The organism is Flavobacterium cupriresistens, from assembly GCF_020911925.1.
GTDB classification, from domain to species: Bacteria; Bacteroidota; Bacteroidia; order Flavobacteriales; family Flavobacteriaceae; genus Flavobacterium; species Flavobacterium cupriresistens.
This window is the reverse complement of the sequence record NZ_CP087134.1, coordinates 3,747,490-3,805,160: the sequence shown is the minus strand read 5'-3', so window position 1 is coordinate 3,805,160 and position 57,671 is coordinate 3,747,490. Positions and strand designations below refer to the sequence as shown.

General features: G+C 34.8%; 43 protein-coding genes and 1 tRNA gene (2 of these 44 only partly in view). 20 read left to right on the top strand and 24 right to left on the bottom strand.

Annotation, left to right across the window (positions count from 1 at the left end; all coding sequences use genetic code 11):
* Nucleotides 1-1,664, bottom strand: partial view of an ATP-dependent DNA helicase RecG gene (recG, locus tag LNP23_RS16175; protein WP_047775257.1) — the 5' portion only. The gene continues 445 nt to the left of window position 1, outside the view; the window shows 1,664 of its 2,109 coding nt (coding positions 1-1,664); it begins with the start codon at nucleotides 1,662-1,664; the stop codon falls past the left edge of the window.
* Nucleotides 1,665-2,065: 401 nt separating this feature from the next.
* Between recG and LNP23_RS16170 the strand changes: the two genes are divergently transcribed.
* Nucleotides 2,066-2,608: a DUF1697 domain-containing protein gene (locus LNP23_RS16170; RefSeq protein WP_230001967.1), complete on the top strand. Its 543-nt coding sequence runs from the start codon at nucleotides 2,066-2,068 to the stop codon at nucleotides 2,606-2,608.
* 4 nt (nucleotides 2,609-2,612) lie between these two features.
* On the opposite strand, the gene LNP23_RS16165 is transcribed toward LNP23_RS16170, so the two are convergent.
* Nucleotides 2,613-3,302, bottom strand: coding sequence for an aspartyl/asparaginyl beta-hydroxylase domain-containing protein (locus tag LNP23_RS16165; protein WP_230001966.1), 690 nt, complete (start codon nucleotides 3,300-3,302; stop codon nucleotides 2,613-2,615).
* A gap of 70 nt (nucleotides 3,303-3,372) precedes the next feature.
* Nucleotides 3,373-4,143 carry a Dph6-related ATP pyrophosphatase gene (locus LNP23_RS16160; RefSeq protein ID WP_230001965.1) on the bottom strand — a complete coding sequence of 257 codons (771 nt, stop codon included), beginning with the start codon at nucleotides 4,141-4,143 and terminating at the stop codon, nucleotides 3,373-3,375.
* A 64-nt stretch (nucleotides 4,144-4,207) separates the two neighbouring features.
* Between LNP23_RS16160 and LNP23_RS16155 the strand changes: the two genes are divergently transcribed.
* From LNP23_RS16155 to LNP23_RS16145, 3 genes are all read left to right on the top strand, one after another.
* Nucleotides 4,208-4,873, top strand: coding sequence for a transposase (locus LNP23_RS16155; protein WP_230001964.1), 666 nt, complete (start codon nucleotides 4,208-4,210; stop codon nucleotides 4,871-4,873).
* Nucleotides 4,870-6,930 carry a M1 family metallopeptidase gene (locus tag LNP23_RS16150; protein WP_230001963.1) on the top strand — a complete coding sequence of 687 codons (2,061 nt, stop codon included), beginning with the start codon at nucleotides 4,870-4,872 and terminating at the stop codon, nucleotides 6,928-6,930. The genes LNP23_RS16155 and LNP23_RS16150 overlap by 4 nt, the downstream gene beginning before the upstream one ends.
* A gap of 130 nt (nucleotides 6,931-7,060) precedes the next feature.
* Nucleotides 7,061-7,960 carry a patatin-like phospholipase family protein gene (locus tag LNP23_RS16145; protein WP_230001962.1) on the top strand — a complete coding sequence of 300 codons (900 nt, stop codon included), beginning with the start codon at nucleotides 7,061-7,063 and terminating at the stop codon, nucleotides 7,958-7,960.
* A gap of 344 nt (nucleotides 7,961-8,304) precedes the next feature.
* Here the strand turns inward: LNP23_RS16145 and LNP23_RS16140 are convergent, their stop codons facing one another.
* The 5 genes from LNP23_RS16140 to LNP23_RS16120 form a co-directional block, all read right to left on the bottom strand.
* Entirely contained in the window at nucleotides 8,305-9,537 is a 1,233-nt protein-coding gene (locus LNP23_RS16140; protein WP_230001961.1) for a lanthionine synthetase LanC family protein, read from the bottom strand.
* Nucleotides 9,538-9,548: 11 nt separating this feature from the next.
* Entirely contained in the window at nucleotides 9,549-10,514 is a 966-nt protein-coding gene (locus LNP23_RS16135; protein WP_230001960.1) for a T3SS effector HopA1 family protein, read from the bottom strand.
* Nucleotides 10,501-11,604: a phosphotransferase family protein gene (locus tag LNP23_RS16130; RefSeq protein ID WP_230001959.1), complete on the bottom strand. Its 1,104-nt coding sequence runs from the start codon at nucleotides 11,602-11,604 to the stop codon at nucleotides 10,501-10,503. Before LNP23_RS16130 ends, LNP23_RS16135 begins: the two co-directional genes overlap by 14 nt.
* Before the next feature lie 72 nt (nucleotides 11,605-11,676).
* On the bottom strand, nucleotides 11,677-13,110 hold the full coding sequence (locus LNP23_RS16125; RefSeq protein ID WP_230001958.1) for a hypothetical protein: 1,434 nt from the start codon (nucleotides 13,108-13,110) through the stop codon (nucleotides 11,677-11,679).
* Nucleotides 13,111-14,334: 1,224 nt separating this feature from the next.
* Nucleotides 14,335-14,856, bottom strand: coding sequence for a DUF7935 family protein (locus LNP23_RS16120; protein WP_047775235.1), 522 nt, complete (start codon nucleotides 14,854-14,856; stop codon nucleotides 14,335-14,337).
* Between the two features lie 123 nt (nucleotides 14,857-14,979).
* Between LNP23_RS16120 and LNP23_RS16115 the strand changes: the two genes are divergently transcribed.
* Nucleotides 14,980-15,747, top strand: a complete 768-nt coding sequence (locus LNP23_RS16115; RefSeq protein ID WP_230001957.1) for a sulfite exporter TauE/SafE family protein — start codon at nucleotides 14,980-14,982, stop codon at nucleotides 15,745-15,747.
* A 102-nt stretch (nucleotides 15,748-15,849) separates the two neighbouring features.
* Here LNP23_RS16115 and LNP23_RS16110 read toward each other — a convergent pair whose 3' ends face one another.
* Nucleotides 15,850-18,564 carry a T9SS type A sorting domain-containing protein gene (locus LNP23_RS16110; protein WP_230001956.1) on the bottom strand — a complete coding sequence of 905 codons (2,715 nt, stop codon included), beginning with the start codon at nucleotides 18,562-18,564 and terminating at the stop codon, nucleotides 15,850-15,852.
* Nucleotides 18,565-18,800: 236 nt separating this feature from the next.
* Here LNP23_RS16110 and LNP23_RS16105 point away from each other — a divergent pair, with 236 nt between their 5' ends.
* Both LNP23_RS16105 and LNP23_RS16100 read left to right on the top strand, forming a co-directional pair.
* On the top strand, nucleotides 18,801-21,137 hold the full coding sequence (locus LNP23_RS16105; RefSeq protein ID WP_230001955.1) for an ATP-dependent helicase: 2,337 nt from the start codon (nucleotides 18,801-18,803) through the stop codon (nucleotides 21,135-21,137).
* 148 nt (nucleotides 21,138-21,285) lie between these two features.
* Entirely contained in the window at nucleotides 21,286-21,906 is a 621-nt protein-coding gene (locus tag LNP23_RS16100; protein WP_047775227.1) for an L-threonylcarbamoyladenylate synthase, read from the top strand.
* Between the two features lie 484 nt (nucleotides 21,907-22,390).
* Here the strand turns inward: LNP23_RS16100 and LNP23_RS16095 are convergent, their stop codons facing one another.
* Genes LNP23_RS16095 through LNP23_RS16085 form a run of 3 tightly spaced genes read right to left on the bottom strand, consistent with a single transcriptional unit; the run spans nucleotide 22,391 to nucleotide 24,747 of the window.
* Nucleotides 22,391-23,224, bottom strand: a complete 834-nt coding sequence (locus tag LNP23_RS16095; protein WP_047775225.1) for an OmpA/MotB family protein — start codon at nucleotides 23,222-23,224, stop codon at nucleotides 22,391-22,393.
* 32 nt (nucleotides 23,225-23,256) lie between these two features.
* Nucleotides 23,257-24,276 (bottom strand): glycosyltransferase family 2 protein, encoded by a 1,020-nt coding sequence (locus LNP23_RS16090; protein WP_230001954.1) that lies wholly within the window; start codon nucleotides 24,274-24,276, stop codon nucleotides 23,257-23,259.
* A gap of 27 nt (nucleotides 24,277-24,303) precedes the next feature.
* Nucleotides 24,304-24,747: a type I restriction enzyme HsdR N-terminal domain-containing protein gene (locus LNP23_RS16085; RefSeq protein ID WP_230001953.1), complete on the bottom strand. Its 444-nt coding sequence runs from the start codon at nucleotides 24,745-24,747 to the stop codon at nucleotides 24,304-24,306.
* 95 nt (nucleotides 24,748-24,842) lie between these two features.
* Here LNP23_RS16085 and holA point away from each other — a divergent pair, with 95 nt between their 5' ends.
* The 3 genes from holA (at nucleotide 24,843) to ettA (ending at nucleotide 27,831) form a co-directional block, all read left to right on the top strand.
* Nucleotides 24,843-25,847, top strand: coding sequence for a DNA polymerase III subunit delta (gene holA / locus LNP23_RS16080; RefSeq protein ID WP_230001952.1), 1,005 nt, complete (start codon nucleotides 24,843-24,845; stop codon nucleotides 25,845-25,847).
* Between the two features lie 72 nt (nucleotides 25,848-25,919).
* Nucleotides 25,920-26,102, top strand: a complete 183-nt coding sequence (locus LNP23_RS16075; protein ID WP_047775219.1) for a CAL67264 family membrane protein — start codon at nucleotides 25,920-25,922, stop codon at nucleotides 26,100-26,102.
* 34 nt (nucleotides 26,103-26,136) lie between these two features.
* Nucleotides 26,137-27,831 carry an energy-dependent translational throttle protein EttA gene (gene ettA, locus LNP23_RS16070; RefSeq protein ID WP_047775217.1) on the top strand — a complete coding sequence of 565 codons (1,695 nt, stop codon included), beginning with the start codon at nucleotides 26,137-26,139 and terminating at the stop codon, nucleotides 27,829-27,831.
* A gap of 531 nt (nucleotides 27,832-28,362) precedes the next feature.
* Here ettA and recQ read toward each other — a convergent pair.
* From recQ to aroB, 5 genes are all read right to left on the bottom strand, one after another.
* Nucleotides 28,363-30,474: a DNA helicase RecQ gene (recQ, locus tag LNP23_RS16065; protein WP_230001951.1), complete on the bottom strand. Its 2,112-nt coding sequence runs from the start codon at nucleotides 30,472-30,474 to the stop codon at nucleotides 28,363-28,365.
* A gap of 127 nt (nucleotides 30,475-30,601) precedes the next feature.
* Nucleotides 30,602-31,009, bottom strand: coding sequence for a hypothetical protein (locus tag LNP23_RS16060; protein ID WP_047775214.1), 408 nt, complete (start codon nucleotides 31,007-31,009; stop codon nucleotides 30,602-30,604).
* Nucleotides 31,010-31,018: 9 nt separating this feature from the next.
* Nucleotides 31,019-31,987, bottom strand: a complete 969-nt coding sequence (locus LNP23_RS16055; RefSeq protein ID WP_035681188.1) for a deoxyhypusine synthase family protein — start codon at nucleotides 31,985-31,987, stop codon at nucleotides 31,019-31,021.
* Between the two features lie 107 nt (nucleotides 31,988-32,094).
* Nucleotides 32,095-33,498 (bottom strand): type III PLP-dependent enzyme domain-containing protein, encoded by a 1,404-nt coding sequence (locus LNP23_RS16050; RefSeq protein WP_047775211.1) that lies wholly within the window; start codon nucleotides 33,496-33,498, stop codon nucleotides 32,095-32,097.
* A 297-nt stretch (nucleotides 33,499-33,795) separates the two neighbouring features.
* The gene (gene aroB, locus LNP23_RS16045) at nucleotides 33,796-34,863 is read right to left on the bottom strand and encodes a 3-dehydroquinate synthase (RefSeq protein ID WP_230001950.1); all 1,068 of its coding nucleotides are present in this window, start codon (nucleotides 34,861-34,863) and stop codon (nucleotides 33,796-33,798) included.
* Nucleotides 34,864-34,953: 90 nt separating this feature from the next.
* On the opposite strand from aroB, the gene LNP23_RS16040 reads away from it, so the two are divergent.
* Nucleotides 34,954-36,123, top strand: a complete 1,170-nt coding sequence (locus tag LNP23_RS16040; RefSeq protein ID WP_047775208.1) for a proline dehydrogenase family protein — start codon at nucleotides 34,954-34,956, stop codon at nucleotides 36,121-36,123.
* 530 nt (nucleotides 36,124-36,653) lie between these two features.
* On the opposite strand, the gene LNP23_RS16035 is transcribed toward LNP23_RS16040, so the two are convergent.
* From LNP23_RS16035 to LNP23_RS16025, 3 genes are all read right to left on the bottom strand, one after another.
* A complete protein-coding gene (locus LNP23_RS16035; RefSeq protein WP_131701522.1) occupies nucleotides 36,654-37,973 on the bottom strand; it encodes a porin family protein in 1,320 nt (439 codons plus the stop codon).
* Nucleotides 37,974-38,069: 96 nt separating this feature from the next.
* On the bottom strand, nucleotides 38,070-39,281 hold the full coding sequence (locus LNP23_RS16030) for an OprO/OprP family phosphate-selective porin (RefSeq protein WP_230001949.1): 1,212 nt from the start codon (nucleotides 39,279-39,281) through the stop codon (nucleotides 38,070-38,072).
* 154 nt (nucleotides 39,282-39,435) lie between these two features.
* A complete protein-coding gene (locus LNP23_RS16025) occupies nucleotides 39,436-41,220 on the bottom strand; it encodes an ABC transporter ATP-binding protein (protein ID WP_230001948.1) in 1,785 nt (594 codons plus the stop codon).
* A gap of 265 nt (nucleotides 41,221-41,485) precedes the next feature.
* On the opposite strand from LNP23_RS16025, the gene LNP23_RS16020 reads away from it, so the two are divergent.
* The 4 genes from LNP23_RS16020 (at nucleotide 41,486) to LNP23_RS16005 (ending at nucleotide 45,198) form a co-directional block, all read left to right on the top strand.
* A tRNA-Val gene (locus tag LNP23_RS16020) sits at nucleotides 41,486-41,563 on the top strand.
* A 458-nt stretch (nucleotides 41,564-42,021) separates the two neighbouring features.
* The gene (locus tag LNP23_RS16015; protein ID WP_230001947.1) at nucleotides 42,022-42,903 is read left to right on the top strand and encodes a toxin-antitoxin system YwqK family antitoxin; all 882 of its coding nucleotides are present in this window, start codon (nucleotides 42,022-42,024) and stop codon (nucleotides 42,901-42,903) included.
* Nucleotides 42,904-43,476: 573 nt separating this feature from the next.
* A complete protein-coding gene (locus LNP23_RS16010; protein ID WP_230001946.1) occupies nucleotides 43,477-43,881 on the top strand; it encodes a hypothetical protein in 405 nt (134 codons plus the stop codon).
* Between the two features lie 795 nt (nucleotides 43,882-44,676).
* Nucleotides 44,677-45,198 carry a hypothetical protein gene (locus LNP23_RS16005; protein WP_230001945.1) on the top strand — a complete coding sequence of 174 codons (522 nt, stop codon included), beginning with the start codon at nucleotides 44,677-44,679 and terminating at the stop codon, nucleotides 45,196-45,198.
* 94 nt (nucleotides 45,199-45,292) lie between these two features.
* Here the strand turns inward: LNP23_RS16005 and LNP23_RS16000 are convergent, their stop codons facing one another.
* On the bottom strand, nucleotides 45,293-45,772 hold the full coding sequence (locus LNP23_RS16000) for a DUF6985 domain-containing protein (RefSeq protein ID WP_230001944.1): 480 nt from the start codon (nucleotides 45,770-45,772) through the stop codon (nucleotides 45,293-45,295).
* Nucleotides 45,773-46,486: 714 nt separating this feature from the next.
* Here LNP23_RS16000 and LNP23_RS15995 point away from each other — a divergent pair.
* Nucleotides 46,487-47,686, top strand: a complete 1,200-nt coding sequence (locus LNP23_RS15995) for an outer membrane protein assembly factor BamB family protein (protein WP_230001943.1) — start codon at nucleotides 46,487-46,489, stop codon at nucleotides 47,684-47,686.
* 257 nt (nucleotides 47,687-47,943) lie between these two features.
* Here the strand turns inward: LNP23_RS15995 and LNP23_RS15990 are convergent, their stop codons facing one another.
* Nucleotides 47,944-49,203: a TraB/GumN family protein gene (locus tag LNP23_RS15990; RefSeq protein ID WP_230001942.1), complete on the bottom strand. Its 1,260-nt coding sequence runs from the start codon at nucleotides 49,201-49,203 to the stop codon at nucleotides 47,944-47,946.
* A 326-nt stretch (nucleotides 49,204-49,529) separates the two neighbouring features.
* Here LNP23_RS15990 and LNP23_RS15985 point away from each other — a divergent pair, with 326 nt between their 5' ends.
* The 3 genes from LNP23_RS15985 to LNP23_RS15975 all read left to right on the top strand — a co-directional run bounded on the left by LNP23_RS15985 (nucleotide 49,530) and on the right by LNP23_RS15975 (nucleotide 52,283).
* Nucleotides 49,530-50,123, top strand: coding sequence for a hypothetical protein (locus tag LNP23_RS15985; protein ID WP_230001941.1), 594 nt, complete (start codon nucleotides 49,530-49,532; stop codon nucleotides 50,121-50,123).
* Nucleotides 50,124-50,169: 46 nt separating this feature from the next.
* Nucleotides 50,170-50,967, top strand: a complete 798-nt coding sequence (locus tag LNP23_RS15980) for a hypothetical protein (RefSeq protein ID WP_230001940.1) — start codon at nucleotides 50,170-50,172, stop codon at nucleotides 50,965-50,967.
* Between the two features lie 212 nt (nucleotides 50,968-51,179).
* On the top strand, nucleotides 51,180-52,283 hold the full coding sequence (locus tag LNP23_RS15975; protein ID WP_230001939.1) for a pyridoxal phosphate-dependent aminotransferase: 1,104 nt from the start codon (nucleotides 51,180-51,182) through the stop codon (nucleotides 52,281-52,283).
* 60 nt (nucleotides 52,284-52,343) lie between these two features.
* Here the strand turns inward: LNP23_RS15975 and LNP23_RS15970 are convergent, their stop codons facing one another.
* Both LNP23_RS15970 and LNP23_RS15965 read right to left on the bottom strand, forming a co-directional pair.
* A complete protein-coding gene (locus LNP23_RS15970) occupies nucleotides 52,344-53,258 on the bottom strand; it encodes an alpha/beta fold hydrolase (RefSeq protein WP_230001938.1) in 915 nt (304 codons plus the stop codon).
* A gap of 76 nt (nucleotides 53,259-53,334) precedes the next feature.
* Nucleotides 53,335-53,892, bottom strand: coding sequence for a Crp/Fnr family transcriptional regulator (locus tag LNP23_RS15965; RefSeq protein WP_230001937.1), 558 nt, complete (start codon nucleotides 53,890-53,892; stop codon nucleotides 53,335-53,337).
* A 592-nt stretch (nucleotides 53,893-54,484) separates the two neighbouring features.
* Between LNP23_RS15965 and LNP23_RS15960 the strand changes: the two genes are divergently transcribed.
* Nucleotides 54,485-57,671, top strand: the 5' portion of a protein-coding gene (locus tag LNP23_RS15960; RefSeq protein ID WP_230001936.1) for a T9SS type B sorting domain-containing protein. The gene runs 278 nt beyond the window's last position; the window shows 3,187 of its 3,465 coding nt (coding positions 1-3,187); the start codon lies at nucleotides 54,485-54,487; the stop codon falls past the right edge of the window.

Genomic DNA, 57,671 nt, shown 5'->3' with positions numbered 1-57,671 from the left:
TCAATCACGGTTGTTGCGACCATTATATTCGTTTTTCCTTCTGAAAAACGTTTCATTTCAGCATCTTTATCTGCGGGCTTCATTTTTCCGTGCAAAATAGAAATCGAATACTGTGGCAATGGAAAATCACGTGAAATACTCTCGTAACCGTCCATTAAGTCCTTATAATCCATTTTTTCAGACTCTTGAATCAACGGATAAACGATATAAATTTGTCTTCCCAGTGCGATTTCATCCCTAAGAAATTTCCAAACTTTCAGACGATTACTGTCAAAACGATGTACGGTCTGAATGGGTTTTCGTCCGGGAGGCAATTCATCAATTACAGAAATATCCAAATCACCATAAAGACTCATCGCAAGCGTTCTTGGAATAGGGGTGGCGGTCATTACTAAAACATGGGGCGGAATCTCGTTCTTCTTCCATAACTTAGAACGTTGCTCGACACCAAAACGATGTTGCTCATCGATTACCGCTAAACCTAGGTTTTTAAATTTGACTTTGTCTTCCAATAAAGCGTGTGTCCCGATTAAAATATGTAAAGTTCCGTTTTCAAGTTCTTCATGCAGAATTCTTCTGGCTGCCGTTTTGGTAGAACCAGTAAGTATTTTAATGTTGATATTTAAAGTTTTAGCCAATTCCGACAATCCGATAAAATGCTGGTTGGCGAGAATTTCTGTTGGCGCCATCAAACAAGCCTGAAAACCATTGTCCATCGCCAATAACATGCTCATAAAAGCTACAATAGTCTTCCCGGACCCCACATCACCCTGCAATAATCGGTTCATTTGGGCATTGCTTCCCATATCGGAACGGATTTCTTTTATAACTCTTTTTTGTGCATTGGTCAATTCAAAAGGCAAATGATTTTGATAGAATTCATTAAAAAATTCACCCACTTTTGTAAACGGATGCCCTTTTATTTTATGCTTTTGAATCAGGTTTTTGGTGATTAATTGCAGTTGAATAAAGAACAATTCTTCAAACTTTAATCGAAACTGCGCTTTCGCCAAAGCATCAGTACTTTTCGGGAAATGAATATTGAATAGCGCTGCTTTTTTTGAAATCAATTTCAACTCTTCAATTAAATAAGAGGGAAATGTTTCTGTAAACAAAGCCTGCGTTTCAATAAACAGTTGCTCCATTAATTTATTGATCGTTCGATTAGAAATGCCTCGATTTGTCAGCGTTTCTGTTGAAGGATAAACCGGTTGCATGGCAGAACGGAGGCTTTTTTCATGTTCATTTAAAGGTTCGATCTCAGGATGCGCCATACTAAATTGACTCCCGTACAAAGAGCATTTTCCAAAAATGACACAAACTTCATTCAGCTTTAAGCTTTCGCGAACCCACTTGTGTCCCTGAAACCAATTTAAATCAATTTGGCCCGTATCATCTACAAAGGTGGCTACCAGACGCTTTTTGTTTTTTGCAAATTCAACCGTTTTGATGTTGATGATTTTTCCAATAATCTGAACTTCAGAACCCGTATTTTGAAGTTCATTTATCTTGTAGTATCGCGTTCGATCAATATAACGATTTGGAAAAAAGTTAACTAAATCACCATACTTATGAATCCCCAATTCCTTGCGCAGCAATTGACCCCGATTGGGACCAACACCTTTTAAGTATTCGATAGGAGTTTCAAGGAGATTATTAGACATTTTTTGGCGTTACGTTTTTAGAATATTGCAAATAGATTTTAGAGAATAACTTTAAGATTCTGCACCGTATGCTGACGGGGCTCTTCTTTTTTCTCTTTTAGAAATACGAAGATAGATTTTAATTGGGAATTTTAAAAATCTGCCTGCCTTGAAAAGTCAGTTGTTGTAGGAAAGAAATTGACGTTTGTTAAATCCGGTAAAGGTAAAAGACGAATATATAGACAGTTGATTATTAATTGTATCGACATCTATATTTTCATATAATTGGGACATTTCCATCTACATTTCAAGCCGTTTTAGTTTGGTATCTTTTTTTTAATCCTAATCGCAAAACTATAATTGAGTCCGGCTCCATTTTTATTGCAATTGATTTTTTTATCTTTGAACAAAATTTAAAGACAATGACAACACATCTGGTACTTTTACGCGGCATAAATGTTTCGGGACATAATATGATGAAAATGGAAGCATTAAAGACAATGCTTGAAAATATAGGTTTTCAAAATGTTAGAACGTACCTACAGTCCGGAAATGTATTTGTAGATACGCCGGAAGAAAGTGCATCGGCAGTGGGTTTTCAGATAAAACAAGAAATCTTTAAAGTTTTCGGTCATGAAGTTCCGACGGTAGTGATTACCAAAAAAGACCTTGATGATTGTTTCAAAAACAGCCCTTTTCTCAAAGAAAAAGAAGTCGACACTAAAAAACTGTACGTTGCTTTTGTCTCAATTGCTCTGAAAAGCGAGAATATCAATGATCTTAAAATTAGTCAGTTTAAACCTGATGAAGCCAGTATTGATGGGAACAGAATTTTTATTAAATACGCGGTTGGAGCAGGAAAGACAAGATTTGATCAAAAATATATTGAGAAAAAACTAAACGTAACGGCAACGATTAGAAACTGGAATACGGTAACTAATTTATTGAACATGTACGAAGAGTAGATTTCTATTCTAAATTTTTTATAAGATCGTTTGCAACACTTGTATTCATGCGTTTTAACTCCGCAATCATCAATTGTTTTTGTTCTTCACTCATGCTGATTTGAGGCTTCTTAAATTGATTTTCTGCTGCTTCTTTGTAAAAAAGAGCATCAGTCCATTCATTTCGAACTCCGTCAATTACTAGGTGTATACGATCCTGATCGCCTCTGTTTGCCACAGAATGCTCAAAATTAGCATCGATATACCAGCATTCTCCTTCACCCATAATCAGACGTTTTCCGTCCAAAATAAACTCCACATCGGGATTAGTAATTATTGGAATATGCAATCGGAAAGAACCGTCTTCGTACCCCAAACAATGATCGGAATGCGGCTTGATTTCCGCACCAACGGCTAATTGGAGTAGGCGTACGGCGGTTTTTTCAAAAAGAAAATCATCTAAAATTTCTTTAAAATAGGTACAGGAATCTAAAATTTCGGTTTCTTTAATGGCATCGTCAGTATTGGGTAAAGCAAAAATAGTATCCGATTTCCCGTCTGTAGACATCAAAGCAACCGAAGTCCATTTTCCGGAATAATCATTGGTATTGTAATGCGCCACCCATTTTTTATTCATTATTTTAGAAAGATCACTTTTAAGTTTGTCTACATCAAAAACAATGGGGAATTTTATAGAACGTATCAGTATATCCATAATCTATTTTTTTGCATTAGAATAATAATAAACTCTCGTGAATTTATAACCCAGCCTCAGTTTACATCACTTATTTAGGAATCAAATCGCAGTACCAGAATCCAAAATCGAAAGCATCGGTCGTATTCGTATCGCAGGCAGTATTGGATGAGTCATCCTTTTTTGGCCTTTCGTATTTGCGGTAAACGATTTCGCCAATTTCAAAATCAATTGGTTTAGAGAAAAGCGGACCATCAAATGTAAAGGTATGAAATTCACCATTTTCGCCACATAAATCTACATTTTCAGGCAAATCATTGATAAAATCCTGATCGATAATACGACCGGCAAAACTTTTGTCCAAATAGCGTTCATTTACACAAACTACAATTGTCTTAAATCCAAGTTGAATGAACTCCTGGATCAATTCCTTTGTTGGAATTTTCCAGATTGGAAAAACACCTTGAAAACCAATTTTCGCTAATTGATCCTCACGATATTTTCGCAAATCTTCCAGAAAGATATCCCCGAAAACAGAATGTGTAATTCCTTCCTTTTTTAATTCATTTAAAGTTTGGGCCATTACGTTTTCATACACTTCCATTGTTGGCATCTCCGGAACCTGCAGTACTTTTAATGGAATACCGATACTTTTTGCCTGTGCTTCGAGAAGTTCAATGCGTACACCATGCATCGAAATTCGTTGGTATTTCTCGTTGACACTGGTCAGTAAACATTCAATTTTACACTCCGGATTCTGTAAAATTTTGTATAAAGTAAGAGCAGAATCTTTTCCGCTGCTCCAGTTAAATAATGCTTTTATTGGCTTTGACACTTTGTTGTAATTTTCTGTAGTAAACATACAAAATTCATTCGATTTGTTGGCGAAACCTTTGTAACTTTGAGATTATTATACGCCTCAAGAAATGATATTATTTAAGAATAAATACAAAACTGATTCTAACAGATTGAAAAACTGGGATTATTCCGGTGATGCAATCTATTTTATCACAATAGTGACACAGAATAGAGAGTCCATTTTTGGCACAGTTGAAAATGAAGCGATGAAATTAAACGACAATGGAGAAATTATTGAGACCGAATTGAAAAAATCAATTTCAATTCGGAAAAATTGGTTCTTCCATAATTGGGTGGTAATGCCAAATCATATTCATTTGTTGATTGAAATCCAAAATAATCCGATTTCTAACGCAGAAACGCACAATGTAGAGACGCACAGTGTAGAGACGCACAGCAGTGCGTCTCTACGGGAACGTAATTTGGAAGATGATTTGGAACATCATTTGAAAGATGATTCAAAACATAATCACGATCAAAAATCGGACCCACAACAAGACCACGATAACCCCAAAAAAATCAAATTAACCCGAAAACCAAATTCAATTTCATCATTTGTTGCGATTTTTAAATCGGTCACAACAAAACAAATCGGTAATGAAACATCAATCTGGCAATCCAATTATCACGATAGTATTGTTAGAAATCATATTGCCTTTGATAAAATCTATAATTACATAAAAAACAACCCTAGAAATTGGGAGACGGATCCCATAAATTCAAATTTTCAATGAAATACTTTTTTCTTTTTATTACCAGCTTCGCTTTTGCACAGCAAACCCAGTTCGTCGATTTTAAATCCGTTTCGGGGCAATTAAAATTAGATGCCAAGGAAAAATCTGTTTCCGGTAGCGTTACGTACGATTTTGAAGTCTTGAAAGCTGTAGATACAATTAAAATTGATGCGAAAAACATGGAATTTACCAATGTTGAAATCGATGGAAAAGAAGTGATTTTCCTTAACACAGGCAAACAATTGCAAATCATTGACAATCTTGAAAAGGGCAAAAAACAGCTTCGTTTTAACTATTCAGTTAAACCCAAACAAGCTTTGTATTTTGTTGCTGTTGAAAATTCAGAAGTGCAAATCTGGACGCAGGGTCAGGGGAGATATACCAGCAACTGGTTTCCGAGTTTTGATGATGTAAATGAAAAAGTAATTTTTAATATGGAAGTTACTTATGAAAAGGGCTATCAGGTAGTCTCGAATGGAATCTTGAAAAACAAAACAGAGCATAACAATCAGGTTCAATGGCAATACCAGATGAAAAAACCAATGAGTTCTTACTTATTGATGCTTACGGTCGGAAAATATGATAAAAAAGAGTTCAAGTCAAAAACAAACATTCCTTTAGAGTATTATTTGGAGAATAAGGATTTGGCTCGTTTCGAACCTACTTACCGTTATTCGAAACGCATATTCGATTTTCTGGAAAAAGAAATAGGAGTAGGGTACCCGTGGGGAATTTATAGAGAAATTCCGGTTCGTGATTTTTTGTATGCAGGAATGGAAAACACAACGACCACACTTTTTGCAACGCGTTACGTTGTTGATACTACCGGTTTTGAAGACCGAAATTATACCAATGTCGACGCACATGAGTTGGCACATCATTGGTTCGGCGACCTGATTACGGCCGAAAGCAGCACACATCATTGGCTTCAGGAAGGTTTTGCGACTTATTATGCTTTGCTTGCCGAAAGGGATATTTATGGTGATGATTACTTTTATTCTAAATTATACGAAACCGCACAGCAATTAAAGTTTGCCTCAAGAACAGATACGATTCCGGTTTTAAATGCCAAGGCTAGTTCTTTAACCTTTTACGAAAAAGGAGCTTGGACGTTGTTCGTATTACACGAATCAATAGGTGATAAGGCCTTTAAAAAAGCCATTAAAAGCTACCTCAAAAAATACGCTTATCAAAATGTAAATACGCAAAATTTCTTTGATGAAGTTAAAAAAGTATCCGATTTTGATTTGGATAAATTTCAGAAGACCTGGTTAGAATCAACTGCTTTTGATACCGCAACTGCTAATGCTTTATTGAGCAAAAACAAAGCAATTCAAGTTCGTTTGGAAGTAGATAAACTAAAAAAAACGCCTTTATCAGAAAAGAAAGAATTCTTAATCAAAACTTTAAATTCAGATACCTACCACACTGTAAAAGAAGCTATTGTTAATCAAATAGAAAACGATAAGTATGATGCTAAAAAAGAATTATTAGTAATCGCTATGCAAAGTAATGATGTACAGATTCGTCAGGCAGTTGCGGGTAATTTTAATCAAATTCCGGAAGATTTCAGAGCCACCTATGAAACTTTACTTAATGACAAATCATACCAAACTCAAGAAATCGCCCTCTATAGTTTATGGAAAAGTTTTCCCGAACATCAGACTGAATACCTAAACAAATCAAAGAATTGGATTGGTTTTAATGACTATAATCTTCGTACATTATGGCTTTCATTGGCTTTATCTACACGAGATTACAGCGAGAATCCGGAAGATTTAGTTACGGAGCTGATTGGTTTTTCATCGACAAAATGTGAGGCAACGACAAGACAAAATGCGTTAGAAAAATTAATTGCTTTTAGATTGATAAACGATACCGTTTTAACAAATTTAGTAGGTGCAACAACACATCATATGTGGCAATTTTCAAAATTCGGAAGAGATTCTATTAGGATTTTATTAAAAAATTCGGAAATGCGTGCGTCGTTTGAAAGAATTTTGCCTAATTTGACATCCGATGAACAGTTTCAATTGAATCGTTTATTAAAAGAGTAAAGAGTATAGAACAAAGAATATAGAGCATAGAATATTAGGATGTAGAGCAAGGAAAAAACTCCAATCTATATTCTGTACTCTATTCTCTCCCCACATTCTAAATAAAAAAAATAATACCTACATTAAATTTATGAGAGCATTGGTTATTTCAGGTGGAGGCAGTAAAGGAGCATTTGCGGGTGGTGTGGCACAATATTTAATAGAAGAGAAGAAACACGAATACGATATGTTCTTAGGAACTTCAACAGGGAGTTTGTTAATTCCGCACCTGGCTCTGGGGCATTTGAAAAAAATCCACTGGGTTTACACCAATGTTACCATGTCTAAAATTTTTAATATCTGTCCGTTTGTTGTGAAAGTCAAAGATGGGATTGACATCGTAACCATCAATCATTTTAATGTTTTACGTCAATTTTTTAGAGGAAAAAGGACTTTTGGAGAGAGTAAAGGACTACAAAAGTACATCAAAAACAATTTTTCGATAGCCGATTTCAATAAGCTCAAAAAACTTAAGAGTGATGTTATTGTTACCGTTACCAATTTAACCAAAAACGAGGCAGAATATAAGTCCGTTAAAGACTGTACGTACGAAGAGTTTTGCGACTGGACTTGGATTTCAAGCAATTATATTCCGTTTATGAGTTTAGTCACCAAAAACAATTACGAATATGGAGACGGAGGTTTCTCGAGTTTGGTACCCATACGTGAAGCCATAAATCGTGGCGCAACCGAAATTGATGTGATCATTCTGGAAACAGAAGTTAATATGGATAAAATGGTAATCGGCAAAAACCCGTTTTCCCTGATGATTGATTTATTCCGAATTGCTCTGGATCAGGTAGAAAAGCATGATATCGCAATTGGAAAACTAATGGCCAGCAATAAAAATGTAAAATTAAATCTATACTACACACCAACAAAACTCACAAATAACGCTTTGATTTTCAATAGAGAAGTTATGAAAGTGTGGTGGGAGCAAGGTTATGAATATGCACAGAATAAATCTGAAATTATGAGTGATAATAAGTAGTTTGTAATTTTATAAAGAATAGAAGCATTATTTTCCATTGCCTCCTGCTTTAGCTGGAGGTATGCAGATTGAGAAGTACAAAATTGGCTTTAGCCTAATTGACTAACAATTTTGGCTTAAGCCTTTAAAATTTTAAATTAAATTATATTCCTCCAGCTAAAGCACAATGTCATTAAGTTAAGAGATTTTTCACGCAGATTTTGCAGATTCTGCGGATTTTTTTATTTCATCCCGCTAAAATCTGCGTGAGACTTTTTTTGATAATCCTTAACTTAATGACATTGAGGTAAAGCAGGAGGCAATTTAAAACAATACTTCCATTTTTTTTGATTGTTTATAGCTTCTTAAGCCAGCCCAAGTTGCGGCAGCAACACACTTTTATGTTTGTCTTTATTTAGCAAGCGAAGATAAAAATATCCAGTCCCTGCTATCCCCATCATCAGTCCCGGCGTATACTGTCCGCTACTTAATCCTGTAGACCATTGAATATTATTGTTTGGATATTTGCTAATACCGGCGTTCCCGACAGCTTCTGCCAGTTGTTGGTATTCCATTCCTCCACAATCCATCATAATATCTGCATTTCCTGCTATGCCATGACAAATAGAGTAATTGGTACTCGTCAGATTTTCCATTAGCCCCTGATAAACAGAATTAGCGGTAGTCGCGAGTGCAATATTCATTTCGTTTGTAAAAACAGGATTTGAATCTAATTGATTTGCTTTTAATCTTGAAATTGTAATCCCGGGAGCTCCGTGGCACCAGGCTAGTCCACATACATTGGTTGTGGTGCTTGCGACCACATCGTCTCTAAAGTCAGGCCAGTTTTGTTGTGTGTTATCAAAAGACTGGCGTTCGTAATTAAAACCACCTTCAGCGGCTTCCATAAATGCGGGGTTTCCCGTTACTTTATACAATTGCAATAACGCTAAAGCTATTCCTGAGGAGCCGTGTGAGAAACCTGTTAGATTTTTTTGTGAAGGAACCGTAGCCCATGACCAAACAGTATTATTTTTAACAGCCGCATCACACAATAAATGCCCTAATGCAATTGCTTTATCCAGTAATTCCGATTTTTTAAAAACAGTATAAACATCCAGCAGCACCGGTATTGTTCCGGCAGCACCACTTATAATATCAATTTCATAGGATTGAAGCGATTCAGAAGGAATGCTATCGAGTAAATCAAGTCCCTCTTGTACCCAATCTGTTCTGTTTAATTCTTTTCCAATTTTGATTAATGCCGCTGCGATCCCGGGTTTTCCAGCATAGAATCCGTGACTAATAGCAGCATACATGGTACTTTTCATTTGTTCAATGCTGCCTTCTATTGTTTGGAGCAAAATCGGGTCTTCTCTTTCCGTATACAAAGCCGTCAAAAATAAAGCAATACCCGCTGTACCTGAGTAAACATCCGGTCCAAAAGTTCTGATCACGGGTTGATACGTACCATTCAAAGGCTCAAATGAATACCCTTGCCAGGTACAGGATTTATCATGCCAGATACTGGTTTTCATTAAATTAGTTCCGATATTCCATGCCGTTTCAAGGAAAATATTTTTATTGGTCTGATCCATAATTCTTTCTTTTAATTGAATAGTATTTTTGTTCCTTTATTGAGAAAAGTCGTTTTCGGGTCTATTCCTCTTTGTAGAAAAGTGCTTCCAATTTCGTTAACAACAGCTGTAGCCACCAGTTTTTTGTGTGTAGTTCGGAAGAGGGTTTCAGCTAGTATGGTCACTCTGTTCATTCCGAAACTTTCATTCTCATTTGGACTTTCAGCCATACCAACTCCTTTGGCATACGGATAAGCAAAAAGAGGTACATCTTCTTCAAGGTAGTCTTCCATTTCGTTACAAATTTCAGGCAGTAACATTTTGATTATAGGAATCATAGTCTCTTCTATATAAAGCACTGCTGCATCTCTTCGAAAGTACAAATCAGGGTGATTAAGGCATTTAAAGAGAAACGGAATCGAATAATAGTTAAGTTTTTCAGTAATGCATTTTATAAGTTTTGGCGCACCATCGCTGTTACAATTCCAATATATTCTCGTAAAATTTTGAAACGGATTCATGGATTGATCGCTAAAAACATAATAAAAAGTAGGTTGCCTCTGCCTGTCTTCTTTTGAAAATAAAACCGAAACCGTTTGCCCGATTTCCGCAGTTGATCCGGACGGAAAATCTACTAAATGAGAAGCGTGTATGACTTGCAGTTCGCTCTGTTTTGTTACTTCTAAATACCCATTCGGATGTATGTTTTTTACAATCCAATCCTTTTCTGTTCTGTTTTTACTTAGATTATTTTGAGAAAGCAATTCCAAAAAAGAGTCATTAGAGTCCGTAAAATGGAGCGCTCTTTCCTTCTGACCTGTCTGATAGCTTTCTTTTAAGGCATAACATTCGGAATACAATATGCTAATGAGACTGCTCATTGCATTCTCAGGTGTAATAGCATACTGTTTTTCTCTAAATTGGAGAAAAGAGTCTGAAATATGAAGTTGACTAATTAGTCGCGTAAGTTCTTTAACGATGGTTTTATCCTGGAACATAATCTTGTTGTAGTTTTATATTAAACAATTCCTGTAATGCGTTAAAAGGATTACTCATAATATTGAACGCCAATTGAATACAACGCATATTATTCGCTTCAATTTTTGAATTATAAGTAATTCCTTCTAAACTCGTCTGAATAATTCTGGCTGCTGTTAACTGAATTATTTTTGCCAAAATAGTACCATAATATGATTCAGGGTATTTTTGTATAGCCATATATTCATAAAGGAAAGCCTGTGCCGAAGATTGGGTGTTTTTGATATCGTAGGGTTGCATATACTCCGGTAATTGGTAACCGGCAGGGTCGTTATTATCAAATCCAAGGAGCCAAACACTGATATACGATTGCATGAGTCCGGCAACATCCCACAACGGATCGCCAATGTCAGCAAGTTCCCAATCGATAAGTTTTTGTGTAAAACCTTTTTCATCTTGAGTAACCATAAAGTTGATCCATTTGATATCACCGTGTATCAAGTGGGTGTAATTCCACGATATGGCCAAGTTTATTAATGCGTTTTGCAGGACCTGATTCTCTTTTATCAGGCTAATAATAGAAGTGCTTGCTTCATTGTTTACAAAAAATTGATCGGCATCGTATTTATCCAATTGTAATACCCACGGAAGGTTTTTTGGAAACATTGATGCAATTGATTTGTCTTCAGGTACAACATGACATGCTGATAATATAACAGCTTGCTCGCGGGCAAGGTTTAAGTCGAAGTTTTTGGTAAGCATATAATGCTCATATAAGTTTTTTGCATCATATAACAGTTCGGTTATCATTATATTAGCAACATCATCGTAATCCAATAGTTTAGGAACAACAGCTGCAATTGATGAAAATTCTGCCTTGTTTTTAAATAAAGTATAGGTATTGATTTCTCTTTGAAATAAACCGTCACTAACGATATCTTTTTGCATTTGCTTCACAAAAAGAGAATTCTCAGGACGGACTATTATTTTCATGATGGTATTTCTGGTCTTTACCGGATGTACCATAAAATTGCCTTTAATCACTGCCTCTTCATCAATAAGTTGGCGTTTATGTAGATACTGATATACGGTTTCTGGAGTTAATTGCATTACGTAAGATTTAAGGATTAAAAAACAATCGCAGGATTGTTTAGACCCTGCGATTTTTAAAATTAAATAGTATTAACAAATAAAAGGTATTCCGGTGCACGATGCCGTTGGGATACAAGACAAGGTTGGAACACACGATACAGTAGGCACACACTGATTTACCGGTAATGTCGGTATTGCAGCAGCATTACCCTGATAGTCAGCGCCTAAATGTCTGCATGCTATAGGATTCGTTGGGGCACAAATAAGTGTATAAGTACTTTGTTGTGTACTTCCCGCTTGAGCAGCAACACCATTACAAATAAATGGGATTCCGGTGCACGATACCGTTGGGATACAAGACACTGTCGGAATACAAGATACCGTAGGTATACATTGATTTACCGGTAATGTTGGAATTGCAGCTGCATCAGCAACAGCTCCTGTTGGTCTACATGCCATTGGCAATGTTGGAAAACACAATACCGTATGTGGTGGTCCTGCATTTACACCGCCAGTACTTTGAACAGCATCATTACAGATAAAAGGTATTCCTGTGCATGATATTGTTGGAATGCAAGAAACAGTAGGAATACAAGATGCTGTAGGAATACATTGACTTACAGGTAATGTTGGTATTGCAGCAGCATTTGCATCAGTAGCACTTAGTTGTCTGCATACCGGAGGATATGTTGGAAAACAAACTAATGTTCTGGCTTCGGCATTGGCAGTATTTCCAGCTTGAGCAGCGACACCATTACAAATAAACGGGATTCCGGTACACGATACCGTCGGAATGCAAGATACAGTAGGAATACAAGACACTGTAGGGATACATTGATTTACTGGTAGTGTAGGTATTGCAGCTGCATTTGCACCAGTATCTTGCTGTGTAAGACAAATAGGGGATATCCCTGTTACACATGATGTAATAGTTGGAATGCATTGTACAGTTGGTATCGGAAAGCATTTCGTAACCGGTATGGTTGGAAAAGCGGCCTGGCCGCTCAGATAGTTGTTGTAAATATCACCTTTCAACAACGGAGTAGCCGTATCGTCGCAGTGACATCCAGCATCTAAAGCACCACTGGCGTGTAACGTTAACAAACTTGTAAAATGAGAATCGTCAATATCACTTTCGATACCTGCTACTAATAATGGCACAGAGAATGTGTGGCTGAAATTAAAGCATTTCCATCCATAAAACGGAATGTCGATGCAAGGATTCAGAGCCAGATCAAAACTAAAAACACCGCCGGCTTCATTGAAGTTTGCGATGCTTATGGTAACTTTGAATTTACTAAAAGGCTGCCATGTAAAACTTACATTACTATTAAAACTAAAGCTTTTAGATACATTTCCGAAAGGAGTTCTTAATTCTATTGTGATCGTAACCTGACCTTTGACAGCACTGGTAGAGACACACGCGCTACATCCCAGAAATGATGGGGTACACCACTGTGAGGCAGCAAGGCTATCGTACCCTTCGTACACAGCCCCGTTTTCTACGTTAGAAATTTTAGTCATAACTTATTGGTTGATTTGTTACCTACTCTTTTTTAGGGTTTTTCGGCTTCCTTCCCTGTTTTTTGGTTGATTTGCTTATTGTTTGAAATAAATATGGACTATAACTTTTTCTCTTTAGCATGTAAACACATGATGGTTTTTATTGTCATATAATATTCTGATAATAAGATAAATAACAATTGACGCATGCTTTTCAGCTGTTATTAAGGAATAAAATTACTGGGGATGTAAACCTGTAAAGGAAGAAATGACACGAAGAGGGAGAATTTTTGTCACGAAAGCAGAAAAAATAGACATAAAAAAACTATTTCACGGCAATAAATACATATAAGTAATTAAAAATCAACTATTTAAAAAAGAACATCTAAGTGATTATTTGTGATTTATCGCGATGTAGTTATTGAAGTAATATGCCTTTTTTTTCTATAGTCCTGTCCTTTCGACGAAGCAGAAATCACATCCAATATTCGACAAAGATTAGAGCTTTTCTTTGCGGAATTTCTTGTGTGATTTCTGCTTCGTCGAAAGGACAAACCAAGGGTATTGTGTAAAATAAGGTGGAGTAGACAAACTAAATTTTAATCCTCATTTTTGTTACCGCTCCACAGATTTTGGGTTTGATCCGTAATCAGTGCAAATAGAAAATAAAAAAAGCACGCAGATCTAACGGATTAAGCGGATTCTCGCGGAATGCTATAATTAAAAATCTGCTACCCAAGCAATAGCGAACTGGCGAAGCAAATCTGCGTGAAAAAAAATCAGTGCGAATCTTTTTAATCTGTGACAAAAGAACAATTCGTAAACTTTTGTGAAATGACATTCAAATGAAAAAAAAGCGCGCGCAAATCCAGCGGATTAAACGGATTTTCGCCGCAGTGTTTCTGCTATAATCTGCTAAATCTGCGTGAAAAAAAATCAGTGCAAATCTTTTTAATCTGTGGCAAAAGAACAATTCGTGAACTTTTGTGAAATGACATTCAAATGAAAAAAAAAAAAAGCACGCAGATCCAGCGGATTAAACGGATTTTCGCCGCAGTGTTTCTGCTATAATCTGCTAGATCTGCGTGAAAAAAATCAGTGCAAATCTTTTTAATCTGTGACAAAAGAATAATTCGAGAAGATTCGTGAAATTCGTGGCAAAAAAACAACGATTTCAGACAATAAAGAAGAAAGAGAGAAAAAATTGAAAGATTGACCAAGTATCAATCTTTCAAAATAATTGGTTTACCACATTTCGGCAACTTCGTTTTTTATGTACCCCAAAGCTGCATTACTTGGAGACTGTTTTTCTAATAAATCGTTCAGAATTACTTCACGTAATTTATCAGCATTCTCAACACGGTCGCTCATTGCGGCTTTGCGAATAATTTGTATGGTTGAGTTTTTAGCAGTGGTAATAATAGTCCAGCATTCGTCGGACATATAAATCTGTTGCGTCAGATTGTGTTCAAATTCCTGTTCGATCTGATCAATTACAAAATTTTCATAATCGTGTTTTTCGTTAGAAATAGGAGCAATTCTAATCAATAACTTAGTCAGATTAATACGTTCTAAGTACAAAGTCATACGCTCGTATGCCTGTAAACGTATTGGTAAGGATTCTTTATGAGCCTGTTTGTTTAATAGAAAAGCACGTTTTCTATCGTTGTTTTTAATATGTAATTCAAAAAAACTGTAGGCTACAAATCCGGTAACGATAGCTGGTAAAGTATAACTGGCTAATTCTATAATTCGTGTAAAATCCATTTTCGTAATTTTTCAACAAAAATATACTTTTTGAGGAGAAATCCACTTTAAAATTATTGTAATAAACAAAATGGAAGGCTACTTTTGTTCCCGATTTATTAAACCTGCTGATACCCAACCAAAATGGAATCCTACTTAATTATTTTACTTTGTTTAGCTGCCTTTGCTGCAGGATTTATTGATGCCATAGTTGGAGGAGGAGGGCTGATTCAAACACCAATGGGCTTAATTTTGTTACCCAATTTACCTGTTTCTACCGTGATCGGAACTTTAAAAATTCCAGCTTTTAGCGGAACAGCGGTAGCCGCTTTTCAATACTTAAAAAATGTCGTAATTCAGTGGCGATTATTACTGATTATGATGGCGCTGGCAGTCCCTTCAGCTTTTTTGGGTTCGACTATTCTAACCCTTGTCAGCAATGATTTTATGAAACCGCTGCTATTGGTTGTTTTGTCTTTGTTATTTATTTATACCTATGTAAAGAAAAACTTCGGACAGCAGGTTGCCAAAGACCATTCAGCAACAACCCAGATATTATATGCTGTTGTAATAAGTATAATTATTGGATTCTACGACGGTTTTATCGGACCGGGAACAGGAAGTTTTCTGGTTGTGGCTTTTATAGCGCTTTTAGGTTTCGATTTTCTGCACGCTTCGGCGAATGCGAAAATGGTCAATCTGGCAACCAATTTTGGTTCTATTTGCCTGTTTATGATAAAAGGAAAAATCATCTGGACAATTGCCATACCAATGGCCATCTGTAATGGAATAGGAGGATGGGTTGGCGCCAAACTGGCCATTAATAAAGGAAACGGATTTATCAGGATCTTCTTCCTGGTGGTGGTAATTGGTACTTTGATTCGTTTTGCCTACGACGTATTTTACAAGTAAAGAGGCTAAGATAATAAGGCTCTAAGTTTCTGAGATTTCTTTTGAAGAAAAACTTAGAAACTTAGAGCCTTTGCTCTTTAATAACTTTAAAAAAGTGGTATACTAATTTTTAATAACCTTCAAAGTATCACTTTTACCCTCCGAATATACCTTCACAAAATACAGACCTGATTTTAAAGCACTAAAATCAATTTCTACATTGTCTTTGTTATAAGTACGACTAAATTGAAGTTGTCCTAGGATATTGTAAACCTGAACTTCAGTAATATCCTCACGATTCGAGATGGTATAATATTCTTTTACTGGATTTGGATAAGTCACCAAATTAGGCAAATTGTTTTCTTTTACTCCAAGTGCAGCAGAATATACGGTTACCGGTAATCTATAGCTGCTTTCTGTACCATTTATACTTTGTGACGCATAATAAGTTGTTCCGTTGACCAAAAGTGTTGTAGAAGGCAACAAAGTTTCAGTATCTGCGGCACTTTTGTTTGTTGTATTGTTATTGATACCACAATTGCTTTGCAAACTATACCATTTTAAAGCTGTTCCATCCACTTTAAGATCCGCCAAAGTCTGTCCGTTTGTGAAAGGCTGATAAATTTCGCCAGCAGGATTTGAACTTGAAGTACTGTTAGACGTCTTGTAGCGCACGATTCCACTTTTGTTAACGCCATCAAGTTTATCAAAATACCCGTAAAAAAGTAAATCTTCACAGTTTTGAATCGCAAACTCTTTAGAGCTATTATAGGTCGTACTGTCTGTTAATTTTCCATCCGAACTAAGCGTTACTTTTTTTGTTGAGTCAGTAGCGTAAGTAGCTAAGAATAAATTAATCTCTCCATTTTCATAAAAATCAGAACGATTAACTTTACTTGAAGCAAAAGAATAAGTACTAAAGGTAGGATCAGCCGAACCATCAGAATTCACTCTTGTCAAATAAAGATCTTCACCATTGGAACCAGTACGATATCGATCATAGTAGGTAATTAATAGTTTACCATCATTTAGTTCTTTTATTTTGGAGTAAGGATAGATTCCGGATTTGAAAGAAGCGTCTTTCGTACCGTCTTCATTTAATTTTAAAACCGGATAATAGGTATAATTAGGATTGTAATCCAGAAAGGAAACTAAAACTTTATTATCGGACAAAGGAGCTATTCTAAATGGCTTTTTGTATTGAACACTTTTGTAACCATTATCAAGTGAACCATCTGAATTAAATTGAATGATATTAAAGGAATAATAACTTCCTCCCGTGTTAATAAAAACACCATTTTCACCTATCATTAGAATTTTTCCATTACTTAAAAGTTGGATATCAGAAGGGTTGTAAGACACATACTGATCTATGTTAAAAGTAGGATCAATAGTACCATCAGGTTTTAATCTAATAATAGAGGTTGTACGACCATCTATCAACAGCGTACCATTATGAACCAATATAATTTTTCCGTCTTTCTGCTCCAAAATGCGATATGAACTGTCTGTATCCGCTAATATTCGAATCTTTGGATCCAGCTTAAAACTTGGATCGTAGGTACCATTTTGATTGAGTCGGCATATATTTCTCACTGGGATATCATTGTAGGTTGTGAAATTTCCAACCAATAAAACCTTTTGATCTAAAAGTACTTTCGATAAAAAAGGAGACGTTTCATTAAAAAATAAATTAGGACCTGAATGCGGATTAAAAGTCAAATCAAGACTTCCATCAACATTTATTCGATGTATATCAGCTCTTGTAATTCCTTGACTGTCTTTAAAACGAGCACTAATAATCATTTTATCCCCTTGAAACTGCAAAACTCCTTCGTTTAGGAAACCCACTGTATTAGTGTATTTAAAAGTGGGATCTGTTGATCCATCAGGATTCAGTCGAATAAATTTATAATAGTCAATATTAAGAATGATTTTATTGTCTTTTTGTATATAAACTTTTCTTATTCTTTGCTCTCTGTCTGTAAATAATTTAAACCCCGTATCTCTTGTACCATTAGCATTTAGTCTAACAATAGAGTAAGAAATGGTTCTGCCGTTTTCGACATAATTACATCCAACTGCTATTACTTTTCCATCAGGCTGCACGGCTATGTCATCGATAGTACTATTATCTGCCGTTTCAAAGCCATTTGTCACAAATTTTTGCACAGGATCGATAGTAGCAATTATCTTAAAAGTGGGGTCGATTTTCCCATCAGCAAAATATCGTGATGGTCTTGTTCCGCCTACAGCCACGTAATTTCCATCGTTCTGGATCACTATTTTTTTACCAGCAGATTTCCATTTAAAAGTAGGATCAAGACTTCCGTCCGCATTTAAGCGCACAAAACCTACAGCATAAACGTCATTCAAAGTATCAAACGCACCATAGAGAATGATTTTCCCATCGTCTTGATAAATGATATCATTGATTCTATAAGTATCGGTATTGGTGTTTTTTATAGTTGTAATAGTAAAACCTGTATTAAGCGTTCCATCTGCATGAAAGGCTTTTAACTTACCGCTGTAATCAAGCGTTAAAAAAGCACCATCTGATTTAGCAAATATCCGAATGTCTTTTGATGAAAAAGAAGCCGTCGTATTAAAAGTATTATCCCGGCTTCCATCCGGATTCAAAAGCAATACATTACATTCAACCTGCCCATTTTTATAGACGCTTAGTATTTTATTGTTTGGAAGCAGAACCGCACCGGATCCAATTTTTTGCTGATAAACTCCATCATCTTTGGGATTAAAAGTAGGATCTAGTCCCGGGTTCTGAGCCAGTAGTTTTAAACTTAAAAATAAAAGTAATAGTAGGTAAAATTTCTTCATAGACAGTTTTTTGTAGTTAGGATAAAAGTAAAATTTTATTCAATTAAATCCTGTTATTTTGCCTGAAATTTTAACATTTCTCACAACCTTTTTAGAAAAAATCAAAATCTTCTTTTTATAGTATGTTTTACTTCAAAAGCGAATATAAAATAAGCACGTTTTATTGTTTAGAACCTCAGAAACTTACTAGCTTATTAAAACTAGAATTCTTATTTTTGCCTAAATAGAAAAATTTCATGCAAAATTATATTGACCAGCTAAACGAAGCGCAAAGAGAACCCGTTTTACAAAAAGACGGGCCAATGATTATTATTGCTGGTGCAGGTTCAGGAAAAACCCGTGTTCTTACCATTAGAATTGCTTATCTGATGCATCAGGGTGTTGATGCTTTTAATATATTGTCGTTGACTTTTACGAACAAAGCAGCTCGTGAAATGAAACACAGGATCTCTGATATCGTAGGATCTGCTGAGGCAAAGAACCTTTGGATGGGGACATTTCACTCTATTTTTGCCCGTATCCTTCGTGCCGAATCAGACCATTTGGGATATCCGTCAAATTTTACGATTTATGACTCACAGGATTCTGCAAGGTTGATTTCTTCGATCATTAAAGAAATGCAATTGGATCGCGATGTCTATAAACCAAAACAGATTTTAGGCCGAATTTCAAATTATAAAAACAGTTTAATTACGGTAAAAGCCTATTTCAACGATCCTGAGTTGCAAGAAGCCGACGCTATGGCCAAAAGACCTAGGTTAGGAGAGATTTATCAGCAATATGTTGAAAGATGTTTCAAAGCCGGAGCAATGGACTTTGATGATTTGTTGTTGAAAACCAACGAATTGTTAACCCGTTTTCCGGAAGTTTTATCAAAATACCAAAACCGTTTTAGATATATTTTGGTTGATGAGTACCAGGATACCAATCACTCTCAATATTTGATTGTAAGAGCATTATCAGATAAATTTCAGAATATTTGCGTGGTAGGTGATGATGCGCAAAGTATCTATGCTTTCCGTGGAGCGAATATCAATAACATTCTGAATTTTCAGAAGGATTATGAAGGGGTAAAAATGTTCCGATTGGAGCAAAATTACCGTTCTACCCGAAATATTGTAGAAGCGGCCAATACCATTATCGATAAGAATAAAACGAAACTGGATAAAATTGTTTGGACCGCAAATGATTTCGGACCAAAAATCAAAGTACACCGAAGCTTGACCGATGCCGAGGAAGGTCGATTTGTGGCCAGTACAATTTTCGAACAAAAAATGCAAAATCAGTTGCATAATGGTTCCTTCGCTATTTTGTATCGTACCAATGCGCAGTCGCGTGCGATGGAGGATGCTTTGAGAAAACGTGATATTCCGTATCGAATTTATGGTGGTTTGTCTTTCTACCAACGTAAAGAAATCAAAGACGTTTTGTGTTATTTACGTTTGGTTATCAACCCAAAAGACGAAGAAGCATTGATTCGTGTGATCAATTATCCGGCTCGTGGAATTGGAGATACAACGGTCGAAAAATTAACTATTGCTGCCAATCATTACAAAAGATCGATTTGGGAAGTAATGGTAAACATCGATAAAATTGATTTGAAACTGAATACAGGAACCAAAAACAAGTTGAAAGATTTTGTGACCATGATCCAGAGTTTTCAGGTTATTGATCAGAATCAGGATGCTTTTTATATTACAGACCACGTAGCCAAAAAAACAGGTTTAGTACAAGAGCTTAAAAAAGATGCTACTCCGGAAGGAATGGCTAAAGTTCAAAATATCGAAGAACTTTTAAATGGTATAAAAGACTTCACCGAAGGCCAGAGAGAAATTGACGGCGCAAGAGGTGCTTTGTCTGAATTTATGCAGGATGTTGCCCTTGCTACCGACTTAGACAACGATACAACCGATGAAGATCGTGTCGCTTTAATGACCATTCACTTAGCAAAAGGATTGGAATTTCCTCATGTTTTTGCAGTCGGAATGGAAGAAGATTTGTTTCCGAGTGCCATGAGTATGAGTACCCGAAGCGAACTGGAAGAAGAGCGACGTTTATTTTACGTAGCCCTGACACGTGCCGAACATCAAGCGTACTTAACGTATGCACAATCGCGTTACCGCTGGGGAAAATTAACCGATAGTGAGCCTTCCCGATTTATTGAAGAAATTGATGCGCAATACCTCGAATATTTAACTCCCGCAGAAACGAATTACAGATACAAGTCCCCGATTGACGGCGATATTTTTGGAGATATTGACAAATCAAAATTACGACTGGCAAAACCGATTGGAAGTACTCCACCGAAACAGCACACTAATAATGAGCCAAGACCGGATTCTAATGTCCGCAAGTTGAAACCGGTTGCAGGAACGAATCCAAACAGTAGTGCTCCAAATTTATTCGATAATAAATTGACAATCGGAAATGTCGTAATGCACGAACGTTTTGGTAGAGGAGAGGTAGTCAATCTGGAAGGAGTTGGTCCCGATAAAAAAGCCGAAATTAAATTTGAAGTAGGCGGACTCAAGAAATTATTACTTCGATTTGCTAAATTAGACGTGGTAGGATAACAAGGAATTTGTTTTAAGTTTCAGGTTTAAAGTTTCAAGTTCTCATCACAAGTCCTTAAACGTAAAACATGAAACGTAAAACATGAAACGTGAAACGTGAAACTTTAAACTTTAAACGTGAAACCAGAAACTGTAAACAAAAAAACTCATGGCAGAATTTATAAAAATATACCCCGATAAACCAAGTGAAGCTGCAATAGCCAAAGTGGTAAAAGTACTTCAGAATGGTGGTCTGGTAATCTATCCAACAGATACGGTGTACGGATTGGGTTGTGATATTACCAATTCCCGTGCGTTGGAAAAAATAGCAAAAATAAAAGGCGTAAAGCTGGAGAAAGCAAACTTCTCCTTCATTTGTCATGATTTAAGCAATTTATCCGATTATGTGAGACAAATTGATACGTCAACGTTTAAAATCCTGAAACGGGCGCTGCCGGGACCTTATACTTTTATTTTGCCGGGAAATAACAATTTACCAAAAGAATTTAAGAAGAAAACCACTGTCGGTATTCGTGTGCCGGATAATAATATTGTTTTAGAAATAGTGAGACAGCTAGGAAACCCAATTGTTTCTACTTCGATACGTGATGAGGATGATGTAATTGAATATACAACAGATCCTGAACTCATTTTTGAAAAATGGCAAAACCTGGTAGATCTTGTTATTGACGGAGGTTATGGAGATAACGTTGGTTCAACAATTATAGATTTATCTGAACATGAGCCTGTAATTATCAGAGAAGGAAAAGGAGATATTGATATTCTGTAAAAAATAAAAGAATACAATTTTAGTATAACAAAGAATGGTTTGATTAATTTACTTGTGAATTAATTAAACCATTTTTCTTTTATTTAAAAAAACTGAGTAATCCGGAATACACTTTCAGACGGATCGTTTTTACATTTACAAGCAAGAGAGTAACTCAAATATTGAAAAACATCGTTTTTCTGAGTAAATGGGAAGAAAAGAAAGTGGGGGATATGATGCTGTTAAACGATACAATACAGCAATAAAAATCTAATTTGCAGCTATAAATTGAAACCTTAATAGTGCTTTTGTAAAAAAAAACTTAAAACGTATCGTAATTTAAAAATAATAACTAACTTTAATATCAGTTAAAATTTAGTTAGTTAATTAAAAATAATGCTATTCTTGATTTATATTTAATTGGTTATTAAACAAAGTTAAGAATACATAAAAGCAGGTCGTTCGACCTGCTTTTTCTGTTTAAAAATGATATGGAAATAAAGAATTATTTCGATTGTTTTTTCATTTCTTTTTCAATCATATCGTAGAATTGATCGATTTTTGGCATAACCACAATACGAGTTCTTCTGTTACGAGCTTTATTTTCAGGAGTATCATTTGCAACTAAAGGCACATATGAACTTCTACCTGCAGCAATTAATTTCGCTGGATTTACACCAAGATCGTTTGTTAATACACGTACAATAGCAGTAGAACGTTTCACACTTAAATCCCAGTTGTCTAAGATAATTCCGTTGCTTTTGTAAGGAACGTCATCTGTATGACCTTCAACCATACATTCAAAGTCCGGTTTGTCATTTACAACTTTAGCCACTTTAGCCAAAACTGTTTTTGCTTTATCACTTACGTCATAACTACCACTTTTAAATAATAATTTATCTGCAATAGAAATAAATACAACTCCTTTTTCAACGTTGATTTCGATGTCCGGATCGTTGATTCCAACTGCTCCTTTTAAGCTTGTTACTAAAGCCAACGTCACACTGTCTTTTTTAGTTAAAGCATCCTGAAGTCTTGATATTTTTAAATCTTTCTCTTTTAAACTTTCTAAAGATTTCTCTAGATTTTCAGCTCCTTTTGTAGTTAATACAGTCAAATCTTTAGAACTGTTTATTAAGTCCTGGTTGTGTGATTTATAACTTTCAGCAGTAGCTGCTAAGCCCGCTTTCTCTTCCAAACATGAATTAAGTTTTACAGTACAAGAATTTAATAAGTCTTGAGTCTCTTTGTTTTTAGCTTCTAATGCCGCGTATTGTTTTTTCGAAACACACGAAGTTAAAGCCATTAATACGGATAGTGCAATTACTATTTTTCTCATAATTTTAATTTAATTAGACGTTGATTACAAATTTAGTTTTTAATATATTGAATTCTGTTAAAGATTTCTTTAAATAATGTCAATTTTTCCACGTAATACAAGTAAACGATACTTTTGACACTATAGTATTGTTGGATCTGAAAATCTTTTCTTTTTCTTTTATACGCAAAAAACAGGCCATAAAATGAGAAATGCGCTTTCAAAATCGCAATAGCGTGCTGAAATTTTCCTTGAAAAAGAAAACGTACCCCCGCAATTCCGTCTAAAACCATTCGGACGAAAAGAGTGGAGAGTAACCCTTTTTTCGGAAGGTTTTTTACCATCATTAGTAACGAGTTCCTGAAATTCAGATAGGTTTTTCTTGGATTTCCTTGTTGTAAAGTCGCGCCTCCCACATGATACACTATCGATTGTGAATTGTATTTAATAATATACCCTTCATTTAAAGCACGCCAGCACAAATCGATTTCCTCCTGATGCGCAAAAAAAGCAGCATCAAAACCCTCTAATTCATGATAAACAGTCCTTCTAATAAAAAAACAAGCCCCGGAAGCCCAGAATAATTCGCAATTATCATCGTATTGACCATTGTCTTTCTCAATCGTTTCAAAAATACGTCCACGACAGTAAGGATATCCATATTTGTCTAAAAAACCACCCGCTGCACCGGCGTATTCGAAATATTCTTTATTTTTAAAGTCCAGAATTTTAGGTTGAATAATAGCCGTTTGCTTTTCACTGTCAAACATTTCTATAATAGGTTTCAACCAATTTTCTGTTACCTCGATATCTGAATTGACTAAAGCGTATAGTTCGGCGTCAATATGTTGTAAAGCATCGTTGTATCCTTTCGCAAAACCATGATTGCCATCATTTTTGACAATCTTTATGGTTGGGAAGTTTTCTTTGACGAAATTTATAGAATTGTCCGTTGAAGCATTATCTGCAACATAAATAGTGGCTTCTGCCGAAAATTGGATGACAGAAGGTAAAAACTGCTCTAACAATTTTACTCCATTCCAATTTAAAATTACGACTGCTATTTTATCCAAAAGTATTTTTTTATAATTTATTAAAATTTATTTATAGTCCGGAAGCGATGGTAAAAACGCATATTTCTCGTTTTCAAAGTCCATTTGACAATAATAATGATTCAGACCGTTCGTAACATTCAAAAACCGTGCCTGCATTGTCATATTATAACGGGCAACCTGGTCAAAAGTTGCCTGCGATATTTTTACTTCAGGCGCTTTGCACTCTACCAATATATGTATAGAACCATCAGAATTAAAGACCACAACATCGTAACGCTTTCGCAATCCATTGACTGTCATGACTTTTTCCACATTTATAAGTGATTTGGGGTATTTTTTCTCCTTCATTAAAAAATGGACGACATGCTGACGCACCCATTCTTCCGGGGTAAGAATGATGAATTTTTTCCTGATTTCATCAAAAATAGACACTTTATTTTCGCTATTTTTGAATCGGAAAGTATAAGTAGGGAAATTTAATTTTAGCATAAAGCAAAAATATAAAATTGTTGCAGGTTTCAAGTTTAAAGTTTCAAGTTATTGGAGCGTAAACTTGAAACCTGCAACTTGAAACATCAAAATGAATGGATGAAGTTGTAAAAATTGTAAATGATATAAAAGCCGGAAATATTAAGCCAATTTATTTTTTAATGGGTGAAGAGCCTTATTATATTGATAAGTTAGCAGAGTACATGGAGAAAAATCTACTTGCAGAAGAGGAGAAAGGATTCAACCAGACTGTTTTATACGGAAGAGATGTTTCTGTCGAGGATATTGTTTCAACGGCTAAGCGCTATCCGATGATGGCTGATCGTCAGGTTGTTATAGTGAAAGAAGCGCAGGACTTATCCAGAACTATTGACAAAATAGAATCTTATGTTGTCAATCCTATGGAAACTACGGTTTTAGTCTTTTGTTACAAATACAAAACACTTGATAAACGTAAAAAAGTAACCAAACTATTAGCTCAAAAAGGAGTTGTCTTTGAAAGTAAAAAATTATACGAAAATCAGGTTGGTGACTGGATCAAACGGGTATTAGCGGGAAAAAAATATACAATTGACCCCAAAGCAAATGCCATGCTGGTTGAATTTTTAGGTACCGATTTAAGTAAAATCAATAATGAACTTGAAAAATTACAGATTATTTTGCCACAAGGAACTGTAATTACGCCACAACATATTGAAGAAAATATTGGTTTCAGTAAAGACTACAATGTTTTTGAATTAAGAAAGGCAATCGGAGAGCGCAATCAGATTAAAGCGTACAAGATTGCAGAAAACTTTGCTCACAATCCAAAAGAATACCCGCTGGTAATGACAACCGGACTGGTATTTGGATTTTTTATACAACTACTGAAATACCACGGACTTAAAGACAAGAATCCGAAAAATGTAGCTACAGCCATCGGAGTAAATCCTTATTTTCTAAAGGAATACGACCTGGCGATAAAGAATTACCCGATGCGAAAAGTAAGTCAAATAATAGGCGCATTACGCGATATTGATGTAAAAAGTAAAGGAGTTGGGGCGAATGCATTACCTCAATCAGATTTGTTAAAAGAAATGCTTTACAAAATATTTAATTAAGCCATGAAAATTCACGATATTTGCATTTCCAAAAAAATTAAAATAATCTAGATTAAAAAATAATTCACAATTATGGGAATGAATAAAAATACTGTTTTAGGATGGGCTACTTTTATAATGATACTTATGGGATTGTTATTAATAGGTCTTGGAGCTTTTAGATATAGTGATGTTTCGGGTTGGGGATTTGGAGCTGTAGGCGTTGGTTTCTTTGCTAATGCATGGGTTTTTAATGCTTTAAAAGGTAGAGTTTAAAATAAAAATATAGAAATTTAAAAAATAGATCATAATGTCAGACGATAAGAAAGTAATTTTCTCCATGTCAAAATTGAGTAAAACCTACTCAAGCAGTGACAAACAAGTACTAAAGAATATTTATTTAAGCTTTTTTTATGGAGCTAAAATTGGTATTTTAGGTTTAAATGGTTCCGGAAAATCTTCTCTTTTGAAGATTATTGCCGGAGTTGATAAGAATTATCAGGGTGATGTAGTTTTTGCTCCGGGTTATACTGTTGGTTATTTAGAGCAAGAACCACAATTAGACGAAACGAAAACAGTTATTGATATTGTTCGTGAAGGAGTTGCCGAAACTATGGCAGTTTTAGAAGAATACAACAACATTAATGATTTATTTGGTCTTCCTGAAAATTACGAAGATGCGGATAAAATGGACAAATTAATGGACCGTCAAGCAGCTTTACAAGATAAAATTGATGCGCTTGGAGCTTGGGAAATTGATACCAAATTAGAAATCGCAATGGATGCTTTACGTACTCCGGACGGAGATACGCCAATTAAAAACCTTTCTGGAGGAGAGCGTCGTCGTGTTGCTTTATGTCGTTTGTTGTTGCAACAACCTGATGTATTGTTATTGGATGAGCCTACCAACCACTTAGATGCAGAAAGTGTACTTTGGTTAGAGCAACACTTAGCGCAATATGCCGGAACTGTTATCGCGGTAACGCACGATAGATACTTCCTGGATAATGTAGCGGGTTGGATTCTTGAATTAGACAGAGGAGAAGGTATTCCATGGAAAGGAAATTATTCTTCTTGGTTGGATCAAAAATCAAGCAGAATGGCATTAGAAGAAAAAGTAGCTTCTAAGCGTCGTAAAAACTTAGAGCGCGAGTTGGACTGGGTTCGTCAAGGAGCAAAAGGGCGTCAGACAAAACAAAAAGCTCGTTTACAGAATTACGACAAATTATTAAACGAAGATCAAAAACAACTGGATGAAAATCTGGAAATCTATATTCCAAACGGACCTCGTTTAGGAACAAATGTGATTGAAGCTAAAAATGTGGCAAAAGCGTTTGGAGATAAATTATTGTATGATAATTTGAATTTCACTTTACCACAAGCCGGAATTGTTGGAATTATCGGACCAAACGGTGCCGGTAAATCTACGATTTTCAGAATGATTATGGGAGAGCAGGAAACCGACAGCGGAGAATTTTCTGTTGGTGAAACCGTAAAAATCGCTTATGTAGATCAATCACACTCTAACATTGACCCAAACAAAACAATCTGGGAAAATTTCTGCGATGGTCAGGAATTAATCATGATGGGCGGACGTCAGGTAAACTCTCGTGCTTACCTAAGCCGTTTTAACTTTGGAGGAAGCGATCAGAACAAAAAAGTCGCTATGCTTTCGGGTGGTGAGCGTAACCGTTTGCACTTGGCCATGACACTAAAAGAAGAAGGAAACGTACTTTTATTAGATGAGCCTACGAATGATTTGGATGTAAATACACTTCGTGCACTTGAGGAAGGTCTTGAAAACTTCGCGGGTTGTGCTGTAGTAATTTCGCACGACAGATGGTTCTTGGACAGAATTTGTACTCACATTCTTGCCTTTGAAGGAGAATCTGAAGTGTACTACTTCGAAGGTGGATTCTCTGAATACGAAGAAAACAAAAAGAAACGTTTAGGTGGTGATTTAACTCCAAAACGTTTGAAATACAAAAAATTAATCAGAAACTAAATTCCTGGGGGAATTTAAATTTCAAATTTTATAAATTCCAAATTCCAATCTTTAAAGGTTGGGGTTTGGGATTTTTTTTTTGGTGAAATTTTTGAAAATTTAGTTGTAGATAAAGTTGTGCGCTATACGGCAATTTTATTGCTAACCCATCAACAGCAAACTCCATTGTCAGGCTGAGCGAAGTCGAAGCGCCTTTATTACTTAAATAGCCTTCGACTTCGCTCAGGGTGACAAATCGTTTTAAATTTTCTATCTGTTGTGATCATTTTATTTTTCAACCAATAACACCAAGACTTAGCACATAAAAAAACTAATTCCCCCACTGTCAGGCTGAGCAAAGTCGAAGCCCTTTATTACTTAAATAGCCTTCGACTTCGCTCAGGGTGACAAATCGTTTAAAATATTCTATTTGTAGCAATCACTTTACTTTTCACAATTTATCTTACTCAAAAACAGCAAGTCCAGTCTATCAACAAAAAACAAACCTAATTTTCTTTCTGTCACGCTGAGCGAAGTCGAAGCGCGCGAGCCCTACTTTTTATTATACCTCTCAATAACAGCAAGACCCAATCTGATTTTATCATACGAAATACTTCCTTCAAAATGATCAAAATAAGGTTTTAGAGCTGTAGGGTTTTCTAATTTTATTTGCGCTCTTTCTAATAGAGCAATTTCTTTAGAAGTAACAAACTTGCTTAAGTCAATATCATAGCCCTCCACATATAATTTGGCCAAATGTGAGACTACTGTCGAAAGCCCGAGTTTTCTTTTGAAGGCGATTTCTTCGACAGAGCTACCGCTTTGGAATAATTCTAAAGTTTCTTTATAGGTATTACTTTCTTTTTTGGTTTTTGTGTTGGTCTTTTTCTTTTTATAAAAATCAATAATCGCGTCTATGAACTCCGATCCATATTTTTCAAGTTTGACTTTTCCAACACCATCAATAGTCAAAAATTCTTCATCACTCATTGGACGAACAGTTTCCATTTGACGTAAGGCGGCATCACTAAAAATCACATAAGCCGGAACTTCTTCTTCCTGCGCAATTTCGTAACGTAATTTTCGAAGCGTTTCAAAAAGAGAATTTTTGGCAACTGTTGGTTTTTCTTTTATTGCGTTTTTATCGATCACTTTTTTGACAACGGTTGTCAGTTTTACTTTTTCGCCTTCAAACAACACTTTCTTTGCAAAGGGCGTTAGTAAAATTTTATTGTGTTGATGAAAGGCAATTTCACAATATCCTAAATTGATTAGTTGAATAAGATATTGATTCCAATCGTACCAGGAAATATCAGCGCCAATTCCGTACGTTTTTAACGTTTGATAATTTTTTTCGTAGATATACGCGTTTTTCGAGCCTCTTAAAAAATCAACAATTACAGCCAAGGGTTCGGATTCCTGCAAACGGATAATCGCTGACAAGGCTTTCTGTGCTAAAATTGTTCCGTCAAAGAAAACGGGAGGATTTTTACAGATATCACAATTACCACAATTTTCCGTAACCAACTCACCAAAATACGAGAGCAGAATTTTGCGCCTACAGCTTAAGGCATCAGCATATTGCTTCATTCGTTCCAGTTTTGCCAATTGCACATCGGCGTTTAAACCTTCTGATGCAAACTTCTGGAGCTGAATCACATCGGCATAACTTTCAAATAAAACAGTTTCAGACGGCAATCCATCACGACCGGCACGTCCAATTTCCTGATAATAGCCTTCAATATTTTTGGGAAGATTGTAATGCACCACCCAACGCACATTGGATTTATCAATCCCCATTCCGAATGCAATTGTCGCACAAACCACCTGACAATCATCGTTTATAAACTCATCTTGTGTTTTTGCCCGCAGCTTATTCTCTAAACCCGCATGATATGCTTTTGCTAAAATTCCTTTCTTTCGAAGTTTATCAGCTAATTCTTCTGTGGTTTTACGACTTAGACAGTATACGATTCCCGATTCGTTTGGTCGCTTTTCAATAAAATCTGTAATTTGTTTGATACGATCCAAAGCGGGACGGACTTCAAGACTTAGATTTTTCCTGTCAAAAGAAGCTACAAAAGTTTTTGGGTTTCTTAAATTTAACTGTTTTGTAATATCCGTACGCGTTGCTTTATCAGCTGTAGCGGTCAATGCCAGAATTGGAGTAGAAGGGAAGCGGCTTTTCAAATACCCTAAATTGGTATAGGCCGGACGAAAATCATGACCCCATGACGAAATACAATGTGCCTCATCTATAGCGATTAAGCTGATTGTTAACTCATTAAAAACCGCATCCAAATAAGACAAACTTTCTGGGGCTATATACACCAGTTTAATCGTATTTGACTTTAGGTGATCGATGTAAAATCGCTGTTCTTCAGAAGATTGACTACTATTAATATAACAAGCCGAAATACCATTCGTTTTCAGACTGTCTACCTGATCTTTCATCAACGCAATCAGTGGAGAAACAACAATGGTAATTCCCGGAAGCACTAGCGCCGGTAACTGAAAACAGATTGATTTTCCTCCTCCGGTTGGCATAATAGCCAGTGTATCCTGACCGGAAAGTATCGTGTTTATAATCGTTTCCTGATTGGGTCTGAACTTTTCAAATCCAAAATTTTCTTTTAGTTTGGCATGTAGTATCTGTGAATTCATCTGGCGCTAGTACTTTAGAATTATGTAAATATAGTATTTTTCTTATAAATAATGATAAGTTTTATAAGGAAATAATAAAAAAAGGAACCCGAATAGAGTTCCTTTAGTTTATTAAAAAAGAGATAAATTAATCTTCATCGTCTTCATCGTCGTCGTCGTCAGCGATGTCTTCTTTATCTTCGTCGTCATCATCGTCATCTCCACCGTCAGAGTCTGGTTTGTCTTGCGTATCTTCATCCTCGTCCTCATCAATATCATCATCAAGATCAAGACCTTTTACCGGCTCGATAGTATCTACATCAACGTCGATATCATCATCTTCGTCGTAGTTTTCGATTCTGTCTGCAAGTTTGGTACTAATTTTCACTAAATAAATAGTGTCTTCAGTACGAACTTCAACCGCTTCGATCAATTCGTTTTTAGCATTTCTAAAACGGATAACATCCGAATCATCATAACCATCAGGAAATTTCTCTACCAAAAGGTTTAAAATTTCGTTGGTAAGTTTAGCGTAGTCTACTATAACTCTTTTCATAAAATTATCCTATAAATCTAATAAATATGCAAAAATTAACGGAGCAACGATTGTAGCATCCGACTCAATAATAAATTTAGGGGTTTTGATGTCTAATTTACCCCAAGTGATTTTCTCGTTTGGAACTGCTCCAGAGTACGAACCATAACTGGTTGTTGAATCTGAAATTTGGCAGAAATAACTCCAAAACGGGATATCATGCATTTCCATATCCTGGTACAACATTGGTACCACACAAATAGGGAAATCTCCTGCAATACCACCACCAATTTGGAAAAATCCAATTCCGTTAGTGCTATTTTTCGGATACCAATCAGCAAGGAATGTCATGTATTCGATTCCTGATTTCATGGTAGAGGCTTTTAACTCACCTTTAATTACATATGAGGCAAAAATGTTACCCATTGTACTATCTTCCCAACCCGGAACAATGATAGGTAAATTTTTCTCAGCAGCTGCATACATCCAGCTATCTTTTAAATCTATTTCGTAGTATTCTTCTAATACGCCGGATAATAACATTTTATACATGAATTCATGCGGAAAATAACGTTCTCCTTTGTCATCAGCATCTTTCCAGATTTTGTAAATGTGTTTTTGTAAACGACGAAATGCTTCATGTTCAGGAATGCAAGTATCGGTAACACGGTTTAATCCCCTTTCCAGTAATGCCCATTCGTCTTCCGGTGTTAAATCACGGTAATTAGGAACTCTTTCGTAATGAGAATGAGCTACTAAGTTCATGATATCTTCTTCCAGATTGGCTCCGGTACATGAAATAATCTGTACTTTATCTTGTCTGATTATTTCGGCAAAAATTTTACCAATTTCTGCTGTACTCATAGCGCCAGCCATACTTACCATCATCTTAGCTCCATTTGCCAATTGTTGTTCGTATGCCTTTGCAGCATCAACTAAAGAAGCAGAATTAAAGTGCAAATAATGTTTTTCAATAAACTGACTGATTGGTCCTTTCATTTTCTTGTTTTTTTTGTTTTTTTATTTTGAATTAAAAGTTTAACCTTTTAGATGATACTGCAAATTAATAATTTTAAAGATATTAAATCATCAATTTGCAGCTTTTTTTATATTTTTTTAGAGTAGCCTAATATCTTCAATACATCATCAGAAGTTTGTTGTTCTGAAAAAACTTCAGTAGCCAAAATTCCGTTTTCGTCTCGATCTATAAGGATGTGTTTGGGCTGTGGAATAAGGCAGTGGTGTAAACCTCCGTAACCTCCAATTGTTTCCTGATAAGCACCTGTGTTAAAGAAACCAATATACAATGGTTTTTCTTTGTTGTATTTAGGTAAATAAATGGCGTTCATGTTTTGCTCGGAGTTGTAATAATCATCGCTATCACAAGTTAAACCTCCTAACAGAACCCGCTCGTAAGTATCGTTCCAGCGGTTTACCGCGAGCATGATAAAACGTTTGTTGATAGCCCATGTATCCGGCAAAGTGGTAATGAATGAAGAGTCAATCATGTTCCATTTTTCTCTGTCATTTTGTTGTTTTTGATACAAAATCTGATAGATAGCACCACCGCTTTCTCCAACAGTAAAGGATCCAAATTCAGTAAAAATGTTCGGAACATCTACTTCTGCTTCGTCACAGGCAATTTTAATCTGATTGATAATTTCATCAATCATATATTGGTAGTCATATTCAAAGGCCAATGAATTTTTGATAGGGAAACCACCACCAATATTCAAACCATCAAGACCAGGGCATTCTTTTTTTAGTGCAATGTATACTTTGATACATTTCACCAATTCGTTCCAGTAATAAGCCGTATCATTTATTCCGGTGTTAATGAAAAAGTGAAGCATTTTCAGCTCTAATTTATCATTCTCCTGAATTTGTTTCTTGTAGAAAGCAACGATATTTTTGTATCCAATACCTAATCTGGACGTATAAAACTCAAATTTAGGTTCTTCTTCGGCTGCAATACGGATTCCAATTTTGAATTTTCCTTTTATTTCAGCCTGAAGTAAATCAAGTTCTTCATAATTATCAATAATCGGAATAGTGTTTTTATGTCCGTTATTGATCAGTCTCGCAATGTTGCTGATGTATTCGTCTCTTTTAAAACCGTTACAAATAACATACGTACTTTTGTTTATCTTACCATTTTCCAACAAATTCTCCACGATATTCACATCAAAAGCAGATGATGTTTCGATATGGATATTGTTTTTGAAAGCTTCATTCATGATGTACTCAAAATGAGAGCTTTTTGTACAGTAGCAATAGTAATACTTCGCTTCGTACTTGTTTTTTTCCATAGATTTTCTGAACCAGCCTTTTGCCTTATTGATATTGTTCGAAATCTGTGGCAGGTAAGTAAATTTTAATGGAGTTCCGTATTGTTCCACCAATTTCATCAAATCGATATTGTGAAATTGTAAGTTGTCTTTATTTAATTTAAATTCTTCTTGCGGGAAGTAATACGTTTGATTTATTAAGTCCGAATATTTTGTATTCATTTATTTTTCAATATTTAAGATTGTATTTTTAATTTAGGTAAACGGTGCTAAATCTAAAATTCAAACTCTAATATTGGCGAATATAATCGGCAGTTTTTCGTGTTCTGCTTTTGAACATAAAAAAACATCAAAACAAAACGGACTCTTGCTATTATAAAAACGATTCAACATCCTTAGCAAGGAACTATTGAGGCGGTTTCTATAAGAACTAAATTGTCTTTGTTTTCTGTTTGTTTTCATCGTGGCAAATGTAAAAAATAAAATACACCTAAAGCAAAGCTTTTGCTTAAAAAAAGTTTAAGATTTATAATCCTCAAACGCGTCTAGAATTAATTTATTTTCAACGGATTGGTTAATTTTTATTTTTCCTATTCCTTCAATCAAGGCAAATTGAATGGTACCGTACTCATTTTTTTTGTCGTGAATAAGCAATTCAAGGATCGGATCGATGTCTTTATCATCAAACTTCACGTCGTCATATATACTTTGAATAGCCGTTTTGATTTCGGCATATTCTGTAGCGCTAATCAATTCTTTTTGCAATGAAATATAACTCTCCAGTATCATTCCTACTGCAATTGCTTCACCGTGCAATAAAGTTTTTTTAGTTTCACTTTCTAAAAAGTAGCTTTCAATAGCATGACCTAAAGTATGACCAAAGTTTAATGCTTTACGAATATTCTTTTCTGTTGGGTCCTGAATTACAATTTCGTTCTTAATTTCAACAGAACGATAAATCAGTTCATCAAAATCAGCATAATCAATTGATTTCAGGTCTAAAAATTGTCTCCAATAAGGAGCATCATAGATCAAACCGTGTTTCAACATCTCAGCCAAACCGGAACGCATTTCGCTTTGCGATAAAGTTTCCAGATATTGCGTGTCAATTAATACCATCTGAGGTACGTTAATAACACCAATCTGGTTTTTCAAATTCCCTAAATCAACTCCGGTTTTTCCTCCAACAGAGGCATCCACCATAGATAATAAGGTAGTCGGTATATTAATAAAGTCAACTCCACGTTTAAATGTAGAAGCTACAAACCCGCCTAAATCGGTTACAACACCACCACCAAGATTAATTATAAGTGATTTTCTATCTGCACCAAGTTCCGTCAAAACATTCCAGATTTCGATACAGGTATCAATATTTTTATTGATTTCACCTGCCTCAAATTCAATTATTTCAATAGTTAAATCCGTTTCAAGTAAAGGTAAAAACTTAGACAAACAATGCTCATTTGTATGATTATCGACTACAATAAACAGGTTTGAATATTTATTTTCTCTTAAGTGTACATTTAGAGCTTCGTATGCATTTTGATTAAAATGTACCAGATAATTATTGGCTTGAATGGATTGCATAATTCTTTAGTTAATTGAAAGCGCAAAATAAGGCATTTTTAAGTAAATAATATTGAAACTCTGTCTATATTTGCACAAAAAATAACCTAAATGGAAAAAATATTCGATAACACTCAGGTTGCATTTTCGTTAAAAAGCGATACGGAACTTGACAGAGCTTATTTTCTTTTTAAAATGATCGACAGTGAACCCTTGGTGAGGATAGGAACGGCTGTTACTAATTTTGCTATTAAAGCACATTTGCCAGTAGAAGGATTAATCCGCGCAACTGTTTTTGACCATTTTTGTGGTGGTATCAACGAAGACGATTGTATTACTGTAGTAGACAAAATGTTTACCAAAGGCGTTTCATCTGTTTTAGATTATTCAGTTGAAGGAAAAGAAGAAGAAGAGCAGTTTGATGCTGCTTTAGAAATGACTTTAAAAACGATTGAATTTGCTAAAGAACGTTTAGCAATTCCGTTTGCGGTTTTTAAACCTACGGGCTTAGGTCGTTTTGAACTTTATGAAAAATTAGGAGAGCAACAAACCTTGTCTCCTGCAGAACAAGCAGAATGGGATAGAGTAGTAGCCCGTTTTGATAAAGTTTGCAGTGAAGCACACAAAAAAGATGTTGCGTTATTAATTGACGGTGAAGAAAGCTGGATGCAGGATGCTGCAGATGACTTGGTAACCGATATGATGCGTAAATACAATAAAGAGAAAGCAATTGTTTTCAATACTTTACAAATGTACCGTTGGGATCGTTTGGATTATTTGAAAAAATTGCATGATATTGCCAAAAAAGAAGGCTTTTTTATTGGAATGAAATTGGTTCGTGGCGCTTATATGGAAAAAGAAAATAAGAGAGCTGAAGAAAAGAATTACGTTTCTCCAATTTGTGTTTCTAAAGAAGCTACAGACGTTAACTATGATGAAGCAGTTCATTATATGTTAGAACATTTAGATACTATGTCCATTTTTGCAGGAACTCACAATGAATTGAGTTCTTATAAATTGATGGAAATGATGCAAAACAAAGGAATTGCCAAAAACGATAACAGAATCTGGTTTGGTCAATTGTACGGAATGAGTGATAATATCAGCTACAACTTAGCCGAAAACGGTTATAATGTTGCCAAATATTTGCCATTCGGTCCTGTAAAAGATGTTATGCCGTACTTGATTCGTCGTGCAGAAGAAAACACGTCTGTAGCAGGACAAACAAGTCGTGAATTATCTATGATTAAAGCAGAACGCAGACGTAGGAAAGGGAAATAGTTTTCAGTTTGCTGTCGCAGTTTACACTTTAGAAGAGGTCGTTTTGGAACTCAAAAAGAGAAAAAGTTAGAAACAGATTAATTCTGCTGCTATCCAGTTAAATGAAGAGGGAATCTCAAGATTATGAGATTCCCTCTTTTTTTATCCTATTTGTCAGTTTAGCACGAGATTTCCTAACTTACACTTTATACTTGATTCCGTGTCATTTCGACGAAGGAGAAATCACACTAGGAATTCCGCATAGAGAGCGACCATTCTTTGTCGAGTCACGTTTGTGATTTATCGTACCTCGAAATGAACAAATGTTTTTCTAACTCACACTTTCACTCGATTCCGTGTCATTTCGACGAAGGAGAAATCACATCAGGAATTCCGCATAGTGAGCGACCATTCTTTGTCGATTTACGCGTGTGATTTCTCCTTCGTCTAAATGACAAGTTTGCGTGTAATTTCAAATTAAAATAGATTGTCGTACAACTCAAAAAAAAAAAAAGAAGAAATCCCAAGATTATAAGATTCCTTCTTTTTTTTTAAAACGAAACCTGACATTGCAGCACCACAGTTCCTAATCGATCGCTTTGTTTGTATTTTCCAATTAGTGGATTATCGTAGATCGCTCTGTTTTGATAGTTTAGACTAAATTTTGGACCAAAAGTACCTGTTGTGTAATAATTTGCTCCAATTTCATACATCGTCATTGGAGTGTCCAAGGCTTCTAAAGCAGCAACTTGTGCCGCTACATAGGGCTGGAATCGTCCTTTTTTAGCCGCATTAGAGGATTTAGCAAATAAGTATCCGAATTGTCCGTAATAAATATTCCCTGTACCTACGCCAATAAAACCGGCTCCGGAACCATTGATTAAACCATTATCTCCAACAGCCGGGTTAGGAGTTGAAACAGATTGAATGTAATTTCGACCGTAATTATTATTGTTGTAAGAAGCATAAGCGGTAATAGCAGCTCCTTTATCATTGATTGGACTGTCGTAAAAAACATCAAAGCCTAAAACACTCATGTCATCGTGGGCGATTTTATCGTCAGCTGTTAGATGCCACATCGCTTTTGCTTGTGTCATATAACCCAGTGCCAGATTAAAGACCTTTTTAGTCCCTAAGTAAGTTCCTTTGTGGTATGGATCTTCCAAAGATTCTTTCTCGAAAAAAGAATAGGTCAGGATCCCTGAATATTGCGCTCTCGGCGTTTCTGTACTTAATGTAGAGTTGATGCCTAAATTATTTACGCTGTTTTTATATGGATTTGTGATTGCAGCTCGGTAATTGAATTTTCCCAAATCTCCTTTAGCATAAATACTTAAGTTTCTGTTTCCAAAAGTAGAGGAGGTATTAATAAACTGTTGATACATCGGCGTATCCAGTGTTAAATGAGAAGAACTACTATTTGCCGAATATCTTGTTGTTCCGGCTCCCCAGGCGGTTAAACCACCACCAATATGAAGTTTATCATTAAAATGGTATTCCCCCAAAGCATCCATAATAGAAAGCGGTGCATTGGAAGGGCCCGAATTTTGCTGAAAATTGATGTTATTTTGCCCCAATTGAAGGTGAAAAAAGATATTCTCCGTTAACATTCCCATCGCCTGCAAACGCAAACGTCTAATTACGATATCATACGTTTGGTTTACTTCGTCAGTTCCAATTTTGCTTCCGGGATTTAGCTCTGAATAGCGTCCCCAAACCTGAAGATTCATTCCGAATTTAATGTATTGTGATCCGTCTTCGGATAAATTAACTACAAATGGGGATTGTTTTTTTTGGGCGTTTAAATTAGAGAGTGAAAGGAGTAAAACAGCAAAAAAAATTAAACTGCTTCTGTAACGGATTTTTTTCATAATAGAGGCTTGTTTACCGGATTTAAAGGCAAACATATAAAATCTGAGCTTATTTCAAGTCATAAAATTTTCCCAATTTTACAGAAATTACTTTATTTAAAGTGAAATATCCCATTGCACTCTAAAGCGCCAACCACCGGTATATTGCAGGCTAGAATCCTGGAAATCAAAGTAGGAGACCTCTCCGGTGAGCTTGTTTTTATGCCCCTTAAAAAAGTAATTAAAAGCAACCGTAGATTCTCTTTGCAGGTTGTCTTTAAAATTTTTATCAGGACGATAAACCGCATGTCTCCCTGCCATTTCTAAATGTTTAGGAACCCAAGGCCAAATGGTATGAAAAAAGTAGCCAGCTTGCGCATAATACCCTCGTAATCGGGTTAATTCATTGTTGTTTACCCTGTCGATAATATTTTTGTGATGCCATTCGCTTTGCCAGGAAAATCCACGAAACATGAATGCGGATTCTATATTGTATTGATTAACTCTGTATTGACCCGGTTTTTCTTCTTCAAACCCCTCCAAAGAGCCACCACCGGCTTGGGAAAAACGAGTATACGGACTTCTGTTTGTTACTCCGGCCAAGGCTATAATAGCGGTTGGTTTTTCATGAAATTCTAAGTCTCCTCCTTCGAAATCAAGTGTTCTGCCTAAGAAATTCCACTGTGCTCTTCCAAAGTACATTAGGTTTTGGTCGTCGTTTTTAGTATTTCCTCTTCCGGTTCCGGTTAGAGCAGCTACCCAATAATTAAAATCAGCTATGCCTTTTCCTTTTAGATGACCATAAATTTCAACTCCATGCTGTCTGTCTGTGGTAAAAGGGCGGTTTAGTATAGAGCGTTCGACCATTTGTTGTTCCCCACTGCTAATAAAACGTTCGCGGGTAAATTCCGTTTTCCATTGACCAATTTTAAAACTCATCCAATCCCATTTTTCAATCATGATTCTAAAATCCAACAAATTGGACTGACTTAGCTCGTATTCCCAATAATACTTCAACCACGGCTCAAAAGCATGACCTCCGACCTTTAGCCTTGCCCTGTTTATTTTAAAGGCGGTCTGATTGTCCTGATTGAAATCATCATACGTTAACGGGTCCTGATCGTATGGAGTTGCAAAACGAAACTGTAATCTGCTTTGTAATTGAAACAAGAATTTATTATCTCTGGTCTCTAATTGAATTCCTTTACTTCCATAACTCACATTCATTAGTTTAGTAGAGTCCTTTTGCTCTTGAGAGAATGTAATTGAGCAAAAAGATAAAAGTAAGACACCAAAATAAATTTTCAAATTAAGTTCTTTTTGACTCATATTTAAAGTATTTGATTACGACATAAACTGGAAACGATTTAGGTAAAAAAAAAAGAAAAGCCAATGAGTTTTTACACCCATTGACTTCAAATTTAAGTATTTGTTTGTTATTATTTTATATTTTCTTACAAAAAAAAGAGACTTTTTTTAACCTCTAATTATGGGTAAATTGTAAGTTACTCAGGTTTTTATAAATTCCATTCTCCAAATTTATCAGTTCCTGATGTGTTCCTTCTTCGGTAATTTTTCCGTTGTCTAAAACCAAAATTTTATCGGCACTTCTGATTGTTGACAGACGGTGTGCGATAATAATACTGGTTCTTCCTTCCATTAGAATTTCTAAGGCTTCTTGAACTAATTTTTCACTTTCACTGTCCAAAGAAGAAGTCGCTTCATCGAGAATCAGTATACTTGGATTTTTAAGCAAAGCCCTTGCAATGGCAATACGCTGACGTTGACCACCGGACAATTTTACACCACGTTCTCCAACCAAAGTTTCGAATTTCTCCGGAAAACCATTCACAAAGTTGAATGCGTTTGCTTGTTTCGCCGCCTGAATAATTTCCTCGTCCGTAGCGTCGGGTTTACCGTAAGCGATATTTTCTTTAATCGTTCCTCCAAACAAAATCACATCTTGCGGAACGATACTCATGTTGCCACGTAGATTTTCCAGATCATAGTCATAAATATTCTTTCCATCAACGGTAATTACCCCTGACGAAATATCGTAAAAGCGCAGTAAAAGAGATGAAATAGTCGATTTTCCGGCACCACTTGGCCCTACAATTGCTATTTTTTGACCAAATTCTGCTGTAAAACTTACATTCTTAAGCACTTCTATTTCTTTGCGCGAAGGATAACTAAATGCTACATTGTTAAACGCTACATTTCCTTTAATTTTCTCATGCGCCCCGTTTGCTTCAACGTTTATTTCCTCCGGTGTTTCTTCTAATAATTCAAAAACCCTTTCAGTAGCACCAATTGCTTTCTGTATTTGAGCATATAATTCGGCTATTCCTCCAAAAGACGCCCCTACAAAAGTAGAATACAACACAAATGAAATCAATTGACCGACACTCATTTCACCCGCAATACTCAATCGTACCCCGTACCAAACTACGGCTACAATCGCACCAAACAAACAGAATATAATAAACGAAGCAAAGTAACCACGGTATTTACCGCCTTTAATCGCCAGTTTAACCACTTCGTTTATTTTGCCTTTGTATCTTGCAATTTCATACCATTCGTTAGCAAATGCTTTCACGATACTAATCCCTTGCATGGTTTCTTCTACAATAACCTGGCTTTCGGCCACCTGATCTTGCACTTGTTTGGAGTATTTTCTAATAAATCTTCCGAAGATTACGGCTGCAACAGCCACCAAGGGCACAACAGAAAGCATTAACAAAGTAAGCTTGAAACTTTCTGTAGCCAATAAAATCACACCTCCGATGATCAATATAAACTGGCGTAAAAATTCTGCTATCGTACTGGTCAGCGTGTCTTGAATCTGCGTAATATCAGCGCTGATACGACTGTTAAGTTCACCAACTCTTTTTTGAGAGAAGAACGTCATAGGCAACTTAACCAAATTGGTATATAAAGACAAACGCAAGGTTGCCAGCGTATTTTCGGTAAAATTGATAAATAAAGACAATCTAAAGAAAGAAAAGAAGGCCTGAAGAAATAGTATAGCAACTAAGCTTAAAGCAATTTTATTGGTTTCTGTATTGTCTTTGTTTTTAACGCAGTCGACTAACATTCCCATTAACTTAGGAAAGGCTAGGGCAGTAGCTCCTGTTAGCAACAGGAAGAATAAACCAACATAGAATTTCCATTGGTGTTTTCCGGCGTATTTGAATATTAGTTTTGCTTTATTGAGAGAAGTAGCGGTAATCTTTGATTTTGGCAAATCATTTTCTTTATATCTGGCCATTTTAAATATACAATTAAGATATACAAAGGTATGATTATAGCGACTGAAACCAAAGTTATATGCTAAACTTAGCCGTTTTGTGATTTTTTTAACGGAACCTGAATAATTATGAAGCAAATGGGATTACATTAATTTACTGTAAAAGAGTTCGCTAAAGAAAAACTCAAAAAATTATTTCACTTTTTTCACAAATATGCTTGCAAATACAAAATCTAGCTGTATATTTGCACTCGCAATCACAATACGATTGCAACCTAGTAAAATAGGGCGATTAGCTCAGCTGGTTCAGAGCACCTCGTTTACACCGAGGGGGTCGGGGGTTCGAACCCCTCATCGCCCACCAAGAAACTCCTTAAGAAATTAGGGAGTTTTTTTTTTGTTAATGTACTTCGCAAATTGCTTCGCTAAATTTTTTATTGTCTCAAAAATAAATCTCAATTTATAAAAAATATAATAATCATAGTATTTTGTTTTATGTAGTATTGTAAAAACGTGTTCTTTATTATTTAGTCCATACAAACCCATAGTAAGATAGATTAATAATTATTCTACAAGGTTTCTCTTGCGCAATTTTATTTACTTTAAATATGAAGCATATTATTAGAAAATATCAATCTTAGTAGAAGAAAACACATGACAGCCGTCGCAATAAATTTAGGCAATTTGCTTAATTTAAAAATGGTTTTGTACTTGCAAAATTTGAGGATAATTGGAACATCTCGCATCACTAATCCCAAACTTCGTGTAGCGCCAGAATACTAGCAATAATTGAATCGCAGAATCAGAAAAAACCTTAAAATTATGAACAAAACACTTTTAACATTAGTAGTAATCTCATTCACAAGTTTTTCGTTTAGTCAACAAATAGAAAAACTTGATTATTGTAATTGTATAGACAAAATCGAAAATAACTCACCTACTTATGATGGGAAATATGAAAGAATTTGCAATGAGAAAACAAATACTATCGGTGCTTTTAAAAATGACTTTCCGGATGGAGAATGGATTTCATATAATTATAAAGGTGGACTAATTAGTAAAATAAATTATTCCGAAGGCAAACTTAATGGTTTGTTGGAATTATACTTTATGAATGGCAAAGTAAAATTTACTGGTAATTTTATAAATGGCAAAAAAAATGGAGTTTGGAAATATTATAATGAAAAAGGAATTCCAGTAATTGATGGTGAATATGAAATGGACAAACCTATTAATATATGGACTGTAAAAGATAAAAAAGGAAAAAAAATAGTAACACAATACAATTACGCAAATTCAGAATATATCTTAAACGAAGTTGAGGAAAAACTTAAAGGCTCAACACTTTTAGGAGGCGTATTTTTATCCTATGATTTATTTATAGAAAACGCCGAAGTTCCAATAGATTTTTGGGATACATATGCAGATTTAAAATATCTAGCAAAATATCGAATTGAAGAAAATAGCTCCAGTACATTTATTCTTAACGAAGAAAATGAAAAAAGTTCAAAAACTACACTTAAATTTAGTACTACTGTTCAAACCAATCCTGAAAGTAAACTACATAAAATTGAGCACAACAAACTATCTAAAAAATTACTTTATTATACAATATTAGAAGCTTTAAGTGTTTTGCCACCTTGGATTTATAAAGGTGAAAAAGAAGCAACAATTTACATTCCATATAAAGTAAATGTCAGGTAAATCAACTACAGCTAATAGCCATTGTAAGTGATTTAGGCATTAGGCTGAATTTAAAGATAGTTTTGTGCTTGGAAAATTTGTGGATAATTGCAATATTGATTTTTATTCCTTCAACATATATTCTGTCGAAATTTACATTGAAAGAAAACAGAAAAGAAACTATGAAAGAATTTGGAGATATAGAAACGGAAGGTCTACTTATTGGCGTATTCTTACTTTGTGCAGTTTCAGGATAACTGCTGTAATAATGCTTATTTTATATCGGATAGAAACTTCTATCGTATAAAAAAAAAGTTTCAAATTTAATATTAATGGAAAAACATTTAAAATTGAAAGGAATTTTAGTTCTAAATGAAGGATGTTAAATGGGAATTTTAAGTTAAAAACGAACTTATTTTTCCTGAAAATAAAACTAAATAAAAAAACTACTGCCTTTTTAAATAAAAGGTTACTACAAAGATAATATACATGACACATTTTGTATCTATCTCTTTATTATGCTTTCCTTATTAAATATGCTTTCTAGTCAACTCCCAGATGAAATAAATTGTTAACTTTTAAAATTAGAAAAATATGTCCCATTATAAAAAAATACAATTTATTCTTTTATGTAGTTTTCTTTTTTCAATATTTTTAATAGTTTTAAGATTGGAGTTTTCAAGATATATTCCAATCATTTTTGGATTATTATTTTATCCTTTTTTCATTTTTAGATGGATGAAAACAGCTTTTAATTCATCATCATATTTAAAAAAAAATCACATTGAGCTTTATAACAAGTATAAATCTTCAACGTATTCAATGGATGGTAAAATTGTTTCACTTCGCTCAATAAGTGATTCAGAGATAAAAACAATAAACGATCCTATACTTTTAATTTTCAAAACTGATGATAAGAAAAACGCTCAGCTAATGTTTTTTTCATTCTTAGGTATCTTTTTACTTGCATTATTAACAGTCATTTTAGCAATGAAATAATCATTTAGATCGTAGAAATTTTCTTTAAATCATGCAAAAAATGTTTTGCAAACAGGTTCGTAAGGACCACCTAGAAACTCCTTAAGAAATTAGGGAGTTTTTTTATGTCTCTTTTTTTGGATAATTGTTAACTTCTGGAGAATCAAAAAAATCTCGCAAAGCTGTGGAGTCGCCAAGTATTTGTTTTTTAATTTCGCGGCTGTGCCACTTGCGAGAAATAATTGTCAGATTCAAAACGGATCAGGTAAAAAACACGCAAAAAATAAAAGCACTCCATCTTAATCGATCAAAGTTGTTTTTTAATATAAAAAAACCGTTTTGTCAACGCTTTTGCTATTGCAAATCCGTATAATCCGCGTCCAATTATGTATAATTTTCACATACGGGTATCGTAACTTAATTTTATACACGGATTCAACAGATTTGTTATCGCGAAGACACGGTTAAAACGGATTTAAAATTCTTTCTAATGAATTTAAATAGGTACTTGGTGGAGCTTTCCTTGTTTTTCTAACTTTTTAGTTTCCTCGCTATGAATCTCATGGCTAATAAAATCACGCCAACTGCCCCTGTTTTTTGATAGCCATTCTATCAGTTTTGAATATAAATAGCTCTAAAAAGAATTTAATTAGTACCATAAAGAAAATAAATATTCAGGTTTGTCCAAAGAATTTCTAATTTTATTTAAAAGAAGATTTGATAATAGTTACTTATAAAATTGTTTCTATATTAGCTAAAAATGGAACTAGTTTTATAAGATTCATATATAAGCTTAGTAAAAAATTGAAGTAAAATATGGCAAGTAGTTTTGTTAATTTTGAAAATAATGGATTTTGGGCAAGAGATGGTTTTGTTGAAGCTATGCAACTTTGCTTGATAAATGAAATAGAAGACCAAAAACTTGATTCAATAGAATGGATTAATGAATTCAAAAGCGAATTAGCATTACAATCTTTCCCCATGATAATTGGTGGAATGTCATTGGAACTTGAAGAATTTATTACCCATAATGAAAGAAAAATTCAGCTAGTTCAATTGATCGACTTAATAATTGTAAAAATCGCCTTAAGAGATAATTATATGACTGGTGCTAATTTACACGAAATGAGAAAAAGAGCCATGAATATACTTTCTGAAACTGCTAAAATGGAGTTTAAGACCCCAGAAGAGCTTGAAGAAGCGGTTTATTCATCAGGCTGGATTTTAGCAACTGGAATAGTAAATATCAAAGAAAAATACCAGCATTCGTTCAAGCTTTTAAAAATGTTAATCGAAGGGGAAATAAAAACGACAGCTTCGTCGCCTGATATTTCATAGTAGTATTACTTTTTGCGAATGTAAATACCCGTTTCTAACACATAGAGACATAGCTAGCAAAGGGTAAAAAAGGCTTAAGAAGCAATATTAAAAATTAATGAATCTTGGATAGCTTTTTTCCTTGTTTAAATAAAAGTTGGAGTCCATGTTCTTGTTCCCAATCACATTGACAGGCAACTTCTACATCAACACCTTTCCCTTTATGGAGCTCGTTTACAACATAAATTTCTGTTGGTTGTATAAAATTCCAGATTTCGTCTTTGTTTTTTATTTGCCTCAAATAATCATCAGCTTTGTCAAATTCAACAGCTTCTAAAAAAGCCATACACCTTTTGTAAGCAAGTTCCGAGATTGATTTCCGATCCTCCACAGTAAGTTTCATAAAATTTACCAAAGCTTGATCCGCCTCTTCCATAAAAGTCGGATCAAGTTCAGGTTCATAATCCGTAAAGGTGATGATCAGTCTACGATTGTCGAAGAAAGGAATCTCAATTTCGGCGCTTTTCCACCAATCTGGTAAACTTTGGTCTTGTCTTAATATTCCAATTACTTTGGATGTAATTTCTTTAACCATAATCTTTTGTGTTTTTTGCAGTGAAACTATTTTAGAACCTATTCTGGTTTTGCTTTTGAAGCTAACGAACAGAACTAAGTTACGAAAAAACATGTTTCATTTGAAACCAGAGACAATGATCACATTAAATAAGCGATTTGTGTTTCCTGTTTTTATGATTATTTTGGCATGAATTTCACTAATTGGCGCAAATTGTTTTTTCACGACAGATGAGCTAGTCATTTTATCCTTTAATTAGCAGTAAAAATTTCCCACTAAATAGCAATAAGCAATTCGTAAAAATTTCGAGTAATTCGTAGCAAAAAAACGCACCTAATTTTTACTATTACCCGTTTAACGTACTTTAGTCAAATGCTTTTTAACACATTAGGAACATAAATTTAAAATTTGCAATTGAAGAAGTTTCAAGAAAATCACAATTTTATCGCATAGTCTGGGACTCGGACCCCTCATAGCCCATCAAGAAACTCCTTAATAAATTAGGAAGTTTTTTTATGTCTTTAATTTTCTAAATATTGATTTACCGGCGAAAATTGTTTCTATATTAGTAGCGAAATAATTTCTGGTTTTTGTCATACTTATACCGCTTAAATTAAACGAATTAAGTTTACTATCAAGATTTATTACTTGTAAGCGTGACAGGATAATGTGAAAAAGAAGCCGTATTTTCATATAACCCAAAAAGAAATTAAATTATCAACCCAAATCTTTAAAATGAAAAAAAAACTAATAACTCTTTTATTTGTATTTACTGTTGTAAATCTGTTCGGGCAAACGCCAACCGCAGCAACGTTGGGTAAGACCGATCCTTCAGACACTAAGAATGATAAGGTTTTTAATAAAGCGATAAACCCGCTTAAAAAAGTTCCGTTATACGAAAATTCGATTCTGATTCACGATTACGACGGTATTCTTTTTTCATTTGATTTAGATTCGGAACAAATTATCTGGACCGTAAAAGCCACGGATTCGCATGCTGAAATGTGTGCCAATAAAATAACACTGCTGGATGGAGTTCTATACGTTCCGTTTATAAACGGTGAAATTTTCGCTATTGACAACGAAACCGGAGCTATTTTTTGGAAATCAAGATTAGGTAATATTACAGATCAGGTTGTACTAAAAGATCAAACTCCGATTATAAATAATGGACAACTGTATATTACGGCTCAAAATCAAGACCAAAGCAGTAACATTTATGCACTTGATATAAAAAATGGCAGTTTAATATGGACCTATAAGTTTGATACCCCGAACAATGACATTCCGGTACTCTTTTTTGACAATAAAGTTTTCGCCCAAAGCGCGTCTAATTTTTATTGTTTTGATGCAAATACAGGAAAAGTTCTTTACCAAAAAACCTTCGAGAAAGCGGTGGACGGGAAACCTGTTACAGATGGCGAAAATGTCTTTACAGCAAATGAAGAAGGTATACTTTTTGCCCTAAGCCCTAATAAACCGGATGTATTATGGCAATTTAAACTGGATGAAAATCAGCATAATGTTAAAGAGCGCATCTTGTGCAAAGACAAAAAAGTATATTTTGCAGCTCAAGGCCCAACAGTTTCTTCTTTATACTCGTTAGATTCGAAAACAGGAACTCAGCTTTGGAAAACGGATTTTAAAGACGACAATATCCAATATATTACGGAGCAGGATGATAATATCTGGGGATATACCCGCAAGGGAAGACTTTTTCAATTAGACATCAATAATGGCGAAATAGCCTTCGAAATAAAATTAACCACCTTACCGATTTCAAATTTAGAATTCCCTATTGATGATTCCGTGTTTTATTATTGTGATGCCGGTTTGGTTCAATTTGATTTAAAAGAAAAAGACGAAAACATGACATACATGCGGACTTCGATTAAAGAAGATGTATACAGTGCTTTTATAAAAATAATTCGATAAAAAAATAAAGAAATTGTCTCGATATCGAGCTCTTAAAACTAATAGTAAGTGATTGATTCTAAATTCAGATACTTTGCAAAAACTCCTTAAAGAATTAAGGAGTTTTTTTTATTTCTGTAATGTAAAGTCTTTTAAATCAATCTTTCCACAAGAATTCCTTGCTTACAGGAAAACAATCCTGTTGTAGCCAAAATTAATAGGAGTATCTTTTTTTTCATATTTTAAAGTGTGTAAATACGAATATCTATGCCTTGTCATTATTGATTTGGTTGCGCCCAATCCGAATTTCTAATTAACACTAAACCTTGAGCATAATCTGCAGTAGAAGAGGTTTCATCGGTAATTTTCATTCCCGAGAGTAGGCTAAACAATCCAAAGCTTTTAATCAGTCTTTTTGATTTTCTGTAGGGAGAATCGATTTGATTCAAGTCAAAAAAAGTATTTGTATTGTTCTTGGTTAGTTGTTTAAATTCATTAATACCGCTATGGTAAAGAAGAAATGGATTATCGCAAGTAATACCTGATTTTGTATGCTCATTTTCACTTCGCAAAAAGAAAGGCAAAAATTTAGAAGGAGCAGACATATCGCTGTCCAAATACCTTGAGATAATTGTGTAGGTTTTGTTCTTAAAATTAACGTCTTCTTCAACCAAAGCACCAAAATCCTTTTTTCTATTTATTTCTTTTTGCAGTACATGAGCTTCTCCAAAATAGCCATAGATTTTTTCCTCTTTAAAATTATATCTTTCATATAAATATTTAAAGTTTAAGTACATTCTATTTTCTCTTGATGATGTTGTGTAGTCAGCAAGATTTTTTTGAATAAATAAAACATCTTCCGCAATATCCTTATTTTTTATATCGCCATTTGAAATCATTTTCGGGAGTCTTTCTTTCGCCCATTTAAGAAATAACGCTTCATCGTTTGGAAAAACATCAGAAAGCCCTAATTCTTTCAATAGAATTTTCAAGTGCTTTTGAGTTAGTTTTAGATTTTGAATTTTATCTATTCCGTAAACTTTTATTTGTCGATCGGGAGAATTAGATTGATTTAGGTTGTAAATCTCAATCCATTTACGTTTATAGTCGCGATTGTGATGTCCATGATAAACAATCCAACTGTTTAAAACGGAATCAATAAGAGTTTCCTCTCCTGATTCAAAATATTGATTTAGAAAATAAGCCTGACTGAAATCAATTTCTGCCAAATGTATTTTCATTTCAACTTTACGATTTAAATATTTAATTAAACTGATATCAATATCAATTGTCTCTTTTATTCCATGAAATTCTCCCAGTAAAATCAAGTCATTTTCAACTATATATTGGTCTAAATTAGCAAACGATAAATCCTGATTTTGATGGACTGATTCGTATAATTTTTTATTGTTTTTCCAATACTCCAAAGTTTCTTTTCCCGAATTTTTATCATAAGTCTTTAAAGAAAAACTATAAATCAGACCCAAGACGAGAATACAAACAAGAAATTTAATTCCTTTTTTTAATACTTTTTTCAATTGTAATGTTTAGAATATATAAAACGTCTATACTAGAAATAAAATAACTACAACCCTTTAAAACCAGCCTGTTTAAGACTATAAGCTGTTGCTTGGGAGGCTAATATAAGAAATATCTTCGCTAAAACTAATATTAAAGTCGTCCAAAAGGATTTGTCTGGAAGCAAGAAAAATTCAAACCGAAAAATAATTCGACAAAATCCGGAAAGCCGTAGTAAAAATCCAAACAGTAACTATACTTTAGCAAAAAAATTCGTCTAACAACCTATTACGTTTGTCAAGCATCAGAACCTTGACAGCGTATAAAAAACTAACATTTAAATACAATGAAATTAAAACAAATGCTTTTCGGAATATTTATTTTAGGCTTTTTATCATTCAGTTGTATTGAAAAAAAGACATTTGAATTTATTTACCCCAAACAGAATGGAGTTAAAATAAGCTTATTGTCGGATCATTTTAAAAAATTCAACAAAGAATGGAGGGGTTCCGATTATTATTACTCCGCTGAAAAAGATGGATTTGTATGCTCTGTTTTATTTTATAAACTTGACGAAGAAGAAAAACTTGCTCTGGTTGAAGTCCCTAAACTTGTACTTGGTAAAAAGTTTAAAGATGCAAACAAAGACTTTCCTGAAAACTCACCGGTATTTCCCTATTCCTATTTTAAAAATTACTCCAATTTGAAAAGTATGGAAACAAATGATAAAAGTTGGGGCGAAATGACTGATGATTTTATGTTTAGAGAAAACGAAATCAACATTGAGGGAACTAAATTTACTCAAAAGCACATGTATGGATACGCCATGTTTGGCAATGATTTATTTGTAAATGTTCATCTCTCAAAAATGAATTGTACTGAAGAGGATATTGTGGAAATGAAAGAGATTTTGAATTCTCTAAGAAAAGAATCTAAATAAAAAAAAAGCATCTTTCCAACAACAGTATAATTTCAAAACTTCAAAAATGCAGAAAAAAATACTCCTGTTATTGTTATTTAATTTCTTTTTCGGTGCGCTTGCTTTTTCTCAAAAATGCGATTGTGAAAAATACAATACGTTTATTGAACTTGCTAAAAAGCAAAATGCTGTTAAAAACTATAAAGAAGCCAATAAACTTTTTAAACAGGCTTTTGAAAATACGGATTTTGCATTGGGTACAGATTTGAATCTTGCCTTAAAAGTAGCGGACCAAACCGAAGACAAAATTTGGATGGAACAAATTGCAATAAAATTAGCAAAAGGAGGGATCCCATTACTCTTTTTTAAAAAATTTGAAAACTATAAGTGGTACAAACAGTTCAACGAGCAATTTCCGGAATATCAAAAATTGTATAACGCTAATTTTAATTTAAAATTTAAAGCAGATCTCATTGACTTAGAGAAATTTGATAAAGAAATCAATACCCATTACCACCAGTGGAGAACAAAAGAGCACGATTATGCAATTGAAATACTAGTTTCTGAAATGAAAGCAGTTTCCTTAAGATTCCAAAATATGGTCGAGAAATACGGCTTCCCGACAGAAAGAAAAGTGGGTTACAACTATGTCAGAAAAAATATTGAAGATCTGCCAACAGCAATATTATTAACACATATTTACCAAAGAGGTGAATTACTCTACAAAGACCAGCTGAAAGAATTAGTCTGTAATGGAAATTTAAGTCCTGGTTGCGCTCAACAGCTTCAAACTGTAAGAGGGTTTGGCAATAGTACCGGTATTGAACAAGAAATGGAAGTTAGAAAATTAAAATATAGAAAATAAAGAAGCTGCTAACAGTAACTCGATCAAATCGTCTTTTTATACCTTTATGCTTTAAGGGACAAAGAATTAAAATGTAGAAGTTTAAACTTAAAAATTAGAATTAACCAAATAAAAACAATTATTATTCATATTTTTAACAGTTAACTTGTAACATAATTAAGGTTTTACTATCTAATACCTCGTATTTAACAACCTTCTTAACAAATTAATTCATGGAAAATAATAGACGCGACTGGTTAAAAAAAATTAGTGTTGGTGTTGTTGGACTTGGACTCGTTCCGTTTGAAACATTTGCTTTACCCACAGATCATTTTCCTGAAAAAGAAAGCAAAGACACTCCTGTTAGATTAAGTTCAAACGAAAACCCTTATGGCCCGTCTAAAGCCGCAAAAACAGCCATGATCGAAAGCATAACTTTAAGCAACAGATACGGTTGGGAGCTTTCATCCGAATTAGTCAATTTATTAGGAGTAAAAAACAAGGTGAACCTCAACAATATTTTAATTAGCGCAGGTTCAACTGAAATTTTAGATTTAGTAAGCCAATTTGCAGCCTTACAAAAAGGCAATCTTGTTATTGCAGACCCAAGTTACGGATATTGGACGGATACTGCCGAAAAATTAGGGCTAACCAAAATCAAAGTTCCATTAACAGCAGACAAAAAAATTGATCTTCCTAAAATGCTAAGTTCAATTACTGCTGACACAAAGTTGGTTTATATCTGTAATCCAAACAATCCAACGGGAACCATTTGCGAAAGAAACGATTTAATACAATTCATATCTCAGGCCTCTAAAAACTCCATTGTTTTAGTCGATGAAGCCTATATTGATTTTACTGACCAAGAATCGGTAAGTCACTTGGTACTTGAAAATAAAAATGTAATAATTGCCAAAACTTTCTCAAAAGTATACGGATTAGCAGGCGCAAGAATAGGGTATGCCATTGCCAATTCGAGTACAATTGAAAAACTGAGCGAACTCCAAACCTGGGCTAATGGAGCTGTTAGCGTTGTTTCAACAGCAGCGGCGATAGCATCATTAAAAGATGAAAATTTTGTAAACGAAACAAAAGCATTAAATCAGAAAACCAGAGATTATACCATTGCGGAGTTAGAGAAATTAAACATTTCGTGTATTCACTCGAATTCCAATTTTATTTATTTCTCTTTAAAAAATTATAAAAAAGATTTTTTTCACCAGTTAGAAGTCAATAATATAATCGGTACCAAAATTTACGAAGAGGAGGGGAAGTGGTCCAGAATTACGATTGGCAAAAAGGAAGAAATGCAAAAATTTATCGCTTCATTGCAATAAATAAAACAGAAAAAAAATATTCCAGTTTACGCTCTACCAGATTAAACTGGAATATTTAATTTATCTATAATCAATAAACTGCACAATCTCCTCAATTGTTCGATCCGGTTGATCTTCCTGAATATAGGTTCTCGCGTTAGCAATTTCCACAAGTTTTGCATTTGGGAAAACAGCTTTTAAATTTTCTCCTAATTTTAAGGGAAAAAGTTTGAAATCCTGATTCCCCCAAAGTATCAACACCGGTTTTTCGAAGGTTCGCAATTTCTGAGCGGCTTCGATGGTATATTTTGGAGACCACGCTTTGGTAGCACTTGCAAAATTAGCTCTGACTCCTTTATCGCTAATAAAATTATTTAAGTATAAATTTGATAATTCCTGATCTGTTACTTTTAAAGATAACAATCCCATAATCAAATCCTTTTTCAGCAAAAATTTTAAAGAAAAGACACGACTTAACAAAAAAGTAAAACCCGGAACTCTCACGGCGTATTTTAGATATGCAAACTTCGCAGGCGGAAAAATAGCAAGGACTTCACAATTTGAAAACACCAGTTTCGATACTTTTTCAGGAAAAAGTGAAGCAAAAATCTGCACATAGGCACCCCCCGTATCATTTGAAACTACAATAATTTCGTTGATACCAAGATATTCCAGAAATTCATTGAGTAACATAGCAATTCCAATTGGTGTTAAATCAACATTGTCTGCTACCGCTAAATAATTCCCTCCAAGAGGCAAGTCAATGGCAATACATCTGTAATTTTGACTTAGAATTGGAATAACTTTCCTCCAGGTATTGGCATTAGATAAGGCACCGTGAACAAATAAAACCGGAATCCCATTTCCTTCATCAATGTATTGAATACCTCCTTTAATTTTTGCAGTATGTCTTTCGAAGACTGGCTTTAACGTCGGATCAACTTTAAAAGGTTCCTTAGCTTCAGTTGATAAATTGAAATCTGTGGTTGCTGTCATTTGTATACTCTATTGGTTTAATTTATACAAAGATGGCTTGAAGTAACCTGTTAAGAAATAGACAAATGTCTTCAAATTAAGTGCCGTTGCGCAACCTGCTTAAATGCCTTGGAGAAATACCTAAAAAAGAAGAGAGGTGTTTTAACGGAATGAATTTGATATATTTTGAATGGTTTGCTGCTAGTATTTCATAGCGCTCCTTAGCAGTTTGTTTTTGAAAGGAGATCGTTCTGTTTTCCTGATCAATATAGTGCTGTTCGGTTAGCCTCCTGCCTAAATTTTGCCATTCAAAACTATCCGCGTATAAAGAATATAACGCATCTCTTTCCAGAATGATTAGTTCTGTATCACATAATGCCTGGATATTTTCATAAGTTGCTTCTTGTGTTATAAAACTTGAATAAGCAGTAGTTAATTCATTTTCAAATGCAATACATTTAGTCGTTTCTTTCCCTTCAATATTACTATAATAGGACCTTAAAATACCACTTTTAATTAGCACTAGTTCAGTACATATTGCACCCTCTTTAATGAAGTACTCCTTCTTTTTTAAGAATTTTGTTTTGGTGATACCCTCTAATTTTTGAAGTTCAGTATCAGAAAGTAATTGCAAAGATTTTAGAAATTGTATCAACTGTATCGTTTTAAAATATTAACTCTGTTTTAACCCGTTGGCTGCAATGAATTATAACGCACAAAAACATCCTTAGTAAAGCCTAAAAAGAACGTTTTGTATAGACTAAATAGCAAAATTCCCTATCAAAATTACATAAAATTAATACAGGAAACCGGAGTAGATTAAAATTCCATTTTTTAATCTTTAAAAATACCAACTCAGCATCCTTTGCAAATCAAGATCCGGTAAACAAATCTGATCTCACTACTTGAGAGAGCTGGAGAGCACAATTTACATATTCATCCATAAACTAGATAAACACACTTATAAGTTTGATTTAAACAAAATTAGTCTGTTTGATAATTTCGCTCTGTAAATGCAATTATCGTAATAATAAAGAGTGTTTTGTTCTTTCCATAGTTTGTAAAACTGTAAATCTTAAGAAAGGACACTATTCAAAGTTAAAATGACACGACACAGTCCAAGCACTCTTGCACCATACCAAATAAAGTTAACTGGTATTTGTAACGTATGCTAATTGCAGCTTAAACCCGAAGTGAGGAAATTTCGAAGAAAACCACTCGAAATCTAAATCTTATTTCAAATGCTTATGAACTTGTATAAATTACGCTATCTTTTATTTTCTATTTTATTCGCCACTACTGCTTCTTACAGCCAGGTAACTTACGAGTTTTGTATGACGGGTAAGTATGGAAAAACTATTGTTTTGGACTTTAAAATTCACAACAATACTTCAGCTCCAATTACAGATTATGACTTTACTTTTAATTGGAAAGCTGTCTCAAATACTACAGTGTGGTCAGGATTAGACGTCATTCAAAATGGAGATAATGGTGTAGTTGAATTAAAAAAAACGACCTTCGGAAATGCTCTTCCCGCTGGCACAACTACATACAGTGTCACAATGGATTATGAATTAGGGATGTTTCCACCTGACGAAGGCATTTTAAACGGCAATCCCATTACAGGAATAAGTTGTTACACACCTCCTGCACATGAGAACTTTAAATGTGAAAGGAATTTTAGTGCTGCCTGTACGGTAAAACCAGTTGGCCCGGCTGCTCAGGAAATACGAATAGGTGAAGGATCAGTTTTTGCCTGGAATGCTCCAATACAGGTTTATATTCCCGAGAATCGGAAAGGTTGGGCTATTGCGATGGCGGTGTCCCATTCTTTATTTACAAACCTAATGGGATTTGATGCAATGAGTATCAATGCATACTTTGCTACTGCTATTCAGGAATCACAAGCAAGCTGTGAAGGAAGTCAGCTTATTGCCCCAAATTGGGTTACAAAGACATACCCCCATAATGACATCAATGCTCCTTTGTATTGTTATGATGCCAGTGGTGCTGTAGCTGTAGGGTATTTTCAACAAGAAATGGGAGGGAGCTGGACAGAGTTAAATACAAGCTATCCCTGTTTTATTCCACAAATTGATAAAAAAAGTTTTATAGGTACCCCAAATACAAGTTCGAGTTTTGAATTTCAATCGATTGTGAAAGCCTATCATGATTATCGAAATGTAGCGTATTGGCAATATGTTAAATGTTGGAATCCGATTGACTTTTTTAAAAAATCAAACGATCCTTATGCCGCTGTCAAAATAATTGGCATGGCTTATAATCAGGGCATGAATCATTCCTCATTTGAAGATCTTTTTGACAAAGACCGTTCAGCTGCTATCAGCGCAACAAACCTAATGGATCGAATTTCTCCATCTACACCTGCTGCAACCAATCGGCTTTATGCGGAACAAACCAACCGATTAACAAAAGTACTGGACAACAAAGTTGCTGACATCAATTGGACAGATGCCGCTGTTTTTGGCATCACCAATAAAACAGCACATAGTTTCAGAGGCTATTACGACGCTTTATTTGCGTGGAACGAAGTAGAGGAATACATAAAAAAAATAATGCCTTTTTACGCTTCTTTTGGCGTACAGGAACAAAACTTTATAAATACTATTAAGCCTGTTTTTGATCGAATTAATGGAGGAAATCCTATTTCTTTTAGGTATCAAATGTCAGCTGTAATAGAAGCAATAGTAACCTTTCTACCAGCTTTTGATCCTAAAAAAGGACTGGCTGAAGTATATGGCGGATCTGGTGCTAACAGCTGTTTTGCACCTACCGCCAGAATGGAAGGTTTTAATGCCACTTGTGGAAAAGAATTATCCTTAAAAGTCTATTTCTCCGGCAAAGCTCCTTATACATTCAGTTATAAAAAAACAGCCGTATCTCCGGAGATTAGTTTTCCGGATGTGACCACTTCGCAAAATCCGTATACCATACAATCAGTTAAAGAAGGCAGCTATGCACTTACTGCTGTGGCGGATGCCGTTAGCGCTGGTGAAGTCGTATGTAGCCCAATAGAATTAAAATATATTGGAGCTGTAGCAACTGCAAAATTAGTTAAATATGGAGGGAATTATTGTACTGGAAAAGGCTCCGGGATTCAGATTGAAATAACAAGTACGGAGCCAGGTCCTTTTATCCTCGAATATGAGATAAACGGAATATCACAGCCATCTGTAACCGCAACTACCAGCCCGTATACTCTTATTACAGCACCCGCTTCAAATGGAATTTATCGATTGACGAAAATCTCTGTTGCCGGATGCACTACTATATTAGACGATAAACTTACTATTACTACAACAGCAGCCAATCCGGTCCTGAATGCTACACTTTCTAAATATGCAGCCTCACCATCTTCTGGAGCAGACCCCGGTGTCCAGATTGAAATAAAAAGTACTGAAACCGGTCCTTTTTTAATCGAGTATGAATTAAACGGAGTACCGCAACCTACCGTAACAGCAAATAGTAGTCCTTACATTCTTATCCCTTCACCGGCTCCGGAAGGTACGTATCATTTGACAAAGATTTCCGCTTCAGGTTGTGATGCTTTATTAAACAACAGCCTTGTTATACCCCCAACAACTACCGGATCAAATTTGAGTGCTAAACTTGTTGCCTATGGTGCATCTATTTGTGCCGGTATCGGACCGGGTGTTATAGTTGAAATAAAAAGTACCAAGCCAGGCCCCTTTACAATAGAATACGAGATAAATGGAGTAGCGCAACCTGCAACAACTATAAATAAAAGTCCACATATACTTTTCAAATCACCAGCACCAATCGGTATTTATAGACTAACAAAAATTACTGCAGCAGGATTTGATACCGTATTAGATGAATCTCTAGATATCAATTCCAATGTAGCTACTCCGGATATAGTACTTTCTAAGGTTGACAGATCAACTTGTCAGGGAACAGGCACTGACATTCAGATTGAAATAAAAAGCACTGAACCGGGACCTTATATAATTGAATACAAACTAAACGGAATTTCGCAACCTCGGGTAACAATAACTAACACCCCACAGATCCTCGTTTCGTCTGCATCCATTGGTACCTACAAAATAACCAAAATTTTTATTTCGAATTGTACCTTTTCAATTAATAAGACTCTCACTATTGCTAAAAATAGCGGACTACCAACAGTTAAAATAGAAGGTAATTTCTTTTTCTGTTATCCGTATAAAACCGTTTTAAAGGCTGTAGCAAATTCATCATCAACACAAATTAAATCGTATCAATGGAAAAAAAATAATACAACTATTACTAATGCCAATAGTGATGCTTATATAGCAGACCAAATAGGGGAGTATACCGTTATGATTACAGACCAAAATGGTTGCGTGCTTACAGCGCCAATTGTCAAAGTAGAAGAGAAATGCAATAAGGCCATTTCAGATCCCGATCCGCTAA

Bases quoted from the DNA above. Each gene is read 5' to 3' on its own strand.
- LNP23_RS16170 (WP_230001967.1), top strand. From the start codon at position 2,066: ATGACAACACATCTGGTACTTTTACGCGGCATAAATGTTTCGGGACAT.
- LNP23_RS16165 (WP_230001966.1), bottom strand. From the start codon at position 3,302: ATGGATATACTGATACGTTCTATAAAATTCCCCATTGTTTTTGATGTA.
- LNP23_RS16160 (WP_230001965.1), bottom strand. From the start codon at position 4,143: ATGTTTACTACAGAAAATTACAACAAAGTGTCAAAGCCAATAAAAGCA.
- LNP23_RS16155 (WP_230001964.1), top strand. From the start codon at position 4,208: ATGATATTATTTAAGAATAAATACAAAACTGATTCTAACAGATTGAAA.
- LNP23_RS16150 (WP_230001963.1), top strand. From the start codon at position 4,870: ATGAAATACTTTTTTCTTTTTATTACCAGCTTCGCTTTTGCACAGCAA.
- LNP23_RS16145 (WP_230001962.1), top strand. From the start codon at position 7,061: ATGAGAGCATTGGTTATTTCAGGTGGAGGCAGTAAAGGAGCATTTGCG.
- LNP23_RS16140 (WP_230001961.1), bottom strand. From the start codon at position 9,537: ATGGATCAGACCAATAAAAATATTTTCCTTGAAACGGCATGGAATATC.
- LNP23_RS16135 (WP_230001960.1), bottom strand. From the start codon at position 10,514: ATGTTCCAGGATAAAACCATCGTTAAAGAACTTACGCGACTAATTAGT.
- LNP23_RS16130 (WP_230001959.1), bottom strand. From the start codon at position 11,604: ATGCAATTAACTCCAGAAACCGTATATCAGTATCTACATAAACGCCAA.
- LNP23_RS16125 (WP_230001958.1), bottom strand. From the start codon at position 13,110: ATGACTAAAATTTCTAACGTAGAAAACGGGGCTGTGTACGAAGGGTAC.
- LNP23_RS16120 (WP_047775235.1), bottom strand. From the start codon at position 14,856: ATGGATTTTACACGAATTATAGAATTAGCCAGTTATACTTTACCAGCT.
- LNP23_RS16115 (WP_230001957.1), top strand. From the start codon at position 14,980: ATGGAATCCTACTTAATTATTTTACTTTGTTTAGCTGCCTTTGCTGCA.
- LNP23_RS16110 (WP_230001956.1), bottom strand. From the start codon at position 18,564: ATGAAGAAATTTTACCTACTATTACTTTTATTTTTAAGTTTAAAACTA.
- LNP23_RS16105 (WP_230001955.1), top strand. From the start codon at position 18,801: ATGCAAAATTATATTGACCAGCTAAACGAAGCGCAAAGAGAACCCGTT.
- LNP23_RS16100 (WP_047775227.1), top strand. From the start codon at position 21,286: ATGGCAGAATTTATAAAAATATACCCCGATAAACCAAGTGAAGCTGCA.
- LNP23_RS16095 (WP_047775225.1), bottom strand. From the start codon at position 23,224: ATGAGAAAAATAGTAATTGCACTATCCGTATTAATGGCTTTAACTTCG.
- LNP23_RS16085 (WP_230001953.1), bottom strand. From the start codon at position 24,747: ATGCTAAAATTAAATTTCCCTACTTATACTTTCCGATTCAAAAATAGC.
- holA (WP_230001952.1), top strand. From the start codon at position 24,843: ATGGATGAAGTTGTAAAAATTGTAAATGATATAAAAGCCGGAAATATT.
- LNP23_RS16075 (WP_047775219.1), top strand. From the start codon at position 25,920: ATGGGAATGAATAAAAATACTGTTTTAGGATGGGCTACTTTTATAATG.
- ettA (WP_047775217.1), top strand. From the start codon at position 26,137: ATGTCAGACGATAAGAAAGTAATTTTCTCCATGTCAAAATTGAGTAAA.
- recQ (WP_230001951.1), bottom strand. From the start codon at position 30,474: ATGAATTCACAGATACTACATGCCAAACTAAAAGAAAATTTTGGATTT.
- LNP23_RS16060 (WP_047775214.1), bottom strand. From the start codon at position 31,009: ATGAAAAGAGTTATAGTAGACTACGCTAAACTTACCAACGAAATTTTA.
- LNP23_RS16055 (WP_035681188.1), bottom strand. From the start codon at position 31,987: ATGAAAGGACCAATCAGTCAGTTTATTGAAAAACATTATTTGCACTTT.
- LNP23_RS16050 (WP_047775211.1), bottom strand. From the start codon at position 33,498: ATGAATACAAAATATTCGGACTTAATAAATCAAACGTATTACTTCCCG.
- aroB (WP_230001950.1), bottom strand. From the start codon at position 34,863: ATGCAATCCATTCAAGCCAATAATTATCTGGTACATTTTAATCAAAAT.
- LNP23_RS16040 (WP_047775208.1), top strand. From the start codon at position 34,954: ATGGAAAAAATATTCGATAACACTCAGGTTGCATTTTCGTTAAAAAGC.
- LNP23_RS16035 (WP_131701522.1), bottom strand. From the start codon at position 37,973: ATGAAAAAAATCCGTTACAGAAGCAGTTTAATTTTTTTTGCTGTTTTA.
- LNP23_RS16030 (WP_230001949.1), bottom strand. From the start codon at position 39,281: ATGAGTCAAAAAGAACTTAATTTGAAAATTTATTTTGGTGTCTTACTT.
- LNP23_RS16025 (WP_230001948.1), bottom strand. From the start codon at position 41,220: ATGGCCAGATATAAAGAAAATGATTTGCCAAAATCAAAGATTACCGCT.
- LNP23_RS16015 (WP_230001947.1), top strand. From the start codon at position 42,022: ATGAACAAAACACTTTTAACATTAGTAGTAATCTCATTCACAAGTTTT.
- LNP23_RS16010 (WP_230001946.1), top strand. From the start codon at position 43,477: ATGTCCCATTATAAAAAAATACAATTTATTCTTTTATGTAGTTTTCTT.
- LNP23_RS16005 (WP_230001945.1), top strand. From the start codon at position 44,677: ATGGCAAGTAGTTTTGTTAATTTTGAAAATAATGGATTTTGGGCAAGA.
- LNP23_RS16000 (WP_230001944.1), bottom strand. From the start codon at position 45,772: ATGGTTAAAGAAATTACATCCAAAGTAATTGGAATATTAAGACAAGAC.
- LNP23_RS15995 (WP_230001943.1), top strand. From the start codon at position 46,487: ATGAAAAAAAAACTAATAACTCTTTTATTTGTATTTACTGTTGTAAAT.
- LNP23_RS15985 (WP_230001941.1), top strand. From the start codon at position 49,530: ATGAAATTAAAACAAATGCTTTTCGGAATATTTATTTTAGGCTTTTTA.
- LNP23_RS15980 (WP_230001940.1), top strand. From the start codon at position 50,170: ATGCAGAAAAAAATACTCCTGTTATTGTTATTTAATTTCTTTTTCGGT.
- LNP23_RS15975 (WP_230001939.1), top strand. From the start codon at position 51,180: ATGGAAAATAATAGACGCGACTGGTTAAAAAAAATTAGTGTTGGTGTT.
- LNP23_RS15970 (WP_230001938.1), bottom strand. From the start codon at position 53,258: ATGACAGCAACCACAGATTTCAATTTATCAACTGAAGCTAAGGAACCT.